This window comes from Streptomyces sp. CB02366 (genome assembly GCF_001905905.1).
Lineage (GTDB): Bacteria > Actinomycetota > Actinomycetes > Streptomycetales > Streptomycetaceae > Streptomyces.
The window spans coordinates 57,546-113,760 of record NZ_LIVT01000013.1; the positions used below are offsets into that span (position 1 = coordinate 57,546).

A 56,215-nucleotide genomic window follows, 5' to 3' on the forward strand; every position below is an offset into this window, starting at 1 on the left:
GACCCCGGCGGGCCGGACCAGCAGATCGGCCTCGCCCTGCGGGGAGCCCTCGGGCACCGGGACCTTGCCCCAGGCGGTGGCGGCGGCCTGTCCGCTCACCGTCGCCCCGGTGACGTTGTCGAAGCCGAGGAACCGGGCGACGAAGGCGGAGGCCGGGCGCTGCCAGACGTCCAGCGGGCTGCCCTCCTGCGCGATCCGGCCGTCCCGCATCACGACGACCCGGTCGGCGAGCGCGAACGCCTCGCCCTGGTCGTGGGTGACGGCCAGCACGGTGGTGCCCAGCTCCCGGAAGAGCGTGCGCAGTTCGACGACGATCCGTTCGCGCAGGCTCCGGTCGAGCTGGCCGAGCGGTTCGTCCAGCATCAGCAGCTTCGGGCGCGGGGCGAGGGCGCGGGCCAGGGCGACACGCTGCTGCTCACCGCCGGAGAGCGCGGCGACCGCGCGGCGCTCGGCCCCCGGCAGGCCCACCAGTTCCAGCAGTTCCCGGACCCGCTTCCCGGCCTCGGCCCGTCCGGCGCCGTGCATCCGCAGCCCGAAGGCGATGTTGGCGCCGACGTCCCGGTGCGGGAAGAGCTGGTGGTCCTGGAACATCAGGCCGAGGCCGCGCCGGTGCACCGGGACACCTGCCTGGTCCCGGCCGTCCAGCAGGACCCGGCCGCCGTCCATCGGCTGGAGCCCGGCGACGGCCCGGAGCAGGGTGGACTTCCCGCTGCCGCTGGGGCCGAGCAGGCAGACGATCCGGTGGTCGGCGACCTCCAGGTCCACCGCGTCCAGCGCCGTCCGCTTCCCGAACCGCACGGTGGCGTCCCGCAGACTCAGCATGTCGTTCAGAACTCCCCTGATCGGTCGGTGCGGATGCGCTCCAGGAGCAGCAGCGACACCGCGCACACCAGCATGAGGATCGTGCTCAAGGCCATCGCCTGCCCGTAGTTCAGCTCTCCCGACCGGCCGAGCAGCCGGGCCACGGCGACCGGGAGGGTGGGGGTGTCGGGCCGCGCGATGAAGACCGTCGCGCCGAACTCGCCGAGGGAGACCGCGAACGCGAAGCCCGCCGCGACCAGCACCGCCCGCCGTACCAGCGGCAGATCGACCTCCCGCCAGGCCCGCAGCGGAGAGGCTCCCAGCACGGCGGCGGCCTCCCGCAGCCGCTCGTCGACCGCGCGCAGCACCGGCAGCATCGTCCGTACGACGAAGGGGACGCCGACCAGCGCCTGGGCCAGCGGGACCAGGATCCAGGAGGTCCGCAGGTCGAGCGGCGGCTCGTCCAGGGTGATCAGGAAGCCGAAGCCCACGGTGACGGCGGAGACCCCGAGCGGCAGCATCAGCAGCGCGTCGAAGCCCCGGACCAGTCGTCCGGCCCGCCGGGTCAGGGCCGCCGCCGCGAGGCCGCCGACGACGAGGGCGATCAGCGTCGCGACGAGCGCGTACCGCAGGGAGTTGCCCACGGCCTCCAGCGGCGGCACCAGGAAGGTGGAGGAGGCGCCGGACCCGGCGGACCGGAGGGCCCGGTAGTAGCCGAGGCCGTAACCGTCCGCTCCGCCGGCTCCCCCGAAGGAGCGCTCCACCAGCACCCCGAGCGGCAGCAGGATCAGCAGCAGCGCGGTGAGCAGGACGCCGCCGAGCAGCGCCCACTGCCCGGCGCCGCGCGGCCGGCGGGAGGTCCGGGCCGGGTCGACCAGCTTCAGCGCCCGTTCCCGGCGGCGCACGGTCACGGCGTGCACGGCCAGGATCGCGCCGACCGCGGTGAACTGCACCAGGGTCAGCACGGCGGCGGTCGGCAGGTCCAGCAGCTGGGCGGTCTGCCGGTAGACCTCCACCTCCAGCGTGGAGTACGCCGGTCCGCCGAGGATCTGCACGACGCCGAAGGAGGTGAAGGTGAAGAGGAAGACCATCAGCGCGGCGGCGGCGACGGCGGGGGCGAGCGCCGGCAGCGTCACCCGGCGGAAGGCGGCGAACCGTCCGGCCCCCAGCACCCGGGCGGCCTCCTCCTGGCGCGGATCGAGCTGGGACCACAGGCCGCCGACCGTGCGGACGACGACGGCGTAGTTGAAGAAGACGTGGGCCAGCAGGATCGCCCACACCGTGGTGTCGAGGCGGACGCCCCCCAACTCGTCGAGGAGCCCGCCGCGCCCCAGCACCGCCAGGAACGCGGTGCCGACGACGACGGTCGGCAGCACGAACGGCACGGTGACCACGGCCCGCAGCACCTGCTTGCCGGGGAAGGCGAAGCGGGCGAAGACGTACGCCCCGGGCAGGGCGATCAGGAGGGTGAGCGCGGTCGAGGCGAGGGCCTGCCAGGTGGTGAACCAGAGGACGTCGAGGATGTCCGGGCGGCTCAGGACCTCGCCGATCCGCCCGAACTGCCAGCCGTCCTCCGTCTTGACCCCGCGGCCGACGATCGCGGTCACGGGATAGGCGAAGAAGACCGCGAAGAAGGCGACGGGCACGGCCATCAGGCCGAGGCGCAGCGCGGCCCCGCGCCGCCCGGCTCCGCGCGCGGGCGGCGCGGGCCGGGCGGTCCGCTTTTCCGGCTCTACTTCAGGACCAGCGACTGCCACGACTGGATCCACTGCTCACGGTTGGCGGTGATCTTCTCGGGCGCGACGGTGGGCGGCGTCTCGATCCGCTCGCCGAACTCCGTGAACAGCTCCGGCAGCTTGGCGTCCTCGACGACCGGGTTCACGAACATGTTCAGCGGCATGTCCTCCTGGAAGGTGTCGCTGATCAGGAAGTCCAGCAGCGCCTTGCCGCCCGCCTCGTTCTTCGCGCCGGTCAGCAGCCCGGCGTACTCGGTCTGCCGGAAGCAGGTGCCGGTGGCGACCCCGGTGGGGGCCTCCTCGGGCCGCGGGTCGGCGTAGAGCACCTCGACGGGCGGGCTGGAGGCGTAGGAGACGACGAGCGGCCGGTCGGCTCCGGCCTTCCTGCCGCCGGCGGAGCCGGAGAACTCCTCGTTGTACGCCTGCTCCCAGCCGTCGACGACCTTGACGCCGTTGGCCTTGAGCTTCTTCCAGTACGCCTCGTAGCCGTCCTCGCCCTGGGAGGCGATGGTGCCGAGGAGGAAGCCGAGACCGGGCGAGGAGCCGGCGGCGTTCTCGGTGACGAGGAGGTTCTTGTACGCGGGCTTCAGCAGGTCCTCGAAGGTCTTCGGCGGCGCGAGCTTCTTGTCGGCGAAGTACTTCTTGTCGTAGTTGACGCAGATGTCGCCGGTGTCGACGGGGGTGACGCGGTGCTTCTCGTCCTGTTGCGTGCCCTCGGCGACCCGGTCCAGGCCCTTGGCCTCGTACGGGGTGAACAGGCCGTTGTCGAGGGCGCGGGAGAGCAGGGTGTTGTCGACGCCGAAGAACACGTCGCCGCGCGGGGAGCCCTTGGTGAGGATCTCCTGGTTGAGCGCGGCCCCGGCGTCGCCGCTCTTGAGGGTCTTGACCCGGTAGCCGGTCTCCTTCGTGAACGCCTTCAGCACGTCGTCCGAAACGTTGAAGGAGTCGTGGCTGACCAGGGTCACGGTCTTCGAACCGCTGCCCTTGGACGCCCCGGAGCCCGCCGAGCCGTCGTCGCTACCGCAGCCGGCGAGGACGGTGACCCCGAGCGCCGCGGCGAGCGCGGTCGCCGCGTACTTCGTGGTGGTGTTCATGTGGTTCCTCCTGGAGGTGACCAGGAAGAGACGCGGCCCTGCCCGCTGTCCGGCGAACCGGAAGCGGGCAGGGCGCAACAGCTTGAGTAAGGTCCGAACTTCCTACCCGGAATGACCCGGGCGAGGTTCAGAGGGTCTGCGGCCGACCTGTCCTCGGTGCCGCACTCTCAGCGCTGTGGCGCTCCCCTGTCGGAATATGAAGTTGATGTCCGCCAGGCTACACGGGCGCTCTCCGGCCGGTCCGGGGAGGCCGCGGCCCCGCCGTCAGCGCTCGGAGGCCGCGAGCTGCCCGCAGGCCCCGTCGATCTCCTGGCCCCGGGTGTCCCGCACGGTGACGGGCACGCCGTGGGCCGCGATGGCCTCGACGAACGCCTTCTCGTCCTCGGGCCGGGAGGCGGTCCACTTGGAGCCCGGCGTGGGGTTCAGCGGGATCAGGTTGACGTGGACCCGCTTGCCCTTGAGCAGCCGGCCGAGCAGGTCGCCGCGCCACGCCTGGTCGTTGATGTCCCGGATCAGGGCGTACTCGATGGAGATCCGGCGGCCGGACTTCTCCGCGTACTCCCAGGCGGCGTCCAGGACCTCGCGGACCTTCCACCGGGTGTTGACGGGGACGAGGGTGTCGCGCAGCTCGTCGTCCGGGGCGTGCAGCGAGACGGCGAGGCGGCACTTGAAGCCCTCGTCGGCGAAGCGCAGCATGGCCGGGACCAGGCCCACGGTGGAGACGGTGATACCGCGCTGCGACAGGCCGAGGCCGTCCGGCTCCGGGTCGGTGAGCCGGCGGATCGCGCCGACCACGCGCTTGTAGTTGGCGAGCGGCTCGCCCATGCCCATGAAGACGATGTTGGACAGCCGCGCGGGCCCGCCGGGCACCTCGCCGTCGCGCAGGGCGCGCATGCCGTCGACGATCTGGTGCACGATCTCGGCGGTCGACAGGTTGCGGTCGAGGCCGGCCTGGCCGGTGGCGCAGAACGGGCAGTTCATGCCGCAGCCGGCCTGCGAGGAGATGCACATGGTGACGCGGTCCGGGTAGCGCATCAGGACGGACTCGACGAGCGTCCCGTCGTGCAGCTTCCACAGGGTCTTGCGGGTGGTGTCGTCGTCGCAGCTGATGTGCCGGACCACCGACATCAGCTCGGGGAACAGCGCCTCGGCCAGCTTCTCGCGCGACCCGGCGGGGACGTTGGTCCACTGGGCGGGGTCGTGCGCGTACCGCGAGAAGTAGTGCTGCGAGAGCTGCTGGGCACGGAAGGGCTTCTCACCGGTCGCGGCGACCGCTTCCTTGCGCTCGGCGGGCGTGAGGTCGGCGAGGTGCCGCGGGGGCTTCTTGGCTCCGCGGGGCGCGACGAAAGTGAGTTCTCCGGGCTTAGGCATGGTCCATCCAGTGTGGCAGACACGCCGAGGTGCCCCGGGTCGTCGCCCAGCTCAGCGGCGATCCGGGCGGGCCGGTACCAGTCGTTGATGGTGGTTGTGGGTCGTCGTTGGCTGCCCCCCGACGGCCCACAGACGGCCCGGCCCCATGGCCTCGTCCGCAGGTCAGGGCCGTCAGTCGCCGCTGCCGGCGGGAACCGTGCCGACGGCCAAGAGGTGCGAACTAGCAGCGAGGAGTTCCGGGTACGGCTCTGCCATGCGGGCCGCGTCCATGGCTGAGGCGATCAGCTCATCCGTGGGGCCCTCGCCCGGCTGCTGTTCTGCCGCCTTTACCAGCGACCATGCGGGGCCCTCGATGCCGAAGACCTGCACATCCACCAGCCCGGAGGCGACCAGCTCTGCCACCAGCTCTTCGGCTCGGTGGAAGTACGAGAGGGTGAACCCCCGCGATCCGTCATAGACGGCCGTCTCCAGGATCTTGGAGACGGAGTTGTGAATCCGCTCGGTGTGCAGGTGGGCGTACGTGACGTGCTCGAAGAGCGACGCATAGCGATTGATCGCGGCGGCGGCCACCAATCCGCCGGGCTTGGCCACGCGGGAGGCTTCCGCGAGTGCCCGTTGCCGGTCGGCCAGGTCGGGCAGGTGGTACAGCGGCCCGAGGAGCTGGACAACGTCGAATGTGTCGTCCGGCTCGGGCAAGTCACGCGCGTCACCGACCACCGCCGGGCACACCGCCGTCGCGGCCTCAACGTGACGGGGCACCGGGTCTACCAGAGCGACGTCGTAGCCGTCCTTCACCAGCCATTCAGCGTGAATCCCGGTCCCACCGCCTACGTCGAGCACCCGTGCCGGCGCGGGGGGCAGAAAGCGTCGGAGGAGTTCCTGAGTTCTAGCCAGTTCCATCCGACCGTCTGCCGAGCTGCGCAGGCGGCTGTCCTCGTTGACCGTCTCGCCATAGAACCGCATCACGGAGGGAGCCAATTCGAGATTCGACATGGTCGCAGTATCGTGTGTACCGGTGGACCAGTCCAGCGCAGGAAATAGGGGAAGCCATGGCAGTCCTGAAGTACGAAGAGATCGCAGAGTTCCTGCGCGCCCGCATCGCCGCTGGTGAGATCGCGCCCGGGGACACAATCCCGTCCGGCCGGGAGCTGGCCGAGCAGTGGGATGTGTCACGCGCAACCGCAATCAAGGCAGTCGACGTACTGCGAAACGATGGCGTGGTCGTGGCCAAGCAGGGGACCGGGTTCGTCGTCACGGAAACGCCCGTGGCACGTCCCGCCGGCGCTCGCCGTGCCGGGTCGGCGCGCATCTTGGGCGGGATGCCGTTCCTTCGCGTCGGTGAGCCTGACTGGGCGGAACCCCCCGCCCGCGTCGCCGCCACCCTTGGACTGCCGCCCGGGGTGAAGGCGCTCCGGCGCGTTCGTGTGCTCCAGCTCCCGGACGGAACACCGAATAGCTGCGTTGAAGCGTGGTTCCCGCCGGAGGTCGCGGAGGTTTCGCCGCGCCTGGCAGACACCGCCCCGATCGCGGAAGGGACGACACGCTACGTCCGGCGCCAGACCGGGCGGGGACCGGCCGAAGGCGTGGACGTAACCACTGTGCGCGGCGCGTCGGAGACGGAAGCGGGCCGCCTGGGGGTACCGGAGGGGACGCCGGTAGCCGTGCTGCTGCACACCGCGTACGACGAGCAGGGGAAGCCGCTGGTCTGCGAGGAAGGCGTCACACCGTCTTCACTGTTCGAACAGGTCGACACCTACACAATGTAGGCAGATAGCGGCAAATGAAACAGCTGGACCGGTCCACCGGTTCAGCTTTTTTTATTGCCTCAAAACGCCCCTCGACCTGCACTTTCTGCCCCCGCGACACAGCGAAGCGTGAGTTCATCGCTTGACTGGACCGGTCCACCGGTCCAGTCTCTTGGTTGTGGCCATCGCCCAATCCGGAACTTCTGGAAAGGGCGGTGAACCACGCAGAAGGGGCCTTCTTTGGGCTGCTTCGACCTGCACGAACGCAGAGGGCGGGGACGCTGCAATCCCGCTAAAGGCCAGGTAGTACGCAATGGGCTTCGGCCCGACTGGCGAGGTGGCCCGGCGACCGCGAGCAACGGCCGGAGAGTGGGGACGCGGTCCCCCTTGCAGTGCATATCCCCTGTTCAGCGGCATGAAGGAGTCACCAAATGAGGCAGTTACATATCCGGGCGCTCCCGTAACAGGCCGGTAGGGCAGCGCCGTTCCACCCTCGCGCGTCAGGTCCTGCGGCGCCTGCGGACGGCCGGTCATCTTCCACCGATTCGCGGCGTCTCTCGCCGCGCCGGTTGCCTCCCCTGCCCGTCCAGTCCACTTCGCGCGGTGCTGTACGGGCGGGGCTGAGGGGAGCCGGATGGTTCCAACGGCGAGACCCCCGGGGTGGCACCCCCAGGGGTCTCTGTGAGCCGTTCCTTTCTGAGAGGAACTGACCCAATGAAGAGCATCGCAGCACTTCAGGTGGCCGTTACGGCCGCCGCCCCGTTCGGCGGTGAGCCGTCGGACGCCGAGCTGGACGCGATCGAGACGGAGATGCCCGCCATCCTGGCGGACGTCGACCTGCTGGACGCACAGATCATGACCATCGACCGCACGCCGACGGAGCTGGACCACCAGCGCATCCGCAGGGCCCGCCGGCGGGTGCTGGCCGCCCGCCGTGACCTGGCCAACCTCACCGCCGCCGCGACGGACGCCACGGTGTCGGGGGGTGCGGCATGACGTACGGCGCGCGGTTGTCCAACAGCTTCCTTGGTGAGTGGGAGCTGTACGTCGTCACCGACCGGACGAGCCTGGAGTGGCCCGAGCACTCGTTCGGGCGGACCGGACCGGTCCCCACCGTGCAGGAACGGGCGGATGCGTTGGCCGCCCTCGGTTTCGTCGTCGCGGACGGTGTGGGGTGGGAGTGGCAGGAGTGCCCCACCGGGGTCACGGACCGCGTTCGCCTGCTGGCCTCCGTGGACGTCCAGCACCGGGACGGTGCGTCATGAGCGACACCAACACCGTCGCCGTTCGGCGGGCGCTCCTGCTGGTGTTCGCGGGTATCGCACTGGCTGTCATCGGGGCCTCGCTCGCCACGGCCACCGGCCGCCCGGTGTGGCGGGCCGTGGCCGCCGCCGGCGCTCTCGCCCAGACCTTCGGTTGGGTCCTCGCCGTGTACTACCGCCGGGGTGGTGCGGCATGAACCGCTGGGGCAAGGGCCTGCTGATCGCCGCTCTGGTCGGTGTGGTCGCCATGGCCTTCCGGGTGTCCTGGAACGCGCTGAAGGATGTCGCCACCGCTACCGGGGCCGACGAGACCGCCGCCACCCTCTACCCGTTCGTCGTCGACGGCCTGATGGCGCTCGCCCTGGTCGCAACCCTGGTGCTGACCGGTGACGCCCGCCGCTTCGCCCTGCGAGTGCTGGCCGCCTACACCTTGGCCTCCCTCGTCCTCAACTACGTGCACGGTCTCGTGCCGGAGCTGCACGACGAAGTGGTCAACTGGGGCCGACTGGCCGACTGGGATCCCGCCAACTGGGCACTGGTCCTGCTGGCCACGTCGCTGCCGGTCGGGTCGATCTACTTCGGTTCCGACCTGGTCGCCAAGGTCCTGCACCACCGACCGATCGAGCACGCGGCCCCTACTCCGAATCAGGATGAATCGGCCGAGACATATGTAAATCGGTCTACGGCTGACCTGGAAGTATCGGCCTCCGCGCCGATCACCCCGGCCCCGGCCCCTGCGGCGCTTCCGGCGGCCCCGGTGGTGTCGCTGGCGAAGTCGACCGCTCGGGCCCCGGTCGGGGCGGTGGCCGCCGAATCGACCCGCCCGCGCCGGGCGACCGGTCGAGTCCCCGAGGTTGCCCGGTCGAGTCGGCCGAACCGCACCGCCGAGGAGCTGCTGACCGAGGCTCGCAAGGTGACGGCCAAGTGGTCGGATCGGGAGCTGACCGCCGAGGGCATCCGTAAGGCGGTCCATACCTCCCCAGCCAAGGCGCGCGTCCTGCGTGACACCCTGCGCGCCGAGCGCGACCGGTCGGCCGGTCCGGGTGAGGCGGCGGCCTGATGGCCGACGTCTACCGGTGGTGCCTCGCCCTCTCCGCCTGAGCCCGGGCCTGCCTGTCGCCTCCACCCGCACACCCGGGGTGGGGGCGGCGGGGAGGTCCGGAATCCACGGGCCCCATCACCAGCCAAGGAGAGACAGACATGGCCCGCAAGACCGATAAGCAGTGCGCCCAGCAGGCCGTCGCGGCGGCCGTCGTCGGCGGCACCAAGAACGGCACGAAGACCGCCATGAACGTCACGATGACCCGCGATGAGATGCGCCGCGCTCAGGCCTACCTCGCCTCGGGAAAGCCCATCAACGGTCGCTGAAAGGGATCACGCCATGACCCCGAACCTTCCCGAAACCCGCCGGCCGTCCATCGTGCACCTGCCGGACGGCACCCCCGCCTACACCGACCACCTCCCCACCGTCTACCAGCAGTCCACGACCGTGCCGCAGGTCGTGCACGTCCATCAGGCACCCCCGGACCGCACGGTGCAGCGCCTCGCCCTCGGCTCCGGGATGGGCGCCGGGGCTGTGGCCGCCGGCGTCTACTTCGGCCCCCTCCTCGTCGGCGTCCTCACCGCCATCGCCGCCAACCTCGCCCTCTTCGCTCTGGTCGCCGCCGTGTGCGCCTGGGGAGTGGTGACCGTCGTGAAGTCGATCGGCGGCAACTCCGGCCGTAAGGCCCGCTGACCCGAAGGGAGCCCCACCGTGTTCCAGGCAGGTCAAGAGGTGCGGATCGTCTCCTGTGAGGACGACCCGCGTGCGGTCGGCCGTACCGGCCGGATCGTCGACGAGGTCCCCCCGGGGCCCCTCACCGGGGGCCGGTGGACCGTGCACCGCGTCGGGCTGCTGATCGGGCCCGTCCTGTGCCACTCCCACGAACTGCGGCCCGCCTGACGGCTGCCCGCCGCCCCCGAACCGCACCTGGTGCGGGGGCGGTTGGGGAGCCGGACAGTCCGGTCTCCGCCCGAGGAGGACACCGTGCACAGCTACACCAGGGCCGAGTCCCGTGAGCGCGCCAAGCTGTTCCGCAAGGGGTTCCGTCAGTCCCTCGCGGACTGCCTGGACCCGGACATCCGCCGGAAGATCGAGCGCATCGACCAGGCTGCCGCCGCCCGGGGCGCCCAGGAGTTGGCCGCGCTGCACAAGGTGCAGGCCGACGCCCGCCAGGACCTCGCCGCCGCCAAAGCGATCGAGCGCACCGCACCGCGTGCCGAGCGGGCCGCTGCCCGTGAGGCCCGCAAGCAGGCCGAGCAGCGCGTCCGCCTCGCGGAGCGGGCCGTGCACAAGGCGGAGCAGAGCTGAGCGGGGGCGGCCGACACCCGGCCAAGGAAACCGGCCGCCCCCTTCGCCCCAACCCGTTGCACTGAGCAGGAGAGGCACGTTCATCATGACCGAACCCGCCGTGCAGGTTCCCGGAATGGGGACCGTGCACCACCTGGACGACCACCGCCCCCCGCCCGACACCACCGACCCGGTGGTGAACCTGGTCAAGGACCCCGCCACCGCCCCGGTCACCACGGACAGCGCGCCGGCCGTTCGTCGCGTCTCGCGGGCGGTCCGCACGGCTCGCGCCCTGCGTACGGCCGCGACGCACGAGCGGACCCGCACGGCGGGCCGGTTCACTGTCCGCCACGGCATGTACGTGGTCGGCGGGGGCCGGATCGTGGCCCGCCGGGCGTGGGAGGGCCGTACCGCCTCCCGCTATCTGCGGATGCTGCGGGCGGCGGAAGCCGCGGGGAACACCGAGCTGGCTGCCGAGTGGGAGGAGAAGCTGCACCGCTACCGGGCCGAGCGCCACAAGCGGCGCATGGACCTGCTGACCGCACCGGAGCGGGTGGTCAAGGCCGCCGCCTACGGCACGGGCGGCACCCTCGGCTTCCTCCTCGCTGTCGGCGTCGCCCTGGCCATCGCCACCAAGGACCCCTCCGACGTGATCACCCCGCTCATGGCCCTGGTGGACCTGATCCGGCTGCTGGTCGTCATCGTGACCGTGGTCTGGGGCCCGCTCCTCGCGATCGGCCCGTGGCTAGCGCTGGCCGCCGTGTGGGCGGTGGGCCGCCACCAGCAGGCCGCCCCCGCCTGGGCCATGCCCGCCACCGACACCGGGGGCCGGGACGTGGTGCCGGATGAGGGGGCGATCCTGGACGCGTTGCGTCACCTGGGCATCCCCAAGCTCAACCAGGCGTTCAAGGACGGGTGGCAGCCCCGCTGGGTGGCCCCCACGACCCGCCTGGGCAACGGGTGGCACTCCCGCCTGCAGCTCCCGATGGGGGTGACGGTCGAGATGGTCACCGACAAGAAGACCGTCCTGGCCCACAACCTGATGCGCAAGCCGGTCGAGGTCTGGCCCACCGAAGCAGAAGCCAGCGTCCTGGACCTGTGGGTGGCCGACCAGGGGTCCTTGTCGGGGAAGGTGCCGGACTGGCCGCTGCTGGCCGGTGGGGAGGCGGACTACTTCAAGGGCGTGCCCATCGGGGTGTCCCAGCGCGGGGACCAGGTGTCCGGCAAGCTCATGGCCGCCAACTACATGGTCGGCGGGATCATGGGATCGGGGAAGTCGTCCCTGGTCGTGGCCCTGCTGCTGGGGGCCATGCTCGATCCGCTGGTCGACATCGAGGCGTACGTCATGGCCTACAACGTCGACTACGACCCCATGCGCGAACGCCTCCGCACCCTGGTCAAGGGCGACGACGACGAGCAGATCGAGGCCGCCGTCAAGGCCCTGCGGGGACTGCGCGCCGAGGTCACCGAGCGGGGCAAGCTCCTGGAACAGCTCGGCGGGGACGAGGTCCGCCTCACCCGCGCACTGGCCCAGCGGGATCCGAGGATGCGGCCGAAGGTCGTGGTGTTCGACGAGTGCCACGAACTGTTCATGCACAAGAAGTACGGGGCCGAGGCCGCCGAACTGGCGGTGAAGGTGATGAAGAAGGCCCGCAAGGTCGGCATCACCCTCATCTTCGTCACCGTCTCCCCCACGGCCGACAGCATCCCGAAGGACGTCACCCGCAACACCTCCCACCGCGTCGCGTTCGCGGTCGGCGACCACGTCGCCAACGACGGCCTGTTGGGCACCGGCAAGCACAAGGCCGGAATCACCGCCACCAACCTCAACCCCGCCGAGAACGTCGGCACCGCGTTGACGGTCGGGTTCACGAAGAACCCGTTCGAGCTGGTCCGCGCCCACTACGTCCGCAAGGACAGCAGCACCGACCAGATCACCCCCGTCGTCAAGCGCGCCCTCGCCCTGCGCGAAGGCATGACCACCATCCCGGCCGCGCCGGCCGACGAGCCCGCCGACCACCCGGCCAACGTCCTGACCGTCCTCGGCGACCGGGACACCATGCGCTCCACCGAAGTCCTGGCCGCCCTCATGGCGACATGGCCGGTCGAGTACAGCGAGTGGACGTTCGCGGACCTCAAGGCCGCCCTCGCGGACATCGGGGCCGAGCCGCGCAAGGTCGGCGGGATCATGACCGTCCGCCGCACCCGCGTCCTGGAAGGCATCCAGGACCGCGATGACAACACCCCCGAAAGTGACGCTTCGTAAGGGGAGCCGCCAAGGGAGGTGGGGAGTTCTCCCCAACCGCCTCCCCCACCCCGCCTCCCCACCCCTGATCAGCACAGATGAGCGCCAGGGGAGGCAGGGGAGGCACCCGCTCGCACCCCCGGAAACCCCGGAGAACGCCCCCTCTTGGAGGGAGCCCCTGCCTCCCTCCCCATCACACACAGCAACCGCCACCAGCAAGCCGAGAGCGGCCCCGTCCGACCAAAGACCTGGGGCCGCTCTCGTCCACCAGCACAGAACTGGAGACACCCAGCATGACCCAACCCACCCCCATCCGGGGAGTACCCGGCCATCTCCACACCGCTCTGGACCTCGCCGCCCGGAACGTGCCCGTCCTGCCGTTGCGGGCCGGGAAGGTCCCGTTCGCCAACTGCCCCGCCTGCCTGTACACCTCGTGCGGTGGCCGGCCGAACATGAAGACCCCCGGCCCCTGCACCTGCCCCCGCCCGTGCCACGCGTGGGCCGCCGCCACCACCGACCCCGACGTCATCACCGGACGTCCGTGGGCGACCGCGTGGAAGCAGGCGGCGGCTGTCGCCTACCACCCTGGCGGTGCTGGGCTGACGGTGGTGGACCTGGACCACGCCGACGCGGTCGCGTGGGCCCGCCGGACGCTGCCCGCCACACGGACCGTCCCGACGACGCGGGGCGAGCACTGGATCTACCAGGGGGCCATGCCCTCCGCCAACGCTGTGCTGGACGGCGTCGACATCAAGTCGACCATGGTCTACGCCCGGTGGCTCGGCCCCGGCAGCGGCACCATGACCACCCTCCCCGACACGGTCCGCGAGCTGGTCGTCAAGAAGCCGTCGCCCGTCCGGCCCGTCACCGCGCCCGTGCCGACCGGGGATGGGGAGTGCCGCCATCGGACGCCTGTCTACCTGGAGCGCGGTATCGCGATGGCGGAGCAGCGCATCCGCGAGGCGGCCACCGGCATTCACGCGACGGTGTACCGGACGTTCCTCGCCGTGCTGTCCGCCCACGGCCGATGCGGATGCCTGACCGACGCCCACGCCGCCCGGCTGTTCGCCGCCGCGCAGACCAAGGGCGAAAGCCCCCGCCACTGCACGGACGCATGGATCAACGCCCGCACCGCTCTGGGGATGTGAGTCATGTCCGAGGAGGAGAAGAACCCGGCGCGTGAGGTCATCACCGCATACGCGCAGTCGCACTTCCGGTACTTCCGCACCGCCGACGGCACCGTCTACGCCCAGCGCAACGGCCACCCCGTGGCCCGGCCGATCCGGTCACAGGGCACGACGGGAAGCCACCGGCAGGAACTCATGGTCGGCATGTTCCGCGACGGGGTCGGCGTCTTCAACGGAACCGCACTCAAGGAGGCACTGGACTTGATCGAGGCACTGGCGATGACCGAGACCACGCAGGCCGTACACATCCGCGTCGCCCCCGGCTTCGACGGAGCCACCTGGCTCGACCTCGGCCGCGCCGACGGACAGTCGGTCCGTATCCACCCCACCGGGTGGGAGATCACCGTTCCCGACCCGCGTGAGGTGTGCTGGCGGCGCACCCAGCTCACCGGGGAACTCCCGCTGCCGGCCAAGGACACCGACGGCAAGGGCATCGACCTCCTGATGCGGCTGTGCAACTTCGCCAACGCCGAAACCGAATGCCTCGCCATCGCCTGGCTCATCGGCTGCCTCGGCCCCGGCGTCCCCGTCCCCGCCCCGTTCCTCACCGGCCCCCAAGGGGCGGGGAAGTCGACCGGGGGGCGGATGCTGGTGCGGATCGTGGAGGGCATGAGCGGGGACCTTCGGCGGGCGCCGAAGGACGAGGAGAACCTGATCGCGGCCGTCGCCGCCGGATGGGTCACCGCCCTCGACAACCTGAGCCACATGACCCCGGACCTGTCCGACGCCATGTGCTGCATCGTCACCGGAGCCGAGTCTGTGAAGCGGGCGCTGTTCACGGACGGGGACGTGCACCGGGCCCGCTACCGCCGGCCGCTCCTGCTGACCGGGATCGACGTCGGCGTCATCCGTCCCGACCTCGCCGAACGGCTGCTGCCGCTGCGGCTGGAGCGGCCCACCGTCCGCAGGACCGAAGCGGAGCTGTGGGCGGAGTACGAGGAGGTGTTGCCCGTGGTCCTCGGCTCGCTGCTGGATCTCACGGTCAAGGTCCGGGCCGCGCAGGCGGAGACGCCTACGGATCTGCGGATGGCGGACTTCGCCCACCTCTGCGCCCAACTCGACGTCGCCACCGGCCTCGGAGCGCTCCCGGCGTACCGGGCGAGCCTGGACGACCTGAACGACGACGTCATCGAGGGCGACCTGCTGGCGCAGACCGTCCTCCAGCACGCCGAGACCCTCGACCCCGGCGGCGAGCAGCGGATGACGTCCACGGAGTGGCTGAACGTCCTCAGCCGCCTCTACAGCGGTGAGGAGCTGCGCCCGCTGCCTAAAGGGTGGCCGACTACCGGCAAGGTGCTCTCCGACCGTCTCAAGCGCCTTCAACCCACCCTCGCCGCGCGGGGCGTCCTCATCGACACCGGGCGCACCAAAGCGGGCCGCTACCTCGAAATGACCCGCCCCGCCGCACCCACGCACCCGCAGCCCCCGGAGCAGTCGGCCGCGTTCTGACCCCACCGGCCGCACCCGGGGACAAGCAAGAGGAGCACCCCGCGCCACGCCGACGGGTGCTCCTCTTGTTCTTCGGCGGCTGTGCCGCCCCAAGAAGGCGTGCCCATCGGGCTCCTCACTTCGCCTGAAGGACCACCGCCACTACTACAGACACCCCCTCCTTTTTCCTAAGTAGGGAAGGTCTGCGTCACCCGCGTCACCAGGGACGGAAAACGGCCCCCCACCTGCACCGGAAGGGGTGACGCAGACGGCGAATCCTGCGTCACCCCTGCGTCACCCGCGTCACCCCCACGTCACCCGGTGACGCAGAAGGTGACGCACGGGTGACGCACACCTGATCCGCTGCGTCACCCAAACCCGCAGGTCAAAGCCCCGGATGACGCGGGTGACGCGGTGACGCAGAAATCCACACCTCGGACAACCACGCCACCCACCGCCGCCCATTGGAGAGCCCGTGGCACCGAAGCCCGATCCCCGCGCCACCCTCCGGGGCGGCCTCCCCGACCGCTACCTCACCCCCGAGGACATCGCCGCCCTCCTCTCCGTCCCGCTCGAAACCGTCTACGCCTGGCGCAAGAAGCGCACCGGCCCGCCCGGCTTCCGTATCGGCAAGCACCTCCGCTACGACCCCAGCGCCGTCCACGCCTGGATCAACGCACTCACCGAAGCCGACCACTACGCGGCCTGACCCACACCAAAACCACTCGCAGGGGCGCGACCACCGGTCGCGCCCCTGCTGCATCCCCCGACAGGAGCCCCCTGTGGCCGGCCACATCCAAGACCGCTGGTACAAAACCGAACCCGGGCCCGACGGAAAGCCCCTCCGCGTCAAAAGCGACCGTTACGGCATCGGACTCCGCTACCGCGCCCGCTACGTCGGCCCCGACGGCACCGAGAAGTCCAAGTCCTTCCCGGACCGACAGAAGCGCCTCGCTGAGAACTGGCTGACCAACGTCGCTTCCGACATGTCCCGAGGCCAGTACATCGACCCGCGCGCAGCCCGGGTCACGTTCAAGGGCTACGCCGAGAAGTGGCTGAAGGCGCACAGCGCGGACCTGTCGAGCCAAATCGTCACCGAGCAGCGGCTACGCCTGCACGCCTTCCCCATCCTCGGGTCGCGCCCGCTCGACTCCTTCCGGCCGGAACACCTTCGCGACCTGGTGAGCGCCCTTGAGTCCAACCCGGGCGTGAGCGGGGCGTACGCGCGCAACATCTACGGCGACGTTCGAGCCGTACTGAGTGCGGCCGTGGACGACGGTCTCCTCCCTCGCAACCCGTGCTCCGCGAAGTCCGTGCGCCCGCCATCGGTCGAACGGCGGCGGGTCATCCCATGGCTGCCCTCGGAGGTTCAGGCGGTCCGCCGAGCCCTTCCTGAGCGCTACCGAACCATGGTGGACGCAGGCGCTGGCTGCGGTCTCCGGCAAGGAGAAATCGTGGGTCTCGCTGAGGACGCGGTGGATTTCGAGGCTGGCATCCTGCGGGTCGTCCGGCAGGTGAAGCTCATCCAGGGCAAGGCCGTGTTCGCCCCACCGAAGTGCGGCAAGGAGCGAGACGTCCCGCTCCCGTCCTCGGTGGCTGAAGCCCTCCGAGCGCACATGGACAACTGCAAGCCGGTTGAAGTCACCCTGCCCTGGCGGAAGCCTGACGGCCCGAAGGTGACGGCTCGCCTCCTGTTCACGAACACCGCATCCGGAGTCGTCTGGCGGAGCAACTTCAACATCCAGGAATGGAAGCCCGCCCTCGCGCTAGCTGGCCTCATCCCGAACGCCCGGGGCGGGAAGTACGAGTCAGCCCGCGAGCACGGCATGCACGCTCTGAGGCACTTCTACGCCTCCGTGCTGTTGGACGCAGGGGAGAGCATCAAGGCAGTCAGCCAGTACCTGGGGCATACCGATCCGGCTCTCACCTTGCGTGTATACGCCCACCTGATGCCTGCCAGCCAGGAGCGGACTCGCAAGGCAGTCGACGCTGCTCTGGGGACAACACTAGAAAGCCAGTGACCGTCGGAACGAGCTTCTCTAATCTTCCCGTATGGGAGTAGTGAGAACGTGCGGCTGGTGCAATGACCGGTGCAACATGCAGAAGGTCCACATCGTTGAGATCGGCGTTGTTGGATGGGGGCAGCCGCAGCCAGTCGAGATGGCCTTTCAATGCGACGGATGTGGCCGCCTCAGCATCGCGACAGGCCGATGGGAACCTGGAGAGTTCGAAACCGGCGGCAAGCTTCGCCTAGTCGTAGACGGTCCCAGCTCGTGGATACCTCGGCAGGTCGGCAGTCGTGCCTACAGCGACGTCCCAGCCGGTATCGCGAGCATGGCAGTAGAAGCACATCAATGCCTGTCCATCGAGGCCAACAGGGCAGCCGTCGCACTGGCGCGCGCAGTCTTGGAAGCCACGGCCAAAGATCGAGGAATCAAGACTGGCAGCCTCGAAAAGAAGATCGACAAGCTTTTCGAGCAGCAGCTAATCCGCGAGTACGTTCGAGACGCAGCTCATGAGGTCCGATACGGGGGCAACGAGGTCGCGCACGGCGATCTAGTCGCCGAACCGATGGACAGCGTCACGGCAGCGGAGATCCTGGGCCTCATGGACGAGATTCTGGATGAAGTGTTCCAGTCCCCCGCGAGGGTGAGACGTCGCAAGGCTCAACGCCTTGAGCGGGACCAGCGACTAAAAGAGGGCGGACAAGCAGCCCTTCAGGTAGCGGGGCAGGAAGTGCTTGCTGGCGAGGTTGTGACCGAATCCGATGAGCCCCCCTTCTAACGTCACGGCCCAGAGACGGCCCAGCAGCAAGCGTACGGCCCCTGACCAGCACTAAACGTGCTGATCAGGGGCCGTACGATGCCGGATCGCCGCCAGTTCTCCGGGCTTAGGCATGGTTCATCCAGTGTCGCAGACATACGGGTGAGGGCCCGCCGCCCTGTGGACGACGGACCCTCGCTCGTGAAACGTGCAGGTGGGAAGGGGCCCCGGGGTACGGAGGGCTCAGGTGGAGCCCACGAACAGCACCAGCAGCAGCCAGAAGACCGGGGCGGTCGGCAGGAGCGAGTCGAGCCGGTCCATGATGCCGCCGTGGCCGGGGAGCAGGGTGCCCATGTCCTTGATCCCGAGGTCCCGTTTGATCATGGATTCGCCCAGGTCGCCGAGGGTGGCGCTGACGGCGACCCCGAGACCGAGCAGAAGCCCCTGCCACCAGGCTCCGCCGTCGATCAGGAACTCCATGCACAGCGCGCCGGCCGCCATCGCGAAGCCGACCGCTCCGAGCAGCCCCTCACGGGTCTTGCCGGGGCTGATGCGCGGGGCGAGCTTGTGCGTGCCGAACCGCCAGCCGACCGCGTACGCCCCCGTGTCGCTGACCACGGTGAGGACGAGGAAGGTCAGGACCCGCCACTCCCCGTCGTCCGCCGTCAGCATCAGGGCGACGAAGGTGGCCAGGAAGGGGACGTAGAACGCCGCGAAGACCGCGGCGGTGACGTCCTTGAGGTATCCCTCCGGCGGCTGGGCCATCCGCCGGACCAGCACCGCCAGGGCGGTCAGGGCCATCGCGATCCAGGCCCCTTCGGGCCCCCGGGCGTACCCGGCGACCACCATGGCGACACCGCCGACCGCCAGCGGGATCAGGGGCGCGTTGATCTCCTTGCGCTCCTTGAGGCGGGAGGTGAGCTCCCAGAGGCCGACGACGACGGCGACCGCTATGACGCCGACGAAGAGGGCCTTCACGATGAACAGCGAGACGACGATGAGGGCGCCGAGCCCCAGACCGACCCCTATGGCGGCGCGCAGATCACGCCCCGCGCGCTTCTTCTGCGGCGGGGGCGGCAGCGGAGTGGACATGGGCTCCTGCGGCATCTCGTCACGGAACAGGGGGCCGCCGGTGTGAGCGGCCCCCCTGCCCCGGTGGTCGCGGTTCTCGGTTTCTCCGCCTGCGTCTCTACCTGCGTCGGGAACGTCCGGCACGATGGGCATGGGCCGAGTCTGCTGGGCGCCATGCACATCGTGAACAGGACCCGCCGGGGCAGCCGTCATCTCGGGCATGCCCCGGTATCCGGCTCCTTGCGGGGCGCCCCGGGAAGAGTCGTTCATCAGACTTCGAGCAGCTCGGCTTCCTTGTGCTTGAGCAGCTCGTCCACCTGCGCGACGTACTTCGCGGTGGTGTCGTCGAGCTCCTTCTCGGCGCGGCGCACCTCGTCCTCGCCGGACTCCTTGTCCTTGACGAGCTTGTCGAGCGCTTCCTTGGCCTTGCGCCGGATGGAGCGGATCGAGATCTTGGAGTCCTCGGCCTTGCTCTTGGCGACCTTGATGTACTCCTTGCGGCGGTCCTGCGTCAGCTCGGGGAAGGTCACCCGGATGATATTGCCGTCGTTGCTCGGGTTGACGCCGAGGTCGGAGTCGCGAATCGCCTGCTCGATGTTGCGCAGCGCGGTCTTGTCGAACGGCGTCACGACGGCCATCCGCGGCTCGGGCACCGAGAACGAGGCCAGCTGGTTGATCGGGGTCAGCGCGCCGTAGTAGTCGGCGACGATCTTGTTGAACATCGCCGGGTGCGCACGGCCGGTACGGATCGCGGCGAAGTCCTCTTTCGCGACGACAACGGCCTTCTCCATCTTCTCCTCGGCCTCGAGGAGGATTTCTTCGATCACCACGTGCTCCTGCGTGTCTTGAGTGGGCCCGGCGTCGTCATCGCCTGGCCCTGCGGGTCCTGCGTCGCGTCCTTGAACCTGCACGGTGTCCCACCGGCAGGCCGTTGTCCATCCTGGGGGGGGGCCGTCAGGCCCGGGTGCTCTCGTCACTCACGAGCGTGCCGATCTTCTCACCCTTGACCGCGCGAGCGATATTGCCCAGGGCGGTCAGCTCGAAGACGAGGATCGGCAGCTTGTTGTCACGGCAGAGCGTGATGGCGGTGGCATCCGCGACCTTCAGATCGCGGCTGATCACCTCGCCGTACTCCAGCGCGTCGAACTTCACCGCGTCGGGGTTGGTCTTGGGGTCGGAGTCGTAGACCCCGTCCACCCCGTTCTTCCCCATGAGCAGCGCCTCGGCGTCGATCTCCAGGGCGCGCTGGGCCGCGGTGGTGTCGGTGGAGAAGTACGGCATGCCCATGCCGGCGCCGAAGATCACCACGCGGCCCTTCTCCAGGTGCCGGACGGCGCGGAGCGGGATGTACGGCTCGGCGACCTGGCCCATGGTGATGGCCGTCTGGACGCGCGAGTCGATGCCCTCCTTCTCCAGGAAGTCCTGGAGCGCCAGGCAGTTCATGACGGTGCCGAGCATGCCCATGTAGTCGGAACGGGCCCGGTCCATGCCGCGCTGCTGCAGCTCGGCGCCGCGGAAGAAGTTGCCTCCGCCGATGACCACCGCGATCTGGGCGCCGTCGCGGACGACGGCGGCGATCTCGCGGGCGATGGTGTGCACGACGTCGGGGTCGACGCCGAGACCGCCGCCCCCGGCGAACGCCTCGCCGGAGAGCTTCAGCATGAAGCGCCCGGAGCCCTTGTCGTCGTCGCCCTTGCCGTCGGCCTGAATGGCGTCCGCGCGCTTGTCCATGGAAATTCTCCTCGTGCACATACGAAGAAGGCCATTGCCGGTGGGTCTGGTGTCCCTACAGCGGCAATGGCCTCCTCGTCAGATCTGCGATCGTCCGGCGTGAGTACGGCCGTCGACTGCACCCGACCCTATCGGGTCCGGTGCTGTTCGCCCGGACGGACTCAGATGCCGACCTTGATGCGCGAGAAGCGCTTCAGGGTGACACCGGCCTCGTCCAGAACCTTCTGGACCGACTTCTTGGCGTCCAGCGCGTACGGCTGGCCCAGGAGGGTGGCCTCCTTGAAGAAGCCGTTGACCCGGCCCTCGACGATCTTCGGGAGGGCGGCCTCGGGCTTGCCCTCGGCGCGGGTGGTCTCCTCGGCGACGCGGCGCTCGGCCTCGACGACCTCGGCGGGGACGTCCTCGCGGGAGAGGTACTTCGGGGCGAAGGCGGCGATGTGCTGCGCGATGCCCTTGGCCAGCTCGGCGTCGGCCTTGTCCAGCTCGACCAGAACACCGATCTGCGGGGGCAGGTCGGGCATGGTGCGGTGCATGTACACGGCGACGAAGGCGCCGGTGAACTGGGCGAAGCGGTCCAGGACGATCTTCTCGCCGAGGTTGGCGTTGGCCTCGTCGACGTACGCCTGGACGGTCTTGCCGGCCTCGATCTCGGAGGCGAGCAGCGCGTCGATGTCGGCCGGGGAGGTGGCGGCGACGTGCTCGGCGAGCGTGTTGGCGACGTTCTGGAACTTCTCGCCCTTGGCGACGAAGTCCGTCTCGCACTTCAGCTCGAGGATGACGCCGGACGTCTGGTCCTCGGAGACGACGGAGACGACGGCGCCGTTCTCGGCAGAACGGCCTTCGCGCTTGGCGACGCCCTTCTGGCCCTTGATGCGGAGCGCCTCGACGGCCTTGTCGACGTTGCCGTCGGCCTCGTCGAGCGCCTTCTTGCAGTCCATCATGCCGGCGCCGGTGAGCTCACGGAGCTTCTTGACGTCAGCGGCGGTGTAGTTCGCCATGAGTCTGTATGTCTCTCTCGAAGTCTGAAAGATCTACGGGTGGACGGCGGGGGCGACGCCTGTGGCGTCGGCCCCCGCCGTCTGCAGCCGTGACGGGTGTCAGGCCTGCTCGGCGTCCGCGTCGGCGGCCGGGGTCTCGGCCTCCGCCTCGGCCTCGGCGACGGCTTCGGCCGGCTTCTCGGCGTCGGCGACCTTCTCGGTCTCGGCGGAGGACTGGACCTCGGCGGCAGCCGCGGTCTCGTCCTTCTTGTCGCCCTCGAGCAGGTCGCGCTCCCACTCGGCCAGCGGCTCGCCGGCGGCCTTCTCGCCCGGCTTCGAGTCGCCGGTGGCGGCGCCGGAGCGGGCGATGAGGCCCTCGGCGACGGCGTCGGCGATCACGCGGGTGAGCAGGGTGACGGAGCGGATCGCGTCGTCGTTGCCCGGAATCTTGTAGTCGACCTCGTCGGGGTCGCAGTTGGTGTCGAGGATCGCGACGACCGGGATGTGGAGCTTGCGCGCCTCACCGACGGCGATGTGCTCCTTCTTGGTGTCGACGATCCAGACGGCGCTGGGCACCTTCTGCATCTCGCGGATACCACCGAGGGTCTTCTCCAGCTTGGCCTTCTCGCGCGAGAGGACCAGGAGCTCCTTCTTGGTGAGGCCGGAGGCGGCCACGTCCTCGAAGTCGATGAGCTCCAGCTCCTTCAGGCGCTGGAGGCGCTTGTAGACGGTGGAGAAGTTGGTGAGCATGCCGCCGAGCCAACGCTGGTTGACGTACGGCATGCCGACGCGCGTCGCCTGCTCGGCGATGGCCTCCTGGGCCTGCTTCTTCGTACCCACGAACATGATGGAGCCGCCGTGGGCGACGGTCTCCTTGACGAACTCGTAGGCGCGGTCGATGTACGACAGCGACTGGAGCAGGTCGATGATGTAGATGCCGTTGCGCTCGGTGAAGATGAAGCGCTTCATCTTCGGGTTCCAGCGACGGGTCTGGTGACCGAAGTGGACGCCGCTTTCCAGCAGCTCCCGCATCGTGACGACGGCCATGGCCGTACTCCTTGAGGTACTCGGTTATCGCGACCGCAGGTTTGCGTCCGCGCCTGACGCCCCGACGCGCCGTGCCACGAGGGACCGAGGAGCGCGGCCACCTCCACGAAGAGGGAGGTGGCGGGGCGTGCGAAGTCGACCCGGTGACCCGGATCGCCGTAAGAAGTGTACGGGACCGACCGGGTGCCGGATGACGGCGACCGCCGCAGCGGGGCGGCGGGCCCGCGCACGAGCGGGCGCGGGGCGGGTGGCGGTCCGGCCACGGACGGGCGGGGGTCAGGTGGGCGGCCGGATGACGCCCCGGCCCCGGACAGGCGGCGGGAGTTCCACGGACGGGTGGCGGGGACTTCACGGACGGGTGGCGGGGATGTCCACAACCGGCGAGTAGTCCCCAGGGGGCGACCGGCGATCCCCGGAATTCCGGCGTCCGGGGCAGGGTGACGGCATGCGTCCGCTCACCGGCCCCCTGCGCCGCTCCCCCGCCCCTCGCCCTCTGCCCCGGCTCGCCCCTCTCCTGGTGCCCGTGCTGCTCATGGCCCTCACGCTGTACGCACGGCTCCCCGCGGCCGGGGCTTCGGCGCCCGGCGCGGCCGTCGTGGCCGCCGCCGCTCCGGCGCCCCCACCGCGGCCGGACACCGACGCGGCCGCGGGCGGCGACGCGGACGCGGGCAGGGGCCCCGGCGTGGACGCCGAGACAGGTTCGGAGACGGAAGCAGAGGCGGAGGGGGAGGCGGGGACCGACGCGGGAGCGGGTTCGGACGGGGAGGCGGGCCCGGGCCACCGGGGCGGGGGGCGGAGCTGGCCGTTGGCCGGGAGACCCGCGGTGGTACGGGAGTGGGAGCCGCCCGCCGGCCCGTACGGGCCCGGCCACCGCGGCGTGGACCTCGCGGCGGGGGCGGGAGCCCGGGTGCTGGCGGCCGTCGACGGCCGGGTGTCGTTCGCCGGGCGGGTGGGGGGACGCGGGGTGCTCGCGGTGGAGGTGGACGGCAGCGGATCCCCGCCGCTGCGCACCACGTACGAACCGGTACGGGCGCTGGTCGAGAAGGGGGCCGCCGTCCGCGCGGGAGAGCCGGTCGCCGTGCTGGAGACCGGGCCGTTCCACTGCGCGGCGGGCTGTCTGCACTGGGGGCTCCGGCGCGGGGAGGTCTACCTGGACCCGCTCTCGCTGCTGCCGCCCTCCCTGCTGCGGCGAGGCCCCTCACGGCTGCTGCCGGTGGTCGGAGTGCCCGAGCCGGGGGCGGGCCCGGACACCGCCGCGGCCGGGGTCAGCCGCTCACACCGCGCAGGACCATCGCGACGGCGGTGTCCGCGATCACGTCCGGCTCCTCCGCGACGCCCAGCTCGATCCGGCGCACGGCGGCGTCGACCGAGCCCTGGAGGAGCATGGCCGCCAGCCTCGGCTGCGTGTGGCCCAGATCGCCGAGCGCTTCGACGATCATGGCGATCAGCCCTCCGTGGGCGGCGCGGATCTTCTCCCGGGCGCCCGCGTCCAACTCGCTCGCGGAGATCGCGACGACCGCGCGGTGCCGGCGGTCCCCGACGAGGCCGAGCTGCCGGCGCACGTACGCCTCGATCTTGGCCTCGGGCGTCTCGGCGCGCCGCATGGCGTTCTCGACCTCGGCCGCCCAGACCGGGAAGTCGACGGCGCACAGCTCCTCGACGACGGCGGCGCGCGAGCGGAAGTACTCGTACACGGAGGACCGGGCGAGGCCTGTGCGCTCGGCGAGTGCGGGGAAGGTCAGCGCCTCCGTACCGCCCTCGGACAACAGGGAGCGCGCGGCGTCCAGGAGGGCGCCGCGCTGCATGGTCCGGTGCTCGGCCACGGAGGCCGCTCGAATCCTGGGCACGCGTCCACTCTACGGCGGCACGCACAGGACGGAAGGGCACGGCCGCCGATCGGACGGCCGGAGAGAGCGGTGAGGCACGTCGGCGGACGCAGGCCGGGGGCGGGAGCGGGGTGCGAGGCCGGCGGGGGCGTCAGCGGCCCGCGTCGGCCAGCTTCGCCCGGAGCTGGAGCACGGACTTGGTGTGGATCTGGCTGACCCGGCTCTCGGTCACCCCGAGGACGTTGCCGATCTCGGCGAGGGTCAGCCCCTCGTAGTAGTAGAGGGTCACCACGGTCTTCTCCCGGTCGGGAAGGGTGTTGATCGCCCGTGCGAGGAGTCTTCGCAGCTCGCGGTCTTCGGCGACCTCCACCGGGTTGTCCGCGGCCGTGTCCTCCAGGGTGTCCATCAGGCTCAGCCGGTCGCCGCCCTCGCCGCCGACGTGCAGCAACTCTTCCAGGGCGACCACGTTCGCCAGGGACAGCTGGCTGAAAACCGCGTGCAGTTCCTCCAGAGCGATGCCCATCTCCGCGGCGACCTCGGCCTCCGACGGCGTACGCCGGAACTGCGCCTCCAGCGTGGCGTACGCGCGCTCCACGTTGCGCGCCTTCTGCCGCACTGAACGCGGGATCCAGTCCAGGGCGCGGAGTTCGTCGATCATCGCCCCGCGGATCCTGGTGATCGCGTAGGTCTCGAACTTGATGGCCCGTTCGAGATCGAACTTCTCGATGGCGTCGATCAGTCCGAAGACCCCGGAGGAGACGAAGTCGGCCTGCTCCACGTTGGACGGCAGCCCTACGCTCACCCGCCCCGCGACGTACTTGACGAGCGGCGAGTAGTGCAGGATCAGCTGCTCCCGCAGCCGCTCGTCGCCCGTGGCCTTGTAGGAACGCCACAACTCGTCGAGGGAGGAGGGGGCGGGAGGGCGCACAGTGCCACGCGCAAGCGGTGGTACTGCCGCGCGGTCAGACCCGGAGGTGTGCTGGGGCATGTGGTGCCTTGAGCCGTTCTGCCGTGAAGTGCTGGGGGACTTGTGTCTGGGGCGGAATCCTTGTGAGCGTAGCGTGACTGAAGCGTCGCGTTCCGCGCAGGACGGGAGATCCGGTCGGCGTGACGGCGCGTCGCCCGTCATGCCGTCCGAGCCCGCCGGGGGCCGCGACCGCAACCGTGGTCGCGGCCCCCGGACAGGTCACCGATCGATCGTGCGAGGTCATCGGCCTTACCTTTTCACCCGAATGCTCCAGGTCAAGTACCGCCCCGCCGCGCGTCGTCGTTGCGCGGGGAAGGGGGCGTCAACCGCCAGCCGTCGCCTTCCCGTTCGACGAACCCCAGTGAGTGGAGTTCGTACAGTCGGCCGAGGGCCTCGTCGGCGGACGTCCCCGCGGTGCGGGCGAGGTCACGGAGATGGGCGACCCCGTGGTAAGGGAGCGCGTCGAGGATGTTCACGGCGCCCGCGTCCAGGTGGTCCCTGGGCAGCACCGGCCCTCGGCGGACCGGTGCGAGGTCGCCGATGTCCCCCACCAGCTCGACGACTTCGTCCGCGTCGGTCACGAGTACGCCCTCACCGCGCAGCAGCTCGTGGACCCCTGCCGAAAGTCCGCTGGTGACCGGACCGGGCACCCCCATCGCGAACCGGCCGAGCCGTTGCGCCTGCCGGGCGGTGGCCAGCGAGCCGCTGCGGAGGGCCGCTTCGACCACGACCGTTCCTCTGGTCAGGGCGGCGATGACGCGGTTGCGCAGGATGAACCGGCTGCGGGTGGGGTGGGAGGAGGGCGGCAACTCGGCCACGACGAGCCCCTGGTGAGCCACCCGCCCGAGCAACTCCGCATGCCCGCGCGGGTAGGGGACATCGACTCCGCAGGCCAGCACCGCCGTCGTCGCTCCGCCTACCGCCAGCGCACCCCGATGGGCGGCCCCGTCCACCCCGAACGCCGCCCCCGACACCACCACCCAGCCGCGCTCCGCGAGCCCGGAACCGAGGGCAGCCGCCATGTGCGCCCCGTACGACGTGCAGGCTCGCGCACCGACCACCGCGACCGAGCGCAGCGACCACAGCCGCAGGTCGGGCAGGCCCCGCACCCAGAGGCCGACCGGGCGGGCATCGCCCAGGTCGTCCAGCTGGCTCGGCCACTCCCGGTCCCCCGGGCAGACGAAGCGCCCGCCGACCGCGGCGACCGCTGCCAGGTCCCGCCCCGGGTCCGCGGCGGCGGCACGGAGCCGGTACCCCCCGAGCCGTGCGGCGGTCATCCCCGGCAGTCTCCCGGCGGAACCGTCCTCGGCCATGAGCCGCCGCAACAGCTCGTCCGGGCCGATCTGCCGGAGCCACCGCCCGGCCCGCTCGTCCCCCGGCTCCAGCACCCGCGTCAAGGCGGCCCTGGCCGAGCGCGCCGACTCACCCTCCCGCCCCCGGCCGCCGGAGCCGCCCCCGCCCGGTTCGCCGCAGCCGTTCCGGTCCCGGTCGCCGGCGTTCCCGCCGACCCGGCCCCGCTCCCGTACACCGCCTCGGCCGCCGTCGTCCTCCCCGTCCCCGCCGCCGTCCCGCCCCCGTTCGTCGCGGCCGTCGCGCGGTCCGGCCCGGCCATGGCACCGGTCGTGCTCCACGTCCGGACCCGGCCCGCCGCCCTTCCCCCGGGCTGGCTCCAGCGTGTGCCGCCGGGCCGCCGCCTCCGGCCCGCACATCCCTCCCCGCTTCTCCGCACCCCCGGTGCTCACCGCTGCCCCGCCCCCAGCGGCACCCCGCGCTGGACGCCCGTACGCAGTTCCAGGGCGACCGCCACGTCGGAGGCGTCCGGGCGGTCCGCGCCCCGCAGGTCCGCCACGGTCCACGCGACCCGCAGCACCCGGTCCAGCCCCCGGGCTGTCAGGGCGCCGCGCTCCAGGTCCCGCTCCGCCGCCGCCAGCGCCCCCGGGGCCGCAGGCAGCCGGGTGCGCAGCTCATGGCCGGGCACCTCGCTGTTGGTGGTCCACGGGGTGGCGGCCAGCCGCCCGGCCGCCCGTGCCCGGGCGTCCCGCACCCGGGCGGCGACGACGGCCGTCGGCTCGCCCCGGCCGCCCCGGCCCAGAAGGTCGGCGCGGTCGACCGGTTCCACCTCGACGCGCAGGTCCACCCGGTCGAGCAACGGCCCGGAGAGCCGTGCCTGGTAGCGGCGGACCACGGAGGGCGGGCACTCGCAGCCCGCCCCGGTGAGGGTGTGCCGGCCGCAGGGGCACGGGTTGGCGGCCAGCACCATCAGGAACCGGGCGGGCAGCCGCACCACGCCCGCCGCCCGGGCGACCACTACGTGCCCCGACTCCAGGGGCTGGCGCAGCGCGTCCAGCGCCTTCCCCGAGAACTCCGGGGCCTCGTCCAGGAAGAGCACCCCCCGGTGGGCCAGCGACACCGCTCCGGGCCTCGGGATCCCGTTGCCCCCGCCAATCAGGGACTGCATGGTCGCCGAGTGGTGCGGGGCGCAGTAGGGCGCCCGGGAGACGAGCGGTTCACCCGGCTGGAGGATGCCCGCCACCGAGTGGACCGCCGTCACTTCGAGGGATTCCCGCCGGGTCAGCGGCGGCAACACCGCCGACAGCCGCTCGGCGAGCATGGTCTTGCCCGCGCCCGGCGGGCCCGTGAACAGCAGGTGGTGGCCGCCGGCCGCCGCCACCTCCAGCGCCTGCCGCGGCCGTGGCTGGCCCGCGACGTCCGCCAGGTCGGGCCGGTGGGCGTCGCCGTAGGCGGCGAACCCGGCCCCGACCCCGGTGCCGGGGAGCGTCAGGCCGGCCGACCCGGCGTCGAAGCGTCCCTGGCCGCCGACGGGCTCGTCGGGCACCGGTTCGTCGCACAGGACGGCGATGAGCTGGCGCAGGCTGCGGACCCCGAGGACCGAGACGCCCGGCACCAGGGCCGCCTCCCCGGCCGACTGCTCGGGGACGACGACCTGCTCGTACCCCGCCTCGGCGGCGGCCAGGACGGCGGGCAGCACCCCCCGCACGGGGCGGACGCGGCCGTCCAGACCCAGTTCGCCGATCATCACCACATCGGCGATCGCGGCGGGGGCGATCCGTCCCGCCGCCCCGAGCGCGGCACACGCGACGGCGAGGTCGAACCCCGAACCGCTCTTGGGCACGGAGGCCGGGGAGAGCCCGACCGTGAGCTTCTTCTGCGGCCACTCGGCCCCGGAATTGACCACGGCGGCGCGCACCCGGTCCCTGCTCTCGACCAGGCTCTTGTCCGGCAGCCCGACCAGGGTGAAGGCCGCCACCCCCGGCTCCAGGTCCGCCTGGACCTCCACCGCCACTCCCTCGACGCCGACCAGCGCCACGGAACACGCGCGGGCGAAGCCCATCAGGACACCCCCCGGACGTGCTCCGTGACGGGGGCTCCGCAACGGGGCACGATCACCCCGACCAGGTCGATGCGGGCCCCGCCCGGCGGCGCTCCGCCGTGCCGGGCGAGCCAGATCTCGGCGAGCCGCCGCAGCCGGTCCGCCTTGACCGGGCCGACCGCCGCCATCGGGTGCTCGAACCCGCCCGACCTGCGTGTCTTCACCTCGCAGAAGACCAGGGCGTCGCCGTCTCTCGCCACGATGTCGATCTCTCCGGCGCGACAGCGCCAGTTGCGCTCGACCACCGTCATTCCGGCTCCGGCCAGCAGCCGCGTCGCCAGATCCTCGCCGTACCGCCCGAGTGCCCCCCGTGCGTTCATGTCGGCACCACCTCCGGCACCGACTGTGGCCCGGCCCGCCGAAAGATGTGGATCTTGGTGGACAACCCGGCGGATGTGGAAAACCCGGCCACCCTCACGGGTGACCGGGTCGTCCGCTGCGACGCGTTGTGTCGGCGGACCGGGGGCTCGGGGCCCTGCGGAACGCGTGGGATCAGCCTCCCGGGAGTTCCAGATCGCTCTTGTTGAGCTCTTCGATGTTGACGTCCTTGAAGGTCAGCACGCGGACCTGCTTGACGAACCTCGCGGGCCGGTACATGTCCCAGACCCAGGCGTCCGCCATGGACACCTCGAAGAAGACCTCACCCTGGACGGAGTGCACCTGCATCTCGTAGTCGTTGGTGAGGTAGAAGCGCCGTTCGGTCTCGATCACATATTTGAACAGACCGACGACATCGCGGTACTCCCGGTAGAGCTTCAGCTCCATCTCGGTCTCGTACTTCTCGAGGTCCTCGGCGCTCATGGCATGTTTCCCCTTCAGCCGTGCGTGCCCCCATTGTGCGTCAGCCTCCGGCCTCCCTGAACGATTAGACGATTTCGGGGGCCAGAACCAGCGGATCGCCCGGGGGGCCCTCGTCGAGGAGCGTGCGCAGCAGCTCGGCGAGTCTGGTCGGGTACACCGTCTCACGCGTCGCGAGCAGTTCGGCGGAGGTCCACCACCTGAGGCCCGCGACGCTGCGCCGTTCCAGGTCGGTGAGGCCCTGCGGGGCGGTGTCCGTCCGGGTCGTACGGGCCAGGTAGTACCACTCGTCCTGGTCCCAGCGCCGTCCGTCGAAGGGGAAGGAACAGATCCGGGTCCAGAGCAGCGGGCCCAGCTCGACGTCCGTGATGCCGGTCTCCTCGACCAGCTCGCGACGGGCCGCCTGCTCGCGGCTCTCGTCGCCCTCCAGACCGCCGCCGGGCGTGAACCACCAGGTGTCCGACGGATCGTCCGGCTCGTGCCCGTGCAACAGCAGGATCCGGTCGTCGGGGTCCAGCAGGACCACCCGGGCGACCTTGCGGGCCCCGGCCCCGGAGGTCACCGGGACGCTCCGGCGGGCGTCCTGCGACGGCCCAGGCGCGCCGCCACGGGCCCGTACAGCGCCCCGCCGAAGATCAGGACGGCGCCCACCACGATCGCGCCCAGCTGGAGCGGGAGGGGCCCGGCGGCGGAGACCCCGCCGGGCAGCGCCGCGAACGAGGAAGGCCGGTCGATCATGCCGTCCATCGGCCAGACCACCGCGTCCACCCGGGCCCGCACGGCGCTCAGCGGTACGGAACCCTGGCCGGCGTCCTGGAGGTGGACCCGGGAGTCGAGAGAGGTGGACCGCTCGTCGCCGAGCAGGAAGATCTTGCCGCGGGGCACGGTGGCGGAGAATTCCTCCGGCGAGGCGGAGGCCCGCTCGCCGCCGGAGGCGGCCGGGCCCCGGTCGAGGTACGGCTCGTCGAGGGGGGCGCCGTCGACGGTGAGGCGGCCGTCCTCGTCGCAGCAGGCCACCTTGTCGCCGCCGACGCCGACGACGCGCTTCACCATCGGTGTGGCGCCCCAGGCCTCGTCGGTGAAGACCACCACGTCACCGCGGCGCACCTCGGCGCCGTCTATCCGCTCGGCGAGCACCCGGTCGCCCGGCTCCACCGTGGGGGACATGGAATCGGTGGGGATCGTGTACGGCTGGTAGACCACAGCCGCCCAGGCGAAACCGCCGAGGAAGAGCACACAGCCGACGGCCACGGCCAGACCCGACACCATGGCGCCGAACCGGCCGCGGCCGTCCTGCTTGTTTCCCGTACCGCTCATCCCAGCGCTCCCCCGTCGGAGATCGACAATCGCTGATCCGAGTCGGCACCCTACCCGGCGGTACGCCCGGCGGTCAGCCTCCGGCGGCGCCACAACACGAGGGGCACCGCTCCGGCTACACCCAGTGCCGCCGGGGCCATCGCGGCGGCCGCGTTCAGGCCCGGCTGGTCGAAGGTGCCGGGGACGGGCAGCGTGGCCCAGCGGCTCAGCGGCCAGGCGACGACGACCGCGCGGCCGACGACCTCGTCGTTGGAGACCGTGCCCTGTCCCGGAAGCTCCTGGTGGTAGCGCGAGTCCAGGGAGTTCTGCCGGTGGTCGCCCATGACGAAGATCCGGCCGTCCGGCACCGTGATCGGACCGAAGGGCTTGTCGTTGCACGGGGTGTTGCCCGGGAAGATGAACGACTTCTCGTCCAGGCTCTTCCCGTTCACCTTGACCGGGCCGTTCTCCTTGCACTCCACCGTGTCGCCGCCGACCGCGATGACCCGCTTGATCAGGTCCTTCTCCTCGGAGGACGGCATCAGGCCGATGAAGCTCAGGAACTTCTGCACCGCGTTGGGCTCCGGAGTCGCGGTGTCCTCCAGCCAGCCGCCCGGGTCGTGGAAGACCACGACCTCGCCGCGCTCCGGCTCCGAGCCGAACCACGGGGTCAGCTTGTCCACCAGCACCCGGTCGCCCCGCTGCAGCGTGTTCTGCATCGAGTCCGAGGGGATCGAGAACGCCTGGACCAGGAACGTCTTGATCAACAGCGCCAGAACCAGCGCGATACCGACGAGCAGCGGCAGCTCCACCCAGAAGGACCGCTGCTTCTTGGGCGCCCTGCCACCGCCCGGCATTCCGCTCTCACCCTCCGGCGGGACCGCCGCCCCGCCCGCGGGAGACTCGTCGCGTTCCGGCCGGTCCTCGGGTTCGCCGTGTCCGGATCGTGCGCCGACCGCCAAATCCCCCACATCCACTCCTCAATACGTGCCACTGCCCGCGCCCGATCCGGCGCAGGCCCACCACTCCCATAACGAGCGGGAGTTCCGCAGGGGTCGGGAGCCGGACCATTCCGTCGCGATCCGGAGGTGCCACACTATGCGACGGCTCCGGACCCGCCGCTTCCGATGCCCCCGCTTCGGGGATCGCGGAGAAGGCGTCGCGCTCCTCCAGGGTGCTCCAGTGGCCGAGCGGCCAGGCGATCACGACGGCCCGCCCCACGACCTCCTTCTCGGAGACCGTGCCCCGGCCGGGTTCGTCGAGGTGGAAGCGGGAGTCGGCGGAGTCGGACCGGTGGTCCCCCATCACGAACAGCCGCCCCGGGGGGACCTTCACCTCGAACGGGATGGTCGAGGGCCGGTCGTCGGGGTGGAGATAGGTCTCGGCCGCCGGTACGCCGTTGACGGTGACCCGGCCGTCCTCGCCGCAGCACTTCACCGTGTCGCCGCCGACCGCGATGACCCGCTTGATCAGGTCCTGTTCGTCGTCGGACGGCAGCAGCCCGATGAACGTCAGCGCCTCGGCGGCCTGCTTGACGCCGATCGGCGGGTCGTCCCTCTCCCCGGCGGTCTCCTGCCGCAGCCAGCCCCCGGGGTCCTTGAACACCACGACGTCGCCACGCTGCGGCTTCGAGCCGAACCACGGGGTCAACTTGTCCACCAGCACCCGGTCGCCGATCCGGATGGTCTGCTCCATCGATCCGGACGGGATCACGAACGCCTGCACCAGGAACGTCTTCAGGACGAGCGCGATCAGCAGCGCCACGACGACGAGGACGGGGATCTCCCTCACCGCGGACCCGCGGCGCTTGCGGCGGACCTTCCGGGCCAGCCGGCGGCGCTCCGCCCGGGTGGGCAGCGAGCGCGGCGCGGTGGGGCCGGACCCGGTCGGCGAGGACGCGTCCCGGTCGGACGCGCCGCGCGGACGCCCGCGGTTACCCATGCGCCGCGCCGGGGGCCGGTACGTCGGCGAAGGCGTCGGTCCCCGCCGTCGAGCCCGTCCGCGCCGGCGGCCAGCCCAGCCAGTCCACCCGCCCGGCCACCCGCTCCACCGGGACCATGCCGCCGCCGGGCGATCCGAGGTGGTCGCGGGAGTCGCTGGAGCGGCTGCGGTGGTCGCCCATCATCCACAGCGTGCCGGCGGGCACCACGATGTCGAACGGCACCCGGGAGGCGGTGTCGCCGGGGTACAGGTACGGCTCGTCCACCACCGTGCCGTTGACCGCGAGCCTGCCCCGCGCGTCGCAGCAGACGACGCGGTCGCCGCCCACGCCCACCACCCGCTTCACGAAGTCGCTGTCGGCGGGCTCGGCGAGTCCCAGGGAGGCCGCCGCCTTGCGTGCCGCCCCGGCCACCGGGTCCGCGTCGGGGTCCTCGCGTACGAACGAGCCGGTGCCGTCGAAGACCACCACGTCGCCGCGCTCGGGCTCGGCGCCGAAGCGGTACGCCAGCTTGTTCACCAGGAGCCGGTCGCCGACCTTCAACGTCGGCTCCATCGAACCGCTGGGGATGAGGAAGGGCTGCACCACCCAGGAGCTGAACAGCAGCAGGACGGCGGTGGCCAGGGCGGCTCCGGCGAGCACCCGCCGCCAGGACAGGGCGGCGGCGAAGCGGGCCCGCCTACGCGAAAAGCGCGACCCCTCCTCGGCCCCCGCGTCGGGTTCCGAGGAGCGGTCGCGCTCCGCATGCTGTGCTTGGGTGTCCATCGCGGCCGAAGTTTATCCGGCCGTGCTGTGGACGAGTCACCCCCAGGGGGATGGCCGGGCGACAGCTCAGTTGTCGCGCTTCTCCTTGATCTTCGCGGCCTTGCCGCGCAGCTCACGGAGGAAGTACAGCTTGGCGCGGCGGACGTCACCGCGGGTGACGAGCTCGATCTTCTCGAAGATCGGGCTGTGCACCGGGAAGGTGCGCTCGACGCCGACGCTGAAGGAGACCTTGCGGACCGTGAAGGTCTCGCTGACGCCCGCGCCCTGGCGGCGGATGACGACGCCCTTGAACTGCTGGATACGGGAGCGGTTGCCCTCGATCACGCGGACGTGGACGTTGACGGTGTCGCCGGGGCGGAACGCCGGGACGTCGGACCGGAGGGTCGCGGCATTGACGTCATCGAGCAGGGAAGCCATGGTTTCTGCTTTCTTCGCCGATGCCACAGGTCATCGACGGAATGTCGTGGAGAGTTCCGGGGGCTGATCGCGTCGGGCGGGCGTCTTTCCCCCTGTGGCAGGGGCGCACACCGGACGTACAGCAGCGGCCTATTGTTCCACGGCGGGGGGCCTGCGCCAAAATCGGCCGCCGGGCTCCGGCGCGAAGCCGAGGATGGACAGGATCTCGCGGTCCTTCTTGTCGAAGGCGCTCGCCTCGCACCGCTCGATCAGGTCGGGCCGGTTGAGGGCGGTCCGGGCGAACGCCTGGTCCCGCCGCCAGCGCGCGATCTTCCCGTGGTGCCCGCTGAGCAGGACGTCCGGGATCGTACGGCCACGCCACTGGGGCGGCTTGGTGTAGACGGGGCCCTCCAGGAGATCGGCCATCGCGCCCGGGGCGAAGGAGTCGTCCCGGTGGGACTCGGCGTTGCCGAGGACGCCGGGCAGCAGCCGGGCCACCGCCTCCGTGATCACCAGGACGGCCGCTTCCCCGCCGGCCAGCACGTAGTCCCCGATGGAGACCTCGACGACGCGCAGCCGGGTGGCGTACTCGTCGATCACCCGGCGGTCGATGCCCTCGTACCGTGCCGGGGTGAAGACGAGCCACGGCTCGGCGGAGAGCTCCACGGCGAGTTCCTGGGTGAAGGGCCGGCCGCTGGGCGTGGGGACGACCAGGACCGGGGAGTGCGCCCCGGCCTCGTAGCCGTCGGCCAGGGCCTCGTCCAGGGCGTCGCCCCAGGGCTCGGTCTTCATGACCATGCCGGGGCCGCCGCCGTAGGGGGTGTCGTCGACCGTGTTGTGCCGGTCGTACGTCCACTCCCGCAGATCGTGGACGTGGACGTCCAGTACGCCGCGGGCGCGGGCCTTGCCGACCAGGGAGACGTTCAGCGGTTCCAGGTACTCCGGGAAGATCGTGACGACGTCGAGCCGCATCAGGCGTCGCCCCTCGACCCCTCGCCGGCGTCCCCGGGGGCCTTCCCGGTGTCCTCGGCGGGGCCTTCCTCCTCCTCGCGGGCGGAGGCGATCACGGCCTCGCTCTCGTCGATCAGGCCGGGCGGCGGGGTGATGACCGCGCGCTGCTCCTCCAGGTCGATCTCGGTGACGATCTCCTCGACGAAGGGGATCATCACCTCGCTGCCGTCGGGGCGCTCCACGATGAACAGGTCCTGCGAGGGCAGGTGGGAGATTTCGGTGATCCGGCCGATCGCGGTGCCGTCGGCGAGCACCACGTCCAGGTCGATCAGCTGGTGGTCGTAGAACTCGTCCTCCTCCTCGGGGAGTTCCTCCGGGTCCACCTCGGCGATCAGCAGGGTGTTGCGCAGCGCCTCGGCGGCGGTGCGGTCGCGCACGCCCTCGAAGCGCAGCAGGAGCCTGCCGCTGTGGACCCGGCCGGCCTCGATCGTCAGCGGGCCCGTCGCCGCCGGTTCGGTGGCCAGGACGGCGCCGGGGCCGAGCCGCAGTTCCGGCTCGTCCGTTCGTACCTCGACGGTGACCTCGCCCTTGATGCCGTGGGCGCGGCCGATCCGCGCGACTACCAACTGCACGCTGTTCTCCGATTGGTGGGGTGGGGGCGTCGATCCGTCGCGCGGAGACGTCCCGGTGGCCGACGACAAAGGCCGGGGACGGCCCGAAGGCCCTCCCCGGCCCTGGCCGGTGTTCAACTCGCCGTTCAGCGAACCTGGTCCACGTCGACGAGGTCGACCCGGATACCGCGGCCGCCGATGGCGCCCACGACCGTACGCAGGGCGCGAGCGGTGCGGCCGTTGCGGCCGATCACCTTGCCGAGGTCCTCGGGGTGGACCCGGACCTCCAGCACGCGCCCGCGCCGCAGGGTGCGCTCGGCAACCTGCACGTCGTCGGGGTTGTCGACGATGCCCTTCACGAGGTGCTCGAGAGCCTCCTCGAGCATGCTCAGGCCTCGGTCGACTCGGTGGACGCGGCAGCGTCGGCCGCCTCGTCCGCCTTCTTGTCGGACTTCTTGGCCTTGGGCGTGATGGCCTCGCCCTTGGCCTCGTCGCCGTCCGCGGACAGCGCCTCGAACAGCGCGCGCTTGTCGGCCTTGGGCTCCGGCTGGAGCAGCGGCGCGGGGGCCGGGAGGCCCTTGTGGGCCTGCCAGTCACCGGTGAGCTTCAGGATCGCGAGAACCGGCTCGGTCGGCTGGGCGCCGACGGACAGCCAGTACTGCGCGCGCTCCGAGTTGACCTCGATGCGCGAAGGGTTCTGCACCGGGTGGTACAGGCCGATCTCCTCGATGGCCCGGCCGTCACGGCGGGTACGGGAGTCGGCGACGACGATGCGGTAGTGAGGCGAACGGATCTTGCCCAGACGCTTCAGCTTGATCTTGACTGCCACGGAAGTGGTGTCTCCTGGTCTCTGACGTGGTTGGGCACAACGAAGATGCCACGTGGGGTTGCGGTACTCGGAGTGCCCGATGGACGCGTCAGCCGGAGGAGAGAGGGGTCCTGTGCGGCTGTCGAGTACAGCTAGCCATTGTGCCACACCCCGTCGGCTCACCCCACCGCGACCGCCGCTTCCGGGATGCGGAACGGCTTGCCGCAGCCGCCGCAGACGATCGGCGCCTGCGCCAGGACCGAGGGGACGACGCGGACGTTGCGTCCGCACTCGCAGACGGCCTTGACCCGCACGCCGCCCCCGGAGGAACCGTGCCGGGCGGCGGGACCGCGGAAGGAGCGCTTGGTGTCCGCGGCGGTGGCGACGGTGTGCGCCTTGAGGGCGCGCTGCAGCCGTTCGGTGGTCGGACGGTACCGGCGCTTGGCTTCCGGATTCAGCGTGACCAGCGAGAATCCGCTGCTGGGGTGGGGTTCCTCGGCGTGATCGAGGCCCAGCTCCTCGGCGATCGCGAGGAAGCGTCGGTTGTGGTAGCGGCCGGCGCGGGAGGTGTCTCGGACTCCTCTCGCGGCGGCGATGCCGTGGACTGCCTCATGGAGCAGTCGCTCGAAGGAGAGCTCGGCGCCACAGGCGGACGAGGACTCTCCGATCAGGGACTCGGGCGCGGCGAGATCGGGCAGCTCGGGGTGGTACCGCTGAATGTCGGCCCACGCCTGTGCCAGCTCTGCGGCAAGTACAGGTGGTGTCGTGCTCACGTCGTGACAACGAGCCCGAGTGCTCCGGTGTTCCTATTCCGGGGCATCCCAAATAATTTGCACGTACCAGTCAGTCGCCCTTGATGCGTCCGGACGAGGGCGGGTACGCCGAACTGCGGAGAAGACGCACAGCTCACACCAAGGTGGTGCACAGCGTGCGGTACGCCGGGGGCTCGTGCGCACGGCGCGCGGACGGTCGGCGCGCCGGGCGAATCCGCCCGGAAGACTACCCGTGCCACCGCTCGACGTGCCCGGCACGGCGTGTCGGGTAAGACTGGTCGAAGAGCATCGTGGGACGGGGCGCACGACCGGGGCACGCAAGCACTGCTCCACAACCCCTGGACGGGACGGCGGATGCGCAGTTCTCTGACTACGGGGTGCGGAACACCCGCACACGGGGGACGTTCACTCGGGCACGACCGACCTCTTGGCGGATTGGGGAACTTTCCATGACACCAACGCTCGTCCGGAACCAGCCGTACGCGGACGCCTCCGCGTCGGGGGACGCCGGTACCCGCGCACGCGACTGGGCCGAGATCCAGGAACGCATGCTCGCCCCCCTCCACGAAGCGGTGTACGAGCGGATGGAGGTGGGGGCCGGTACCCGGATGCTCGCCCTGGGCTGCGGCTCGGGCCTCGCGATGCTCGTCGCGGCGGCCCGGGGGGCGCACGTCACCGGTGTGGACTCCGACCGGGAGCGCCTGGCGCTCGCCCGCGCGCGGCTGCTGCCCGGGGCCGACTGGGAGGACGCGCCCGCGCACCCCCCGCATCCGGCCGGCGGCCGGGCCCGGCTGCTGGAGGACGGGCGGCCCGCCCCCGTCGGCGCGGACGGCGCCCCGTACAACCTGATCACGGTGTTCGAGCCGATCGGCTGCGCGGCCGGGGACTCGGAGGGGCTGGTGCCGGCCCTGCGGGCGGCCGTCCCCCTGGCCGTCCGGGGCGCCTCCGTGGTGCTGACCGGCTGGGGTCCGCCGGAGCGCTGCGCGACGGCGGACGTGCTGCGGGTGGCGGCCCGGCTGGCGGATTCGGCGCGGCCGACGCGTACGGAACCCGGCAGGTGGCGGCCCACGCTCCGGGACGACCTGGAGGACGTGGCGGCGCGCGCGGGGCTGCGGCCGGACGGTTCGGGGCGGGTGTCCTGCCCGTTCGGTTACGCGGACGTGGGCAGCGCGGTGCGCGGGCTGCTGTCCACGGGGCTGTTCGACGCCGCCGTGCGGGCCACGGACCGTTCGCAGGTGGAGAAGGAGGTCGCGGAGGCCCTGCACCCGCACCGGCGGCCGGACGGCACGGTGTGGATGCCGAACGTCTTCCGCTATCTGGTCTGCGTGACGTGAGCCTCCGCCGGGCGTGAGCGTCCGCGCGGCCCCGCCGGGGCCGTGCGCCGGACACGCGTGAGGGGCGCCCTCTCCCGAAGCCGCCCCTCACGCGTGTGGCGTCGTGGCCGCTACATGAACTTCTTGAACTCGTCCGGCAGCTCGAAGTTCTTGGCGTCCTGGCCGGCGGGCAGTCCGAGCGCGCCGCCGTTCTGGGCCGCCTGCTCGCGGCGGGCCGCCGCGGCCTGCTCCTCGGCCTTGCGCTTCATGGGGTTGCCGCTCTTGCGCTTGCCCTTGGCCTGCTTGACCTGCTTCTTCTGCCGGCCGGGGCCGCCGCCCATCCCGGGCATCCCCGGCATGCCCGGCATGCCGCCGCCCTGGGCCATCTTCGACATCATCTTGCGGGCCTCGAAGAAGCGCTCCACCAGGCTCTTGACCACGGAGACCTCGACGCCCGCGCCCTTGGCGATACGGGCCCGGCGCGAACCGTTGATGATCGTCGGCTCGGCGCGCTCCTTGGGCGTCATCGACTTGATGATCGCGGCGGTGCGGTCGATGTCGCGCTCGTCGATGTTGTTGATCTGGTCCTTGATCTGCCCCATGCCGGGCAGCATCCCGAGCAGCTTGGAGATGGAGCCCATCTTGCGGACCTGCTCCATCTGGGCCAGGAAGTCGTCGAGGGTGAAGTCCTTCCCACCCTTGCTCGACTGGAGCTTGGAGGCCATTTTGGCGGCCTCTTCCTGGCTGAACGTCTTCTCCGCCTGCTCGATCAGGGTGAGCAGGTCACCCATGTCGAGGATGCGGGAGGCCATCCGGTCCGGGTGGAACGCGTCGAAGTCCTCCAGCTTCTCGCCGTTCGACGCGAACATGATCTGCTTGCCCGTGACATGGGCGATCGACAGGGCCGCACCGCCGCGGGCGTCGCCGTCGAGCTTGGAGAGCACCACGCCGTCGAAGCCGACGCCGTCGCGGAAGGACTCGGCGGTGTTGACCGCGTCCTGACCGATCATCGCGTCGACGACGAAGAGGATCTCGTCGGGGCTGACGGCGTCGCGGATGTCCGCGGCCTGCCGCATCAGCTCCTGGTCGATGCCGAGACGGCCGGCGGTGTCGACGATCACGATGTCGTGGACCTTGGCCTTGGCGAACTCGATGGAGTCCTTGGCGACCTGGACCGGGTCGCCGACGCCGTTGCCCGGCTCGGGGGCGTACACCGCGACGCCGGCGCGTTCGGCGACGACGCTCAGCTGGTTGACGGCGTTGGGGCGCTGGAGGTCGCAGGCGACGAGCAGCGGGGAGTGGCCCTGGCCCTTGAGCCAGAGGCCGAGCTTTCCGGCGAGCGTCGTCTTACCGGCGCCCTGGAGGCCGGCGAGCATGATCACGGTGGGGGCGGTCTTGGCGAACCGCAGCCGCCGGGTCTCGCCGCCGAGGATGGAGACGAGCTCCTCGTTGACGATCTTGACGACCTGCTGCGCGGGGTTCAGCGCCTGGGAGACCTCGGCGCTGCGCGCCCGCTCCTTCACGTTGGCGATGAAGGCCCGGACCACGGGCAGGGCGACGTCGGCTTCCAGCAGGGCGATACGGATCTCGCGTGCCGTGGCGTCGATGTCCGCCTCGGACAAGCGGCCCTTGCCCCTGAGGTTCTTGAAAGTCGCGCTAAGGCGGTCGGAGAGAGTATCGAACACGGCGCTCGTCGGTCCTCAGGGTCGGGGGCGGGGGCTGGTCAATCGCCCTCCAGGGTATCCGGCCCCCGGACAACACCGAGCCCGCGCCCGGAACCCGCCGCACGAAGGCTGTCCGGACGCGGTCGGCCGAGGGCCTCCTCGACCTCCCGGGCCACCGCGGCGGCCCGTTCCGGAGGCAGCGGTTCCCCGTCCGCGCCGGTCACGTAGAAGGCGTCCACGGCGTTGGCGCCGAGGGTGGAGACATGGGCGCTCCGCACCCGTACCGCGCTCTCCTCCAAGGCCCGGCCGATCCGGTGCAGCAGGCCCGGGGCGTCCTGGGCGCGGACCTCGATGACGGTGGCGCGGCGGGAGCCCGCGGCGGCCACGGAGACCCGCGGCGGCGGGGCCTTGACCCCGCGCCTGCGGGGGTGGGCGGCCTCCCGTTCGGCGAGACGCGCCCGGATGTCCAGGGAGCCGTCCAGGGCGCGTACGAGGTCGGCGCGGAGGCGGGCGGCCTGCGGGAGGGCCCCGTACTCGGCGGCCACCCGCCAGGCGAGCAGCAGCAGGTCCGCCCGCTCCCCCACCTCGTCGGGCAGTTCCAGCGCGCGCAGGTCGGCGGAGCGCACGGTGAGGCGGTGCAGGGCCAGGACCCCTGCGGCGGCGGGCAGGACGCCGGGGCGGTCGGGCAGGGCGATGAGGAGTTCGACGCCGACCGGCGCCGCCTCGCCGTCCCCGTGGGGTTCCTCGGCCCGGGTGCGCAGGGCGAGGACGGGGCCGCCGGTGCGCAGGGCCTCGACGGCGAGGCGTTCGTGCTCGGCGCCGACTGCGCCCTCGACGGGCTCCTCGACGGGCTTCCCGGCGAGAACGGCCGCGACGCGTTCGACGAGGTCGGCGACGAGGGAGGCGCGCCAGGCGCTCCATGCGGCGGGCCCGGTGGCGAGCGCGTCGGCCTCGGTGAGGGCGTGCAGCAGCTCCAGGGTGGAGGCGTCGCCCACGGCCGCGGCGACCGCCCGCACGGTGGCGGGATCGTCGAGGTCGCGCCGGGTGGCGGTCTCGACGAGCAGCAGGTGGTGGCGTACGAGGGTGGCGACGACGCCGGCGTCCTGCTGGTCGAAGCCGATGCGGGCGGCCGTGTCGCGGGCGACGGCCTCGCCCGCCACGGAGTGGTCGCCGGGCCGGCCCTTGCCGATGTCGTGGAGGAGGGCGGCGACCAGGAGCAGGTCGGGGCGGTGGACGCGGCGGGTGAGGGAGGCGGCGCGGACGGCGGTCTCCACGAGATGCCGGTCGACGGTCCAGGTGTGGACGGGGTTGCGCTGGGGGCGGCAGTGGACGTGTTCCCAGGCGGGCAGCAGCCGGGTGACGATCCCTTCCGCCTCCAGCGCCTCCCAGACGGGGACGGTGGCCTCGCCCGCGCCGAGCAGGGTGATCAGTTCCTCGCGGGCCTCGGGGGGCCAGGGCACCGGCAGCGGCGGGGCGGTGGCCGCCAGGTGGCGTACGAGGTGGCGGGAGAGCGGGAGCCCGGCCTCGGCGGCTGCCGCGGCGGCGCGCAGGGCGAGGACGGGGTCGCGTTCGGGCCGGGCGGCGCGGGCGAGGACCACTTCGCCGTCCGCGTCCACCACGCCGTCGGCCAGGGGGGCGCGTTCGGGGGCCTGGGAGCCAAGGCCCCCGGTGAGCAGGGCGCGCAGCCTCGGGCGGGCGGAGCGGGCGCGCAGGACCCGCTCGACCTCGCGCCAGGTGACGTCGGTGGCGTACGAGACCGTCCGCGCGGCCTCGTAGACCTGGCGCAGCAGGGTGTCGGCGTCGGGCAGGCCCAGGGCTGCGGCGACCTGGTCCTGTTCCTGGAGGGCGAGGCGGTCGGTGGCGCGCCCGGTGGCGAGGTGGAGGGCGTCGCGGGCGTCGAGCAGGACCCGGCGGGCCCGGTCGAGGCCGTCGCGGGGGGCGTCCGCCACCCAGGAGGCGGCCACGGCGCGCAGGGCGGTGGCGTCGCGGAGTCCGCCGCGGGCCTCCTTGAGGTCGGGTTCCAGGAGGAACGGAAGCTCGCCCGCCCGCTCCGCGCGTTCCCGGCCGAGTTCCAGGAGGGCGGGGAGGCGCCGGGGGGCCTGGCCGCGCCAGTCGGCGAGAACCGCGGTGCGCAGGGAGGCGACGAGACCGAGGTCTCCGGCGACCGGGCGGGCGTCGAGCAGGCCGAGCTGGACCTTGAGGTCCTCGCCGGCGGTCTTCCGGGCCTCGCCGGGGGTGCGTACGGAGTGGTCGAGGGCGAGGCCCAGGTCCCAGACCGGGTACCAGAGGGCGTCCGCGAGGGCGGCGAGGGCCGCCGGGGCGGCGGCGCCGTCGTGCAGGAGGAGCAGGTCGAGGTCGCTGCGCGGGGAGAGCTCGCCCCGGCCGTAGCCGCCGACGGCGACGAGGGCGGCGCCGCGCACCCCGGTGCGGACGGCCGCGGCGGTGAACAGGCCGGTGAGCCAGTCGTCGGTGAGGCGGGCGAGGGCCGCACGGCGCGGCGGCCCGGAGCGTTCCTCCTGCTGGAGGAGGCGCAGCCGGGCCGCCGCGTAGCCGTGGGGCCCCGGGGCGTCGGTTCCGGTGGTCGTCTCGTTCCTCGTCACCCGGCTGCCTTCCGTGCGTGGATGGTCGGTCAGAGGGCGTCGGGGCCGCGCTCGCCGGTCCGGACGCGGACGGCGGTGTCGACCGGGACGCTCCAGACCTTCCCGTCGCCGATCTTGCCGGTGCGGGCGGCCCTGACGACGACCTCGATGAGCTGGTCGGCGTCCTCGTCCTCGACGAGGACCTCGATGCGGATCTTGGGAACCAGGTCGACGGTGTACTCGGCGCCCCGGTAGACCTCGGTGTGGCCGCGCTGCCGCCCGTAACCGCTGGCCTCGGTGACGGTGAGCCCCTGGACGCCGAAGGCCTGGAGGGCCTCCTTGATCTCGTCCAGCCGGTGGGGCTTCACGACCGCGGTGATGAGCTTCATGCGTCCACCTTCTTCGTCTTCGGTGCTGCTGTCGGGGCGGGTGCGGGGCCGGTGGCGCGGGCGGCCGAGCCGCCGCCGGCGCCGCTGAAGTCGTAGGCCGTCTCGGCGTGCTCGACCTGGTCGATTCCGGAGACCTCGTCGTCCTCGGAGACCCGCATGCCGATGGTCCGGTGGATCGCCAGGGCGAGCAGCGCGGAGACGGCGAGAGAGTACGCGAGGACCGCGACGACGCCGAGGACCTGCTTGCCGAGCTGTTCGAGGCCGCCGCCGTAGAAGAGTCCCTGGGCGTCGGACTGGACGCCTCCGGTGGCGAAGAAGCCGACCAGGACCGAGCCGATGACACCGCCGACGAGGTGGACGCCGATGACGTCCAGAGAGTCGTCGTAGCCGAACCGGTACTTCAGGCCGACCGCCATGGCGCACAGGACACCGGCGAGGGCGCCGATCGCGAGGGCGCCGAGCGGGCTGACGGAGCCGCCCGCCGGGGTGATGGCGACGAGGCCGGCGACCGCGCCGGAGGCGGCGCCGAGCGTGGTGAAGGCGCCGTGGCGCAGCTTCTCGTAGATCAGCCAGCCGAGGACGGCGGCCGCGGCGGCGACCTGGGTGTTGAGGAACATGACCGCGCCGACGCCGTCGTCGTTGCCGAGCCAGGATCCGGCGTTGAAGCCGAACCAGCCGAACCACAGGAGGGCCGCGCCGAGCATGACGAGCGGCAGGCTGTGCGGACGCATCGGGTCCTTCTTGAAGCCGACGCGCTTGCCGATGACCAGGATGACGCCGAGGGCGGCCGCACCCGCGTTGATGTGGACGGCCGTGCCGCCGGCGAAGTCGATGACGCCCATCTCGAAGAGCCAGCCGCCGGAACCCCAGACCCAGTGGGCGACGGGGAAGTAGACGGCGGTGACCCACAGGACGACGAAGAGGGCCCAGGCGGTGAACTTCACCCGGTCGGCGAGGGCGCCGCTGATCAGGGCGGGGGTGAGGACGGCGAACATGAGCTGGAAGGCGGCGAAGACGTACACCGGGATGGTGTAGCCGTCCCAGAGTTCGGTGACGCCGATGCCGCCGAGGCCGACGTAGTCAAAGCTCCAGCCGATGACCGAGCCGACGTCGGAGCCGAAGGCGAGGCTGAATCCGTAGAGCACCCACAGGACCGTGACGATCCCGAGGCTGATGAAGCTCATCATCAGCATGTTCAGGGTGCTCTTGACGCGGACCATGCCCCCGTAGAAGAAGGCCAGGCCGGGGGTCATGAGCATCACCAGGGCCGAGCAGATGAGCAGGAACCCGGTGTTGGCGGCAGACAGCTCGGGGGCGTCTGCGGCAAGCGTCGTGATGCCTGGGGGCATCGGCGTCTCCTCGTCGTCGGAGCGGCCGCGGCGTGCGGGGAAGGCCGCGGGACCACTGGGGTGCGGTGCGGGCCGTTATGAGCCACGAGATTGGCCCAGAGCCGTTTCGTGGGATGCCGCACGATGTTTCCCGGGCGTGACGAAGAGGGATCGCGTGTTACGGCCGGATGAAGCCCGGGTGGCGGGTCCGGTCCGCTGCCTACCATGCGGCGCACGCCGTGCGCCGCGGACGGGGCCGGCCGCGGCGCCCCTCCGCGCGACCGGGCGATGGGGGAGCCGGGTCGGGGTGTGCGGAAGGGGGCCGCGGCCGGGGCCGGGGGCGGTCAGACCGCTTCGGCGGTCTCCGGGAGCTGTTCGTGGAGGAGTTCGGTGAGCCGGGCGACTTCGGCGACGTCGCCGAAGTCGCGGGCGGCGGTGTCCACGGTCTTGCGCAGACGGGTGTTGACGCGCTCGGAACGGACCTTCTTGGCGATCTTCAGGGCGCGGGCGGCCAGCACGGTGGACTGTTCGGGCTCGCGCTGCAGGAGGTGGACGGTGGCCATGCCGATGAGGTTGAGCGCGTAGGAGCGCTGGTGCTCGTCGTCGTCGCCGAACAGCTCGACGGCCCGCTCCATGACGGGCTCGGCGAGCGAGGCGTAGGTGGGGCTGCGGCCGGCGACGTAGGCCAGGTCGCGGTAGGAGTGGGCGTTCTCGCCGTTCAGCTCGGCCTCGGAGAAGAAGCGGATCCAGTCGGGTTCGGGCTCGTCGTCGAGGCCGGCGTCCAGAAAGGTGTCCTCGGCCATCCGGACGGCCCGCTTGCATTTGCTGGGCTGGCCCATGTTGGCGTAGGCGCGGGCCTCCATCGCATACAGCATCGCCTGGGTGCGGGAGGTGGCGCAGTCGCGACTGCCGTACTGGGCGAGGTGGATCAGCTCCAGGGCGTCGTCGGGGCGGCCGAGGTGGATCATCTGGCGGCTCATGCTGGAGAGGATGTAGCTGCCGAGCGGTTTGTCGCCGGCCTCCTTGGCGGCGTGCAGGGCGAGTACGAAGTACTTCTGGGCGGTGGGCTGGAGACCGACGTCGTAGCTCATCCAGCCCGCCAGCTCGGCCAGTTCGGCGGCGCAGCGGAAGAGCCGCCGGGCGGTGGGGCCCGGCTGGGGCTCCTGGAGCAGGTCGGTGACCTCGTGCAGTTGCCCCACGACGGCCTTGCGGCGCAGGCCGCCGCCGCACTGGGCGTCCCACTGGCGGAACATCGCGGTGGTCGACTCCAGCAGGTCCAGCTCGGGACCGGAGAGCCGGGAGGGGCGGGGCTCGGCGGCGGGGGCGGCCGGCTCGTCGGACGCCTGGGCGGGGGCGGGGACCAGCCAGCGCTGCATGGGCTCGATGAGGGCGGGCCCGGCAGCCAGCGTCAGGGAGGAGCCGAGGAATCCGCGCCGGGCGAGCATCAGGTCGCTGCGGGAGAACTCGCTGAGCAGGGCGACGGTCTGCGGCCCGGCCCAGGGGAGGTCGACCCCGGCCACCGAGGGCGACTGGTGGGCGGTGCGCAGACCGAGCTGCTCGACGGCGACGACGGTGCCGAAGCGTTCGGAGAACAGCTCGGAGAGGATGCGCGGGATCGGTTCGCGCGGCTGCTCCCCGTCGAGCCAGCGCCGCACCCGGGAGGTGTCGGTGCTGATGTGGAGGGCGCCCATCTGCCGGGCGCGCCGGTTGACCTGGCGGGCCAGCTCGCCCTTGGACCAGCCACTGCGCACGAACCACGACCCCAAATGCGCGTTGGGCCGCTTTCCCGCATCCGTGCCCTCTGCGCCGCTGCCACTCACTGGAACGCCCCCATCCCGCCGAAAACCCATCGCGCGAACCGTTATCAGAATGCCGTGCATCAGTGCTGTCCGGAGAGGAGTCCACCTCTCCCGAACAAGAAATCGGATTGCCTGCGGCATACCCGCGGGCCCCATCCTTCCAGGGTTCGCGTACCGACGGTAATCCTACGATCACCCCTGCCGCGAGGGGAGTTGGGGAAACGCCACCATTCGCCACCCCTTCTGATGAACCCGACCGCCGCTGAGCGCGCTTGACTTGAGCGAACAGGACCGAGGGCGAGCGGGAAGAAGCATTCGGGGGCGTGCGCGCCGTGCCGCACTCCCTTTTGCACTCCCGCGCACGCCACTCGATCGAGTTCAGCGGCGGAGGGTCGCCCGAGCGGCGCGAGACGTAACCACCGGCGAGGCGGACCCGTTGGAGGGGGCATGGGCTTCACTATCGGCGGCATCCGGGAGATGCGATCCGGTGCGCGGCGTCGCCACCGCGGCGGCACGGGCACGGCGGTGGCCGAGTACACCGGGCTGTGGGGCTGGGCGGTGCGGCCGGGGGCGCGGGCCGAGTCCGGCGCATGCTCGTGCGGGGCGGCGGCCTGCCCGGCGCCGGGGGCCCATCCCCTGGACTTCGCCCCCGAGATCCCGGCGGGCGCCGGTCCGGACCGCGCCGCAGACGCCTGGGCCGAGACGCCCGGCGCGGCCATGCTGCTGCCGGTGGGCCGCTCCTTCGACGTCCTGGAGGTCGCGGAGCAGGCCGGGCGGCGCGCGGTGGTGCGGATGGAGAGGATGGGGCTGCCCTCGGGGCCGGTCGCGGTGACGCCGACCGGGCGGGCGCAGTTCTTCGTCGCCCCCGGGGCCGCCGCCGAGCTGCCGGCGCTGCTCTACCGGATGGGCTGGGACGACGCGGGGCTCGACCTCCGCGCCCTCGGCCCGGGGGCGTACGTCACCGCCCCGCCCTCCGACCTCGGCGGTCTCGGCCCGGTCCGCTGGCTGCGGTCCCCGGCACTGGACACGGCGGCCGCTCCCCCGCAGGCACGGCTGCTGCTGGGAACCCTGGCGTACGTCTGCCACCGTTCGTAGGCGGCACGGAAACGGCGGACGGGCGGCGCCCGGAAGCCGGGCACGCGCGGCACGGAACCGGCGGAGGGGCAGCACCGGGAGCCAGGCGTGTGCGGCACGGAAACGGCGGACGGGCGGCAGGCTCCTCGTGGGAGCCGCCGCCCGTCCGCCGTTCGCGGTGCGGAGCGGGTCAGTCGCCGATCAGGGCGTCCACGAAGGCCCCCGGCTCGAACGGGGCGAGGTCGTCCGGGCCCTCGCCGAGGCCGATCAGCTTCACCGGTACGCCCAGCTCGCGCTGGACCGCGATGACGATGCCGCCCTTGGCGGTGCCGTCGAGCTTGGTGAGGACGATGCCCGTGATGTCCACGACCTCCGCGAACACCCGGGCCTGGACGAGGCCGTTCTGGCCGGTGGTGGCGTCCAGGACGAGGAGCACCTCGTCCAGCGGACCGTGCTTCTCCACCACGCGCTTGACCTTGCCCAGCTCGTCCATGAGACCGGTCTTGGTGTGCAGCCGGCCGGCGGTGTCGATGAGGACGACGTCCGCGCCCTCCGCGATGCCCTCCTTGACCGCGTCGTAGGCGATCGAGGCCGGGTCGCCGCCCTCGGGCCCGCGGACCGTACGGGCTCCGACGCGCTCGCCCCAGGTCTGGAGCTGGTCGGCGGCGGCGGCGCGGAAGGTGTCGGCCGCGCCGAGGACCACGCTGCGGCCGTCCGCGACGAGTACCCGGGCCAGCTTGCCGGTGGTGGTGGTCTTGCCGGTGCCGTTGACGCCGACGACCATGACGACGCCGGGGGTCTCCGCGCCGCCCTGGGTCCTGACCTCGCGGTCGAAGTCCGGGCCGAGCAGGGTGATCAGCTCCTCGCGGAGCAGGGTGCGCAGTTCGTCCGGCGTGCGGGTGCCGAGCACGCGGACGCGCTCGCGCAGCCGCTCGACCAGTTCCTGGGTGGGGGCGACGCCGACGTCGGCGGTGAGGAGGGTGTCCTCGATCTCCTCCCAGGTGTCCTCGTCGAGGTTGTCCCGGGAGAGCAGGGTGAGGAGGCCCTTGCCGAGCGAGTTCTGCGAGCGGGCGAGCCGGGCCCGCAGCCGGACGAGCCGGCCGGCGGTGGGCTCGGGGACCTCCAGCGCGGGGGCCTCGGGGGCCTCGACGACCGGGGCCTCCTCCACGGGCGCGGTGGCGTCCGGGAGACCGACGTCGTCGATGGTGCGCCGCGCTTCGTCGCGCGGCGTCTCGGCCTCCTCGCCGACCTGCGGTTCGGCGGGAGGGGTGATGGTCGGCGCGCTCGGCGGCGGGGGCGGCAGCTTCTTCTTCTTGCGGCTGCCGACCACGAGCCCGCCGACCAGGCCGACAGCGACCAGGGCGATGACTACAGCGAGGATGACGATTTCCATAACCCGTCCAGTATCGGCCACCGTCGCCCCCCGGACGCTGCCCCGGCTGGCCCCCGGTGATCCGGTGGGCCCATATGCACCTTTTGGCGGCATCGCGGAGGCCGCCCTCCGTACACCTGACGTTCCGTCGCCCACGCGCCGCTCCAAGGACGGCGGCGTACGCGGGCGGGCACCGCGTCGGCACGGTGCGGACCGAGGAGCACCACGCGGGGGGGGCGGAGTCCGCATCCGTTCTGCGGGCGACCGCCGGAAACGCCGCCGCCCCGGCTCGGGAAGAGCCGGGGCGGCGGGCCGGGAAGGCGGGCCGGGGAGGAGAGGCGGCGGGGGTCAGCCCATCTCCTCCAGCGCCTTGCCCTTGGTCTCCTTCACGAACTTGAGCACGAAGGGGATCGAGAGCACGGCGAAGCAGGCGTAGATGATGTACGTCCCCGAGAGGTTCCAGTCGGCCAGGCTCGGGAAGCTGGCGGTGATCGCCCAGTTGGCCATCCACTGGGCGAAGACGGCGACGCCGAGGGCGGCGGCGCGCAGGCGGTTCGGGAACATCTCGCCCAGGAAGACCCAGACGACGACGCCCCACGACAGGGCGAAGAAGAGCACGAAGACGTGGGCGGCCACCAGCGCCGTGGCCCCCTGGGCGGTGGGCAGCTTGCCGTCGACCAGGTCGGCGGAGAAGGCCCACGCCTCGACGGCCAGCGCGAGGGCCATGCCGATGGAGCCGACGAGAGCGAGCGGACGGCGGCCCACCCGGTCCACCAGCACCATCGCGATCACCGTGCCGATGATGTTGATGATCGAGGTGGTGAAGGAGTAGAAGAACGAGTCGGTCGGGTCGATGCCGACCGACTGCCACAGCGTCGCCGAGTAGTAGAACGCCACGTTGATGCCGACGAGCTGCTGGAACATCGACAGGCCGATACCGACCCAGACGATCGGCAGGAAGACGAAACGGCTGCCGAGCAGGTCCTTGAAGGAGGACCTGTGCTCGCGGTGCATGGCGGTCTCGATCTCGTTCACCCGGGCGTCGAGGTCCATGTTCTTCCCCTCGACCTCTTCGAGGATCTTGCGGGCCTCGGCCTTCTTGCCCACCGAGATCAGGAAGCGCGGGGACTCGGGGATGGCGAACGAGAGCAGTCCGTACAGGACGGCCGGGACGACCATCACGCCGAGCATCCACTGCCAGGCCTCCAGGCCCAGGATCTCCCCGCGCTGGTCGCCGTCGGCGATCTGGAGGACGGCGTAGTTCACCAGCTGGGAGATGGCGATGCCGATGACGATCGCGGCCTGCTGGAAGGAGCCCAGGCGGCCGCGGTAGGCGGGCGGGGAGACCTCGGCGATGTACGCCGGGCCGATCACGGAGGCCATGCCGATGGCGAAGCCGCCGATGATGCGCCACACCGCCAGGTCCCAGAGCGCGAACGGCAGCGCCGATCCGATGGCGCTGGCGGTGAAGAGCACCGAGGCGATCTGCATGCAGCGGATGCGGCCGATCCGGTCCGCGATCCGGCCGGCGGTGGCGGCGCCGATCGCGCAGCCGATCAGCGCGATGGCGATGACCTGGGCGAGCGTGCCGGAGCCGATGTCGTACCGGTCGCGGATGGCCTCGACGGCCCCGTTGATGACGGAGCTGTCGTAGCCGAAGAGGAAACCGCCCATCGCCGCGGCCGCGGTGATGAAGATGACATGGCCGAGATGGTCCGGGTGGGCCGCCCGGGCCCCGGACTCCGGTCCGTTCGCTGCACTGGTCACATGAACTCCTGATGCCTGGCCGGGGTCAGACGTGGGGGGTGAGCCTTCCCAGTGGCGCACACCATCCGGTTCACCACCACTTGAAGGCCAGAACGACTTCGCAGAGGTTATGCGTTCAAGTTTTGAAGCCCAACAGCGGGTCTCCGCACGTGTACCCCGAACCGCGCGATACGTGCCTTGAACTTTTGTCGAGCCGGTGGAAAGCCTCCGCGGCGGCGGCGTCGCGGGCCGGATCAGCGCAGCCGCTGGCTGACGACCTTCGAGACCCCGTCGCCCTGCATGGACACGCCGTACAGCGCGTCGGCGACCTCCATGGTCCGCTTCTGGTGGGTGATCACGATCAGCTGGGAGCTCTCCTGCAACTCCTCCATGATCCGGATCAGCCGCTGCAGATTGGTGTCGTCGAGGGCGGCCTCCACCTCGTCCATCACGTAGAACGGGCTGGGGCGGGCCTTGAAGATGGAGACCAGCAGGGCCACCGCCGTGAGGGACCGCTCGCCGCCCGACAGCAGGGACAGCCGCTTCACCTTCTTGCCCGGCGGACGCGCCTCGACGTCCACGCCGGTGGTGAGCATGTTGTCCGGGTCGGTCAGGACCAGCCGCCCCTCGCCGCCGGGGAAGAGGCGCGAGAAGACGCCCTCGAACTGCCGGGCGGTGTCGTGGTACGCCTCCGTGAAGACCTGCTCGACCCGCTCGTCGACCTCCTTGATCACCTGAAGCAGATCGGCCCGGGTCTTCTTCAGGTCTTCAAGCTGCTCGGACAGGAACTGGTGCCGCTCCTCCAGCGCCGAGAACTCCTCCAGGGCGAGCGGATTCACCTTCCCGAGTTGCTGGTACGCCCGTTCGGCCGCCCGCAGCCGCTTCTCCTGCTCGGGCCGCCGGTACGGCTTCGGCCGGTTGCGCGGGTGCTCCGGGTCCTCCGGCAGCTCCTCGCCCTCCGCCGCGGGCGACGGCGGCACCGGCTGGTCCGGACCGTATTCGGCGACCAGCGCGGCGGGCTCCACGCCCAGCTCCTCCAGGGCCTTCGTCTCCAGCTGCTCGATCCGCAGCCGCTTCTCGGCTCCCAGCACCTCGCCCCGGTGGACCGAGTCGGTGAGCTTGTCCAGCTCGCCCTTGAGCCCCCGGCCACGGTCGCGCTCGACGGCCAGCTCGCGCTCCCGCTCGCCCTTCGCCGCCTCGGCCCGCGTCCGCTCCTGCTCGGCCCGTTCCAGGGACACCTCCACGTGCGCCAGCAACTGGCGGGCGCCCGAGGCGACGGCGGAGGCCACCTCGGCCTCGTGCCGCAGCCGGGCCCGGCGCCGCTCGGCGCGGGCACGCGCCTCCCGTTCGGCGCGGGCGGCCCGGTCCAGCGAGTCGGCGCGTCCGGCCAGCGCCTTGACCCGCTCCTCGTGGGTACGGGCCTGGAGCCGGGCCTCCATCTCCGTCTGGCGGGCGTTGGCCCCGTCGGCGGCGAGGCGGTCCCGTACGGAGGTGTCGGGCTCCTCATCGGCGGGGGCCTCCTCGGCGACCAGCAGCCGCTCCGCCAGTTCCTCGGCCTCCTCGCTCGCCCGCTCCAGGGCCTCCTGGGCGCGGGCGGCGGAGGCGGTCATGCGCTCGGCCTCGCCCGCCGCGCCCCGGGCCTGCCCGGCGAGCCGCCCGAGCCGCTGGGCGAAGCCGGACTTCTCCCGCTCGGCCGCCCGGCGGCGCTCCCCCAGCTCCTCCACGAGCGCGGTCCGCTCCGTACGCCGCCGCTCCGCCAGCCGCTGGGCCTCAGCCAGTTCCTCGCACCGCACGGCGAGGGCGGCCAGCTCGGCGGCGGCCTCGTCCACGGACGCCTGCACCTCCAGGAGGCTGGGCGCCCCGGCCGACCCGCCGTGCGCGAAGTGGGCGGAGAGGACGTCCCCCTCCCCGGTCACCGCGGTCAGCCCGGGGTGCGCGGCGACCAGCGCCTCGGCGTCCTCCAGCGTCTTGACGACCACCGTGTCCGGTACGAGGCGGCGTACGGCCGCGACGAGGGCGGCGGGGCCGCGCAGGAGGTCGGCCACGGCCGGCGCGGGAAGGCCGGTGGCGGCGGTCGCGGGGGCCGGGGGCGCCCCCTCGTCCGCGGCCCCGGCGGCGGCTCGGCGGGTCGCCTCCCCGCCCAGCAGCATCGCCGCGCGCCCCGCGTCCCGTTCACGCAGCAGGCGGATCGCGGCGGCTGCCGTGGCCGGGTCCGTGACGGCGACCGCGTCCGCCGCGGCGCCGAGGGCGGCCGCGACCGGGACCTCGTGACCGGGTTCGACGGTGAGCAGTCCGGCGGCCGGGCCGATGAGCCCGGAGAGCCGGTCCCGGGCCCCGAGGAGCGCACCCGTACCGTCCTTGCGGCGCAGCCCCAGGGCCAGCGCCTCGTGCCGGGCCGCGACCGCCGCCCGCCTGCGCTCGGCGGCGACGGCCTCCTCACGGGCCGCGCTGTGGGCGGAACGGGCCTCGGCGAGGGCTTCCTCGGCGGCCCGGTGGCGGGCTGTCAGCTCCTCGTCGTCCGCGTCGAGCCCGTCCACCTCCGCCTTCAGCTGCTCGTACTCCTCCTGGGCGACCACCGCGCGCTCCTGCGCCTCGTCGCGGGCGGCGGCCAGCCGGTCGATCTCCGCCTGCGCCGAACCGGCCCGGCTGCGGGCCGCGTTGACCTGGCCGTGCAGCCGGGCGAGCCCTTCGCGCCGGTCGGCGATGGCGCGGGCGGCGTCCTTGAGACGGCGTTCCTCGGCGGCCAGTTCGCGTTCGAGGTCGGCGCGGTGGGCGACGGTGTCCTCCAGCGCGTGTTCGGCCGCCTCCAGCGCGGCCGTCAGCTCCGCCTCCTGTTCGCGGATCCGGGCGGCCTCCCGTTCCAGCTCCTCGGGGTCGCGGCCCCGGCGCTCCTCGGCGGGAGCCTCGGAGGCGCTGCGGACGCGGGCGTCGGCCAGCGAGACCGTGCCCCGTACCCGCTCGGCCAGCTGCGACAGCTCGTACCAGCTCTGCTGGGCGCGCTGGAGCCTGGGCGCGAGGCGGCGCACCTCGCCCTCCAGCTCGGCCTCCCGGGCGAGCGCCGTCCGCAGCTCGGCCTCGGCCGCGTCCTTGCGCTTCTTCAGCTCCGCCTCGTCGGCGAGCTCGTCCCGCAGCGCGTCCCGCAGCGTCACCAGATCGTCCGCCAGGAGGCGGAGCCGGGCGTCGCGCAGGTCGGCCTGGATGACGGCGGCCCGGCGGGCGACGGCGGCCTGCCGGCCGAGCGGCTTGAGCTGGCGGCGCAGCTCGGAGGTGAGGTCCTGGACCCGGGCCAGGTTGGCGCCCATCGCGTCCAGCTTCCGCAGCGCCTTCTCCTTGCGCTTGCGGTGCTTGAGCACGCCGGCGGCCTCCTCGATGAAGGCCCGGCGGCCCATCGGGTCGGCGTGCAGCACGGAGTCCAACTGGCCCTGCCCGACGATGACGTGCATCTCGCGGCCGATACCGGAGTCGGAGAGGAGTTCCTGGATGTCCAGCAGCCGGCAGGTGTCGCCGTTGATCCGGTATTCGCTGCCGCCATTGCGGAACATGGTCCGCGTGATCGTCACTTCGGCGTACTCGATGGGCAATGCGCCGTCGGAATTGTCGATGGTCAGCGATACTTCGGCGCGGCCGAGCGGGAGCCGCCCGGTCGTCCCGGCGAAGATCACGTCTTCCATCTTGCCGCCGCGCAGGGATTTCGCGCCCTGCTCCCCCATGACCCAGGAGAGCGCGTCCACCACGTTGGACTTCCCTGATCCGTTGGGACCCACGACGCACGTGATCCCCGGTTCGAACCGCAGGGTGGTGGCGGACGCGAACGATTTGAAACCACGCAGGGTCAGGGCCTTGAGGTGCACGCCGCCGGACTCTACCTTTCCCTCTCGGTTTCGTTGCTGAAGGTGCAGGGCACATCAGACGGTAGGCGAAGGCCGGCACGTCCGGGACGGGGGCCGGACAAAAGAAAAAGGGACGCCGAAGCGTCCCTGTGAAACTTGCTGGTGTCCACGCGAATCCAGCTGCGGTCCTGCGCGGCGCATCACCGTGCGACCGGACGACGGCGTCCCCGCCGTTACGGGGATCCCGGGGTCCGGGGAGCGGCGATCCGTGGTGCAGGACGAATCAGAGATGTTCCGAGGCTACTGAGCGTGCCCGGCCCGACCGGCCCGAAGGGCCCTCGTGGTCAGGTCAGCGCAGGCTCGCCCTGGGGTACGTCGATGTCGATGCTGTCGAGCAGCGACTCCTGGTGCTGAGCGGCGGCGTTGAGCGCGTCGTTCTCGCTCTGGATCCGGGTGAGCTCGGATTCCAGGTCCTGGACGCGCTGCTGGAGCCGTCGCATCTCGGCGAGGAGTCGCGGGTCGGAACCGCCGACGTAACCGAGAAGCGCCTTTGCCATGATGGATGGTCCTCCACAATGAGTGACCGACCGATGCGGTGTGGGTCGTCAGGGGAACGGCACCCGCGATGCTCGGCAGGGCTCTGTCACCACTGCGGTTCTGCTGCTGAACAGCTCTACCGAACAGCTAAGGTGCGCGGGGTTTTCAGCGTCTCACCAAAAAGTTTGACGGTCAACACGATCACACCCTGTGTGCCCGGGCGTCCCGGGGGCGCGCCGCCGGACGATCATGCGGCGCGACTCTCCTGCGGGGCCCCGAGGGGTGTGCAGATCTTCGTCAATGCCGCAGCCTTGCACGTCACGCGGAATCTGGCAACCATCCGTCGCGGCCGGTCCTACCGCAGGTCACTTCGGGTGCGGGGGGCCGCGCGGCACGGGGGCGGCGGCGCGGGGCGCGCGGGCGGCCGAGCTGATCACCGGGAGTGCGGTCCGGCGGGATCAGCGGATGGCGAATCCGTCGTAACCGCCGCGGGGGGTGTCCCAGATCTCAGTCACTCCGTCCACGCGCCCGGGTGTGTCGTCGGACCGCAGCCACTCCAGCAGACGGTGGCAATGGTCACGTGGCCCCTCGGCCACGATCTGCACCCGGCCGTCGTCGAGATTGAGGGCGAACCCGGTGAGCCCGCCGATCTCCAAAGCGTTTGCCCTGGTGAACCAGCGGAATCCCACTTGCTGGACCCGGCCGCGTACCCACACGACGAGACGCGCTTCTTCATTCATGCCCGAACGCTAACCGGCCTCCTGTTCCCGAAGCATCTCGCCCCCTTTCCCCCATGGGCTACAGTCCCGTCGAACAGCCTCACTCGATCAGGTGAGTATCGGACGGGGATCGACGGAAAGTCGATCAAGCGGAATGACCTCCGCGCAGGGCCGAATTCGATCGACGGGGCGGCAACGGGGAATCGAGCGACGCCGTCAGGGCGTCTGGAGCACGAGGAAGGCACAGCGCATGGGACGCCACCGACGATCCGCCGCAGGCCCCGCCGCTGAAGAATCCGCGGCCGACGCCGCTTTCCGGCGCGGTGGCACCCGCCGGAAGAAGTCCGGCGTGCCGGCCCGCGCCGGGCTCCTCGGCGTCTCGGCGGCCGTGGCCGTGGGCGCGGTGGCGGTCGCCTCGGGACTGCTCCCGGGGGGCGACGCCTCCACCTCCGGCACCACCCGCGCCGTCGACCAGGTGCGCTCCGGCGGCGCCGCCCCCGACCTGCTGACGCAGGGCAGCCGCTCCACGGAGCCGGCCGACCGGTCCTCCTCCCCCG

The 56,215-nt window shown here is 71.8% G+C and carries 54 protein-coding genes and 2 pseudogenes (2 of these 56 only partly in view); 19 read left to right on the plus strand and 37 right to left on the minus strand.

The genetic code is table 11. The features are described 5' to 3' along the window. From AMK24_RS27010 to AMK24_RS27030, 5 genes are all read right to left on the minus strand, one after another. Nucleotides 1–822 carry the 5' portion of an ABC transporter ATP-binding protein gene (locus AMK24_RS27010; protein ID WP_073771513.1) on the minus strand. It extends 207 nt beyond the left edge of the window, so only the first 822 of its 1,029 coding nucleotides appear in the window; its start codon is at nt 820–822; its stop codon lies beyond the left edge, outside the window. Nucleotides 823–827: 5 nt separating this feature from the next. Further along, nucleotides 828–2,453: an ABC transporter permease gene (locus AMK24_RS27015; RefSeq protein ID WP_073771514.1), complete on the minus strand. Its 1,626-nt coding sequence runs from the start codon at nt 2,451–2,453 to the stop codon at nt 828–830. An 80-nt stretch (nt 2,454–2,533) separates the two neighbouring features. Beyond that, the gene (locus AMK24_RS27020; RefSeq protein ID WP_073771515.1) at nt 2,534–3,631 is read right to left on the minus strand and encodes a thiamine ABC transporter substrate-binding protein; all 1,098 of its coding nucleotides are present in this window, start codon (nt 3,629–3,631) and stop codon (nt 2,534–2,536) included. 264 nt (nt 3,632–3,895) lie between these two features. Beyond that, nucleotides 3,896–5,002 carry a 23S rRNA (adenine(2503)-C(2))-methyltransferase RlmN gene (rlmN, locus tag AMK24_RS27025; protein WP_073771516.1) on the minus strand — a complete coding sequence of 369 codons (1,107 nt, stop codon included), beginning with the start codon at nt 5,000–5,002 and terminating at the stop codon, nt 3,896–3,898. A gap of 171 nt (nt 5,003–5,173) precedes the next feature. Continuing rightward, nucleotides 5,174–5,995 (minus strand): class I SAM-dependent methyltransferase, encoded by an 822-nt coding sequence (locus AMK24_RS27030; RefSeq protein ID WP_073771517.1) that lies wholly within the window; start codon nt 5,993–5,995, stop codon nt 5,174–5,176. Nucleotides 5,996–6,051: 56 nt separating this feature from the next. Here AMK24_RS27030 and AMK24_RS27035 point away from each other — a divergent pair, with 56 nt between their 5' ends. The 15 genes from AMK24_RS27035 to AMK24_RS32765 all read left to right on the plus strand — a co-directional run bounded on the left by AMK24_RS27035 (nt 6,052) and on the right by AMK24_RS32765 (nt 17,982). Further along, nucleotides 6,052–6,768: a GntR family transcriptional regulator gene (locus tag AMK24_RS27035; RefSeq protein WP_073771518.1), complete on the plus strand. Its 717-nt coding sequence runs from the start codon at nt 6,052–6,054 to the stop codon at nt 6,766–6,768. A 693-nt stretch (nt 6,769–7,461) separates the two neighbouring features. Continuing rightward, nucleotides 7,462–7,743, plus strand: coding sequence for a DUF6284 family protein (locus tag AMK24_RS27040; RefSeq protein WP_073771519.1), 282 nt, complete (start codon nt 7,462–7,464; stop codon nt 7,741–7,743). Next, nucleotides 7,740–8,012, plus strand: coding sequence for a DUF6303 family protein (locus tag AMK24_RS27045; RefSeq protein WP_073771520.1), 273 nt, complete (start codon nt 7,740–7,742; stop codon nt 8,010–8,012). Before AMK24_RS27040 ends, AMK24_RS27045 begins: the two co-directional genes overlap by 4 nt. Further along, entirely contained in the window at nt 8,009–8,206 is a 198-nt protein-coding gene (locus tag AMK24_RS27050; protein ID WP_073771521.1) for a hypothetical protein, read from the plus strand. The genes AMK24_RS27045 and AMK24_RS27050 overlap by 4 nt, the downstream gene beginning before the upstream one ends. Further along, complete coding sequence (locus tag AMK24_RS27055; protein ID WP_073771522.1) at nt 8,203–9,069, plus strand: DUF2637 domain-containing protein; 867 nt, start codon at nt 8,203–8,205, stop codon at nt 9,067–9,069. The genes AMK24_RS27050 and AMK24_RS27055 overlap by 4 nt, the downstream gene beginning before the upstream one ends. Before the next feature lie 140 nt (nt 9,070–9,209). Continuing rightward, nucleotides 9,210–9,377 (plus strand): hypothetical protein, encoded by a 168-nt coding sequence (locus AMK24_RS34005; protein WP_158072174.1) that lies wholly within the window; start codon nt 9,210–9,212, stop codon nt 9,375–9,377. Nucleotides 9,378–9,390: 13 nt separating this feature from the next. Continuing rightward, complete coding sequence (locus AMK24_RS27060; RefSeq protein WP_073771523.1) at nt 9,391–9,744, plus strand: DUF6251 family protein; 354 nt, start codon at nt 9,391–9,393, stop codon at nt 9,742–9,744. Between the two features lie 18 nt (nt 9,745–9,762). Continuing rightward, complete coding sequence (locus AMK24_RS27065; RefSeq protein ID WP_073771524.1) at nt 9,763–9,951, plus strand: hypothetical protein; 189 nt, start codon at nt 9,763–9,765, stop codon at nt 9,949–9,951. Nucleotides 9,952–10,035: 84 nt separating this feature from the next. Then, nucleotides 10,036–10,359 carry a hypothetical protein gene (locus AMK24_RS27070; RefSeq protein ID WP_073771525.1) on the plus strand — a complete coding sequence of 108 codons (324 nt, stop codon included), beginning with the start codon at nt 10,036–10,038 and terminating at the stop codon, nt 10,357–10,359. 85 nt (nt 10,360–10,444) lie between these two features. Beyond that, complete coding sequence (locus AMK24_RS27075) at nt 10,445–12,604, plus strand: FtsK/SpoIIIE domain-containing protein (protein WP_242435262.1); 2,160 nt, start codon at nt 10,445–10,447, stop codon at nt 12,602–12,604. A gap of 272 nt (nt 12,605–12,876) precedes the next feature. After that, a complete protein-coding gene (locus tag AMK24_RS27080) occupies nt 12,877–13,731 on the plus strand; it encodes a bifunctional DNA primase/polymerase (RefSeq protein ID WP_073771526.1) in 855 nt (284 codons plus the stop codon). A 3-nt stretch (nt 13,732–13,734) separates the two neighbouring features. Beyond that, nucleotides 13,735–15,219: an ATP-binding protein gene (locus tag AMK24_RS27085; protein WP_073771527.1), complete on the plus strand. Its 1,485-nt coding sequence runs from the start codon at nt 13,735–13,737 to the stop codon at nt 15,217–15,219. A gap of 454 nt (nt 15,220–15,673) precedes the next feature. Then, the gene (locus AMK24_RS27090; protein WP_242435263.1) at nt 15,674–15,907 is read left to right on the plus strand and encodes a helix-turn-helix transcriptional regulator; all 234 of its coding nucleotides are present in this window, start codon (nt 15,674–15,676) and stop codon (nt 15,905–15,907) included. A 73-nt stretch (nt 15,908–15,980) separates the two neighbouring features. Next, nucleotides 15,981–17,219, plus strand: coding sequence for a tyrosine-type recombinase/integrase (locus AMK24_RS27095; RefSeq protein ID WP_073771529.1), 1,239 nt, complete (start codon nt 15,981–15,983; stop codon nt 17,217–17,219). Between the two features lie 76 nt (nt 17,220–17,295). Further along, nucleotides 17,296–17,982, plus strand: a complete 687-nt coding sequence (locus AMK24_RS32765; protein WP_158072175.1) for a DUF4145 domain-containing protein — start codon at nt 17,296–17,298, stop codon at nt 17,980–17,982. A gap of 222 nt (nt 17,983–18,204) precedes the next feature. Here AMK24_RS32765 and AMK24_RS27105 read toward each other — a convergent pair whose 3' ends face one another. The 5 genes from AMK24_RS27105 to rpsB all read right to left on the minus strand — a co-directional run bounded on the left by AMK24_RS27105 (nt 18,205) and on the right by rpsB (nt 22,787). Then, complete coding sequence (locus AMK24_RS27105; protein WP_073771531.1) at nt 18,205–19,302, minus strand: phosphatidate cytidylyltransferase; 1,098 nt, start codon at nt 19,300–19,302, stop codon at nt 18,205–18,207. Further along, nucleotides 19,302–19,859, minus strand: coding sequence for a ribosome recycling factor (gene frr, locus AMK24_RS27110; protein ID WP_073771532.1), 558 nt, complete (start codon nt 19,857–19,859; stop codon nt 19,302–19,304). The genes AMK24_RS27105 and frr overlap by 1 nt, the downstream gene beginning before the upstream one ends. A 127-nt stretch (nt 19,860–19,986) precedes the next feature. Further along, a complete protein-coding gene (gene pyrH, locus AMK24_RS27115; protein ID WP_073771533.1) occupies nt 19,987–20,763 on the minus strand; it encodes a UMP kinase in 777 nt (258 codons plus the stop codon). 161 nt (nt 20,764–20,924) lie between these two features. Next, entirely contained in the window at nt 20,925–21,761 is an 837-nt protein-coding gene (gene tsf, locus AMK24_RS27120; protein ID WP_073771534.1) for a translation elongation factor Ts, read from the minus strand. 99 nt (nt 21,762–21,860) lie between these two features. Then, complete coding sequence (rpsB, locus tag AMK24_RS27125) at nt 21,861–22,787, minus strand: 30S ribosomal protein S2 (RefSeq protein WP_073771535.1); 927 nt, start codon at nt 22,785–22,787, stop codon at nt 21,861–21,863. Nucleotides 22,788–23,232: 445 nt separating this feature from the next. On the opposite strand from rpsB, the pseudogene AMK24_RS27130 reads away from it, so the two are divergent. Continuing rightward, nucleotides 23,233–24,099, plus strand: a pseudogene (locus AMK24_RS27130) (peptidoglycan DD-metalloendopeptidase family protein); the annotation flags it as partial. On the opposite strand, the gene AMK24_RS27135 reads toward AMK24_RS27130, so the two are convergent. The 17 genes from AMK24_RS27135 to AMK24_RS27215 form a co-directional block, all read right to left on the minus strand. Beyond that, on the minus strand, nt 24,053–24,610 hold the full coding sequence (locus AMK24_RS27135) for a TetR/AcrR family transcriptional regulator (protein WP_073771536.1): 558 nt from the start codon (nt 24,608–24,610) through the stop codon (nt 24,053–24,055). The pseudogene AMK24_RS27130 and the gene AMK24_RS27135 sit on opposite strands and share 47 nt — an antisense overlap. A 154-nt stretch (nt 24,611–24,764) precedes the next feature. Beyond that, nucleotides 24,765–25,601, minus strand: a complete 837-nt coding sequence (whiG, locus tag AMK24_RS27140) for an RNA polymerase sigma factor WhiG (RefSeq protein ID WP_073771537.1) — start codon at nt 25,599–25,601, stop codon at nt 24,765–24,767. A 254-nt stretch (nt 25,602–25,855) separates the two neighbouring features. Next, nucleotides 25,856–26,968: a DNA-processing protein DprA gene (gene dprA / locus AMK24_RS27145; protein WP_073771620.1), complete on the minus strand. Its 1,113-nt coding sequence runs from the start codon at nt 26,966–26,968 to the stop codon at nt 25,856–25,858. Between the two features lie 350 nt (nt 26,969–27,318). After that, nucleotides 27,319–28,932, minus strand: a complete 1,614-nt coding sequence (locus AMK24_RS27150) for a YifB family Mg chelatase-like AAA ATPase (protein WP_073771538.1) — start codon at nt 28,930–28,932, stop codon at nt 27,319–27,321. Beyond that, the gene (locus AMK24_RS27155) at nt 28,932–29,291 is read right to left on the minus strand and encodes a YraN family protein (RefSeq protein WP_073771539.1); all 360 of its coding nucleotides are present in this window, start codon (nt 29,289–29,291) and stop codon (nt 28,932–28,934) included. The genes AMK24_RS27150 and AMK24_RS27155 overlap by 1 nt, the downstream gene beginning before the upstream one ends. A 172-nt stretch (nt 29,292–29,463) precedes the next feature. After that, nucleotides 29,464–29,772 carry a DUF2469 domain-containing protein gene (locus tag AMK24_RS27160; RefSeq protein WP_003965949.1) on the minus strand — a complete coding sequence of 103 codons (309 nt, stop codon included), beginning with the start codon at nt 29,770–29,772 and terminating at the stop codon, nt 29,464–29,466. 64 nt (nt 29,773–29,836) lie between these two features. Beyond that, nucleotides 29,837–30,331 (minus strand): NUDIX hydrolase, encoded by a 495-nt coding sequence (locus tag AMK24_RS27165; protein WP_073771540.1) that lies wholly within the window; start codon nt 30,329–30,331, stop codon nt 29,837–29,839. Further along, nucleotides 30,328–31,086, minus strand: a complete 759-nt coding sequence (gene lepB / locus AMK24_RS27170; protein ID WP_073771541.1) for a signal peptidase I — start codon at nt 31,084–31,086, stop codon at nt 30,328–30,330. The genes AMK24_RS27165 and lepB (AMK24_RS27170) overlap by 4 nt, the downstream gene beginning before the upstream one ends. 50 nt (nt 31,087–31,136) lie before the next feature. Next, nucleotides 31,137–32,027, minus strand: coding sequence for a signal peptidase I (lepB, locus tag AMK24_RS27175; RefSeq protein WP_073771542.1), 891 nt, complete (start codon nt 32,025–32,027; stop codon nt 31,137–31,139). Continuing rightward, nucleotides 31,930–33,006 carry a signal peptidase I gene (gene lepB, locus AMK24_RS27180; protein ID WP_073771543.1) on the minus strand — a complete coding sequence of 359 codons (1,077 nt, stop codon included), beginning with the start codon at nt 33,004–33,006 and terminating at the stop codon, nt 31,930–31,932. Before lepB (AMK24_RS27180) ends, lepB (AMK24_RS27175) begins: the two co-directional genes overlap by 98 nt. Next, nucleotides 32,999–33,769: a signal peptidase I gene (lepB, locus tag AMK24_RS27185; protein WP_073771544.1), complete on the minus strand. Its 771-nt coding sequence runs from the start codon at nt 33,767–33,769 to the stop codon at nt 32,999–33,001. Before lepB (AMK24_RS27185) ends, lepB (AMK24_RS27180) begins: the two co-directional genes overlap by 8 nt. A gap of 66 nt (nt 33,770–33,835) precedes the next feature. Next, nucleotides 33,836–34,186, minus strand: coding sequence for a 50S ribosomal protein L19 (gene rplS, locus AMK24_RS27190; protein WP_006127901.1), 351 nt, complete (start codon nt 34,184–34,186; stop codon nt 33,836–33,838). A gap of 129 nt (nt 34,187–34,315) precedes the next feature. Further along, nucleotides 34,316–35,137 carry a tRNA (guanosine(37)-N1)-methyltransferase TrmD gene (gene trmD / locus AMK24_RS27195; RefSeq protein WP_073771545.1) on the minus strand — a complete coding sequence of 274 codons (822 nt, stop codon included), beginning with the start codon at nt 35,135–35,137 and terminating at the stop codon, nt 34,316–34,318. Continuing rightward, nucleotides 35,137–35,748, minus strand: coding sequence for a ribosome maturation factor RimM (rimM, locus tag AMK24_RS27200; RefSeq protein WP_073771546.1), 612 nt, complete (start codon nt 35,746–35,748; stop codon nt 35,137–35,139). The genes trmD and rimM overlap by 1 nt, the downstream gene beginning before the upstream one ends. A gap of 125 nt (nt 35,749–35,873) precedes the next feature. Beyond that, nucleotides 35,874–36,113 (minus strand): RNA-binding protein, encoded by a 240-nt coding sequence (locus AMK24_RS27205; protein WP_073771547.1) that lies wholly within the window; start codon nt 36,111–36,113, stop codon nt 35,874–35,876. Between the two features lie 2 nt (nt 36,114–36,115). Continuing rightward, nucleotides 36,116–36,556, minus strand: coding sequence for a 30S ribosomal protein S16 (gene rpsP, locus AMK24_RS27210; RefSeq protein WP_018488710.1), 441 nt, complete (start codon nt 36,554–36,556; stop codon nt 36,116–36,118). Nucleotides 36,557–36,714: 158 nt separating this feature from the next. After that, nucleotides 36,715–37,308 (minus strand): hypothetical protein, encoded by a 594-nt coding sequence (locus AMK24_RS27215; RefSeq protein ID WP_030197522.1) that lies wholly within the window; start codon nt 37,306–37,308, stop codon nt 36,715–36,717. Nucleotides 37,309–37,757: 449 nt separating this feature from the next. Between AMK24_RS27215 and AMK24_RS27220 the strand changes: the two genes are divergently transcribed. Beyond that, nucleotides 37,758–38,642: a methyltransferase domain-containing protein gene (locus AMK24_RS27220; RefSeq protein WP_073771548.1), complete on the plus strand. Its 885-nt coding sequence runs from the start codon at nt 37,758–37,760 to the stop codon at nt 38,640–38,642. 110 nt (nt 38,643–38,752) lie between these two features. Here AMK24_RS27220 and ffh read toward each other — a convergent pair whose 3' ends face one another. The 5 genes and pseudogenes from ffh to nsdA all read right to left on the minus strand — a co-directional run bounded on the left by ffh (nt 38,753) and on the right by nsdA (nt 46,401). Then, nucleotides 38,753–40,306 carry a signal recognition particle protein gene (gene ffh / locus AMK24_RS27225; RefSeq protein ID WP_073771549.1) on the minus strand — a complete coding sequence of 518 codons (1,554 nt, stop codon included), beginning with the start codon at nt 40,304–40,306 and terminating at the stop codon, nt 38,753–38,755. A gap of 125 nt (nt 40,307–40,431) precedes the next feature. Continuing rightward, nucleotides 40,432–42,885, minus strand: a pseudogene (locus AMK24_RS27230) ([protein-PII] uridylyltransferase); the annotation flags it as partial. Nucleotides 42,886–42,914: 29 nt separating this feature from the next. Further along, a complete protein-coding gene (locus tag AMK24_RS27235; RefSeq protein WP_073771550.1) occupies nt 42,915–43,253 on the minus strand; it encodes a P-II family nitrogen regulator in 339 nt (112 codons plus the stop codon). Beyond that, nucleotides 43,250–44,602, minus strand: coding sequence for an ammonium transporter (locus AMK24_RS27240; protein ID WP_073771551.1), 1,353 nt, complete (start codon nt 44,600–44,602; stop codon nt 43,250–43,252). The genes AMK24_RS27235 and AMK24_RS27240 overlap by 4 nt, the downstream gene beginning before the upstream one ends. A 323-nt stretch (nt 44,603–44,925) precedes the next feature. Next, nucleotides 44,926–46,401 carry a transcriptional repressor NsdA gene (gene nsdA, locus AMK24_RS27245; protein ID WP_073771552.1) on the minus strand — a complete coding sequence of 492 codons (1,476 nt, stop codon included), beginning with the start codon at nt 46,399–46,401 and terminating at the stop codon, nt 44,926–44,928. Between the two features lie 426 nt (nt 46,402–46,827). On the opposite strand from nsdA, the gene AMK24_RS27250 reads away from it, so the two are divergent. After that, a complete protein-coding gene (locus AMK24_RS27250) occupies nt 46,828–47,475 on the plus strand; it encodes a bifunctional DNA primase/polymerase (RefSeq protein ID WP_073771553.1) in 648 nt (215 codons plus the stop codon). Nucleotides 47,476–47,644: 169 nt separating this feature from the next. Here AMK24_RS27250 and ftsY read toward each other — a convergent pair whose 3' ends face one another. From ftsY to AMK24_RS27280, 5 genes are all read right to left on the minus strand, one after another. After that, nucleotides 47,645–48,847 (minus strand): signal recognition particle-docking protein FtsY, encoded by a 1,203-nt coding sequence (gene ftsY / locus AMK24_RS27255; RefSeq protein WP_073771554.1) that lies wholly within the window; start codon nt 48,845–48,847, stop codon nt 47,645–47,647. A gap of 327 nt (nt 48,848–49,174) precedes the next feature. Continuing rightward, nucleotides 49,175–50,593, minus strand: coding sequence for a sugar porter family MFS transporter (locus tag AMK24_RS27260; protein WP_073771555.1), 1,419 nt, complete (start codon nt 50,591–50,593; stop codon nt 49,175–49,177). Between the two features lie 233 nt (nt 50,594–50,826). Next, nucleotides 50,827–54,423 (minus strand): chromosome segregation protein SMC, encoded by a 3,597-nt coding sequence (gene smc / locus AMK24_RS27265; RefSeq protein WP_073771556.1) that lies wholly within the window; start codon nt 54,421–54,423, stop codon nt 50,827–50,829. Between the two features lie 323 nt (nt 54,424–54,746). Further along, entirely contained in the window at nt 54,747–54,959 is a 213-nt protein-coding gene (locus tag AMK24_RS27270; protein ID WP_030117724.1) for a hypothetical protein, read from the minus strand. Nucleotides 54,960–55,397: 438 nt separating this feature from the next. Further along, entirely contained in the window at nt 55,398–55,679 is a 282-nt protein-coding gene (locus AMK24_RS27280; protein ID WP_073771557.1) for an acylphosphatase, read from the minus strand. A gap of 229 nt (nt 55,680–55,908) precedes the next feature. Between AMK24_RS27280 and AMK24_RS27285 the strand changes: the two genes are divergently transcribed. Beyond that, on the plus strand, nt 55,909–56,215 hold the 5' portion of the coding sequence (locus AMK24_RS27285) for a CAP domain-containing protein (protein ID WP_073771558.1). It continues 659 nt past the right edge of the window; the window shows 307 of its 966 coding nt (coding positions 1–307); the start codon lies at nt 55,909–55,911; the stop codon falls past the right edge of the window.

What these genes read in the sequence shown, in the direction of transcription:
- AMK24_RS27015 (WP_073771514.1), bottom strand. Translation starts at nt 2,453, where the DNA reads ATGGCCGTGCCCGTCGCCTTCTTCGCGGTCTTCTTCGCCTATCCCGTG.
- AMK24_RS27020 (WP_073771515.1), bottom strand. Translation starts at nt 3,631, where the DNA reads ATGAACACCACCACGAAGTACGCGGCGACCGCGCTCGCCGCGGCGCTC.
- rlmN (WP_073771516.1), bottom strand. Translation starts at nt 5,002, where the DNA reads ATGCCTAAGCCCGGAGAACTCACTTTCGTCGCGCCCCGCGGAGCCAAG.
- AMK24_RS27030 (WP_073771517.1), bottom strand. Translation starts at nt 5,995, where the DNA reads ATGTCGAATCTCGAATTGGCTCCCTCCGTGATGCGGTTCTATGGCGAG.
- AMK24_RS27035 (WP_073771518.1), top strand. Translation starts at nt 6,052, where the DNA reads ATGGCAGTCCTGAAGTACGAAGAGATCGCAGAGTTCCTGCGCGCCCGC.
- AMK24_RS27040 (WP_073771519.1), top strand. Translation starts at nt 7,462, where the DNA reads ATGAAGAGCATCGCAGCACTTCAGGTGGCCGTTACGGCCGCCGCCCCG.
- AMK24_RS27045 (WP_073771520.1), top strand. Translation starts at nt 7,740, where the DNA reads ATGACGTACGGCGCGCGGTTGTCCAACAGCTTCCTTGGTGAGTGGGAG.
- AMK24_RS27050 (WP_073771521.1), top strand. Translation starts at nt 8,009, where the DNA reads ATGAGCGACACCAACACCGTCGCCGTTCGGCGGGCGCTCCTGCTGGTG.
- AMK24_RS27055 (WP_073771522.1), top strand. Translation starts at nt 8,203, where the DNA reads ATGAACCGCTGGGGCAAGGGCCTGCTGATCGCCGCTCTGGTCGGTGTG.
- AMK24_RS34005 (WP_158072174.1), top strand. Translation starts at nt 9,210, where the DNA reads ATGGCCCGCAAGACCGATAAGCAGTGCGCCCAGCAGGCCGTCGCGGCG.
- AMK24_RS27060 (WP_073771523.1), top strand. Translation starts at nt 9,391, where the DNA reads ATGACCCCGAACCTTCCCGAAACCCGCCGGCCGTCCATCGTGCACCTG.
- AMK24_RS27075 (WP_242435262.1), top strand. Translation starts at nt 10,445, where the DNA reads ATGACCGAACCCGCCGTGCAGGTTCCCGGAATGGGGACCGTGCACCAC.
- AMK24_RS27080 (WP_073771526.1), top strand. Translation starts at nt 12,877, where the DNA reads ATGACCCAACCCACCCCCATCCGGGGAGTACCCGGCCATCTCCACACC.
- AMK24_RS27085 (WP_073771527.1), top strand. Translation starts at nt 13,735, where the DNA reads ATGTCCGAGGAGGAGAAGAACCCGGCGCGTGAGGTCATCACCGCATAC.
- AMK24_RS32765 (WP_158072175.1), top strand. Translation starts at nt 17,296, where the DNA reads ATGCAGAAGGTCCACATCGTTGAGATCGGCGTTGTTGGATGGGGGCAG.
- AMK24_RS27105 (WP_073771531.1), bottom strand. Translation starts at nt 19,302, where the DNA reads ATGAACGACTCTTCCCGGGGCGCCCCGCAAGGAGCCGGATACCGGGGC.
- pyrH (WP_073771533.1), bottom strand. Translation starts at nt 20,763, where the DNA reads ATGGACAAGCGCGCGGACGCCATTCAGGCCGACGGCAAGGGCGACGAC.
- tsf (WP_073771534.1), bottom strand. Translation starts at nt 21,761, where the DNA reads ATGGCGAACTACACCGCCGCTGACGTCAAGAAGCTCCGTGAGCTCACC.
- rpsB (WP_073771535.1), bottom strand. Translation starts at nt 22,787, where the DNA reads ATGGCCGTCGTCACGATGCGGGAGCTGCTGGAAAGCGGCGTCCACTTC.
- whiG (WP_073771537.1), bottom strand. Translation starts at nt 25,601, where the DNA reads ATGCCCCAGCACACCTCCGGGTCTGACCGCGCGGCAGTACCACCGCTT.
- AMK24_RS27150 (WP_073771538.1), bottom strand. Translation starts at nt 28,932, where the DNA reads ATGGGCTTCGCCCGCGCGTGTTCCGTGGCGCTGGTCGGCGTCGAGGGA.
- AMK24_RS27155 (WP_073771539.1), bottom strand. Translation starts at nt 29,291, where the DNA reads ATGAACGCACGGGGGGCACTCGGGCGGTACGGCGAGGATCTGGCGACG.
- AMK24_RS27160 (WP_003965949.1), bottom strand. Translation starts at nt 29,772, where the DNA reads ATGAGCGCCGAGGACCTCGAGAAGTACGAGACCGAGATGGAGCTGAAG.
- lepB (WP_073771541.1), bottom strand. Translation starts at nt 31,086, where the DNA reads ATGAGCGGTACGGGAAACAAGCAGGACGGCCGCGGCCGGTTCGGCGCC.
- lepB (WP_073771543.1), bottom strand. Translation starts at nt 33,006, where the DNA reads ATGGGTAACCGCGGGCGTCCGCGCGGCGCGTCCGACCGGGACGCGTCC.
- lepB (WP_073771544.1), bottom strand. Translation starts at nt 33,769, where the DNA reads ATGGACACCCAAGCACAGCATGCGGAGCGCGACCGCTCCTCGGAACCC.
- rplS (WP_006127901.1), bottom strand. Translation starts at nt 34,186, where the DNA reads ATGGCTTCCCTGCTCGATGACGTCAATGCCGCGACCCTCCGGTCCGAC.
- trmD (WP_073771545.1), bottom strand. Translation starts at nt 35,137, where the DNA reads ATGCGGCTCGACGTCGTCACGATCTTCCCGGAGTACCTGGAACCGCTG.
- AMK24_RS27205 (WP_073771547.1), bottom strand. Translation starts at nt 36,113, where the DNA reads ATGCTCGAGGAGGCTCTCGAGCACCTCGTGAAGGGCATCGTCGACAAC.
- AMK24_RS27220 (WP_073771548.1), top strand. Translation starts at nt 37,758, where the DNA reads ATGACACCAACGCTCGTCCGGAACCAGCCGTACGCGGACGCCTCCGCG.
- AMK24_RS27235 (WP_073771550.1), bottom strand. Translation starts at nt 43,253, where the DNA reads ATGAAGCTCATCACCGCGGTCGTGAAGCCCCACCGGCTGGACGAGATC.
- AMK24_RS27240 (WP_073771551.1), bottom strand. Translation starts at nt 44,602, where the DNA reads ATGCCCCCAGGCATCACGACGCTTGCCGCAGACGCCCCCGAGCTGTCT.
- AMK24_RS27250 (WP_073771553.1), top strand. Translation starts at nt 46,828, where the DNA reads ATGGGCTTCACTATCGGCGGCATCCGGGAGATGCGATCCGGTGCGCGG.
- ftsY (WP_073771554.1), bottom strand. Translation starts at nt 48,847, where the DNA reads ATGGAAATCGTCATCCTCGCTGTAGTCATCGCCCTGGTCGCTGTCGGC.
- AMK24_RS27270 (WP_030117724.1), bottom strand. Translation starts at nt 54,959, where the DNA reads ATGGCAAAGGCGCTTCTCGGTTACGTCGGCGGTTCCGACCCGCGACTC.
- AMK24_RS27280 (WP_073771557.1), bottom strand. Translation starts at nt 55,679, where the DNA reads ATGAATGAAGAAGCGCGTCTCGTCGTGTGGGTACGCGGCCGGGTCCAG.